We start from the raw sequence: 57,671 nt of genomic DNA, 5'->3' as shown, positions 1-57,671 counted from the left end.
ATGATCCGGGCATTCATTATTTCCCTGCAGACAGGTGCCGGCGCAAATATGCGTTTTGCAGATCCAATCTTCAGCAACTACAAACGTATCCTTGCAGATAAAGTGTTCCAGCAGTCCATTGCGAACACATTCCTGTATCTGATCATTCAGGTCCCGATCATGCTGATTCTGGCTATTCTGCTTGCACAGCTTTTGAATAACAAGGATCTGAAGTTTAAAGGATTTTTCCGTACATGTGTATTCCTTCCATGTGCGACTTCCCTGGTTTCCTACTCCCTGATCTTCCGTTCCATGTTTGCAACAGATGGTCTGATCAACAGTGTTCTGATGAAACTGGGAATCCTCTCCACTGGCTATAACTTTCTTGGAAATGCCACCAGCGCGAAGATCGTTATCATCATCGCCCTGATCTGGAGATGGACCGGATACAACATGGTATTCTACCTGGCTGGACTTCAGAATATTGAATATTCTGTTTATGAAGCTGCGAAGATCGACGGCGCAAATGGATGGAAAACCTTCTGGAAGATCACAGTACCGCTTCTGAAGCCGACTATTATCATGACCTTCATTATGTCCATCAACGGTACCTTACAGCTGTTTGATGAGTCCATGAACCTGACAAAGGGTGGCCCTGCAAACTCAACCATCACAATGTCACATTATGTTTATAATACCTGTTTTGTCAACGTGCCGAACTTCGGATATGCAGCAGCAATGTCCTTTATTATCTTTATTATGGTAGCGGTTCTGGCATTTATCAACTTGAAAGTAGGTGATACTCGTGACTAAGAAAAACAAATCTGCAATCCAGAGAAGATTGATTCCTACATACATTTTTCTGATCATTGTATCATTTTTCTCCGTTTTCCCGCTGTACTGGATGATTTCCGCAGCTACAAATACCTCCACCGATGTATCACGGGGACGTATTATTCCGGGAAGCTATTTCATGGAGAACTTTAAGAACCTGACATCCCAGCAGCCACTTTGGCGGGCACTTGGAAACTCTTTCTTCTATGCGATCCTGACAACAGTGATCTGCCTTCTGATCTGCTCCATCGCCGGATACGGATTCGAAGTATATCATGACAAAGGAAAAGACAGACTGTTTTCTATTCTCCTTCTTGCCATGATGGTTCCGCAGGTTGCTACTATGGTTCCGTTGTTTAAGATGTTCTCAAAAGCGAAGCTTCTGAATACCTCCATCGGATTTATCCTTCCGATCATTTCCACGCCGTTTATGATCATGATGTTCCGACAGAATGCAAGAGCTTTTCCAGTAGATATTATCGAAGCAGCACGTATTGACGGCTTAAGCGAAGTGAGAATCTTTTTCCAGATGTTTATTCCAACAATGAAATCTACCTACGCAGCAGCCGCTGTTATTACCTTTATGAATGCCTGGAATGCATACCTGTGGCCAAAGGTAATCATGACAGACAACAAAGCCATCACAATGCCAATGCTGATCGCCAACCTGATCACAGGTTATGTAACCGACTACGGTATGCTGATGTGCGGCGTATTGTTCTGTTCCATTCCGACCATGGTTGTATTCTTCGTTCTGCAGAAACAGTTTGCAGAAGGTATCACCGGTGCGGTGAAATAAGATTGAAAATTTAAGGGTGCTGCGATTTATTTGCGGCGCCCTTTTTCTGAACATGGAGGATGGCCATTTACAGGAAATGGTCTGTGAATGGTATGAAAAGTAATATATGGATGAATTTTATATAATGCCCTACAGAAATTCTATGGAAATAGAGGGCATATATTACTATAATAAAATTACAGAAGTTATCTAAGAATATTGCCTGCAATATTTATAGAGAAAGGATCATATATGAAGAAATTTGATTATTCCTTGGTTAAGAATCCCGAATATTTTAAAGATGGAAGAATGGACGCCCATTCCGACCATATCAGCTATGCAGATCTGGAAGAAGCATCCGCGGGTGAGACTTCCTATCGCCACAGCTTAAACGGAATCTGGAAGTTCCACTATGCACGCAACTATGGAAATACCATAAAAGGCTTCGAGAAAGATGAGTTCTCCTGTAAAGACTGGGATGATATCCGGGTACCCGCCCATATCCAGATGGAGGGCTACGATGCCCCCCAGTATGCCAACGTACAGTATCCCTGGGAAGGTCACGAGGACATTCAGCCAGGAGAGATCCCGGAGCATTTCAATCCGGTGGCAAGCTATGTGAAGTATTTCACAGTTCCAGAGCAGATGAAGGGAAAACGCCTTTTCATTTCCTTCCAGGGCGCAGAAAGTGGAATTGCCCTCTGGCTGAACGGACAGTTTGTGGGATACAGTGAAGACTCTTTTACCCCGTCAGAATTTGAACTTACCGATTATGTAAAAGAAGGGGAAAATAAGCTGGCAGCCCAGGTGTTCAAGTGGACTGCAAGCAGTTGGTGCGAGGATCAGGATTTCTACCGTTTCTCCGGAATTTACAGAGAGGTTTATCTGTACACAGTGCCGGCAGTACATGTGTATGATCTTCAGATCCGCGCTATTCCGGACGAAAGCTTTAAGGAAGCTCAGCTTGAGATTAAGACCAATACCTGGGGAAAAGGAAAGCTGCATATTGTTCTGTCAAAGAATGGGCAGAATATATTGGAAGAAAATAAGAACTTAGGTGAAAAGGAAGCAGAATTTGCCTGGACAATAGAGAATCCGATCCTCTGGAGTGCAGAAGATCCACAGCTCTACGATCTGGTTCTGGAAGTTTTTGATGAGAATGGTGCCCTCCAGGAGGTAATCCCTCAGAAAGTCGGTTTCCGCCGCTTTGAAATGAAAGACGGAATTATGATCTTAAATGGAAAACGAATTGTGTTTAAAGGTGTAAACCGCCATGAATTTAGTTCTATCACTGGAAGATGCGTATCCGAGGAAGAGCTTCGCAAAGACCTGACCACCATGAAGCAGAACAATATCAATGCCATCCGTACCTGTCACTACCCGGATGCGTCCATGATCTATCGTCTTTGCGACGAGTTCGGTCTCTACATGATCGATGAGACAAACCTGGAGAGCCATGGTTCCTGGGACGTAGCTGAGTTTACAAAGGATTACACTTATGTAGTTCCTCACGACAAACCAGAATGGCTGCAGATGATGCTGGACCGTAGCAATTCCATGTACCAGAGAGATAAGAACCATCCGGCGATTCTGATCTGGTCCTGTGGAAATGAGTCCTTCGGTGGAAAAGACATTTTTGAAATGTCCCAGTTCTTCCACCGAGTAGATCCAACCAGACTGGTGCATTACGAAGGGTTATGCCATGACCGCAGATACAATGACACCAGTGATATGGAAAGCCAGATGTATCCGTCTGTAAAAGCAATCAAGGAATTCCTTGCAAATGATTCTTCCAAGCCATTTATCTGCTGCGAATACACTCATGCTATGGGAAATTCCTGCGGTGCCATGCATAAATATACAGATCTCACAGACACAGAACCGAAATACCAGGGCGGCTTTATCTGGGATTACATTGACCAGTCCATTTACAAAAAGGATCGCTATGGCAAGGAATTCCAGGCTTACGGCGGAGACTTCGGCGAGCGTCCTACAGACTACAATTTCAGCGGAAACGGAATAGCCTACGGCGGAAACCGTGATGCTTCCCCGAAAATGCAGGAAGTGAAATTTAACTACCAGAACATTACCGCACAGGTAACGGCTGATTCTGTGAAAGTGATCAATAAGAACCTGTTTGTTAATACAGATACCTTTGACTGCAAGGTAACTCTTCAGAAAGATGGAAAAGTGATCAGCACGGCGGCTATGGACACAGCAGTAGCTCCTCTTGGACAGAAAGAATATGCTCTTCCATTTAAGAAAGAGGAAAAAGCAGGCGAGTACACTGTAACCGTTTCCTTCCATCTGAAAGAGGATAAGCCGTGGGCAAAAGCTGGTCACGAGGTAGCTTTCGGACAGTATGTATACCAGGTGGAAGTACCTGTGAAACCATGCACCGACCATCTGGACGTGATTCGCAGCACCCACAATATCGGAGTAAGAGGCGCAGAATTTGAGGTGCTTTTCTCTGTATTGAACGGTGGTCTTGTTTCGTATAAATATGCAGGAAAAGAAATGATCGAGGCAATCCCGAAGCCAAACTTCTGGCGTGCACCAACAGACAATGACTGTGGAAACCTGATGGCCATGCGCTATGGACAGTGGAAGCTTGCCAGTATGTATGTAAACCATAAGGATTACCGCGGAGCGGCATATGGGCCTGGAAATGTACCAAAGGTAGAGGAAAAAGAGCATTCTGTAAAGGTATCCTATACCTATTTCCTTCCAACTGTTCCGGCAGCTGAATGTACACTTGCTTATGAGGTTTACGGCGATGGAAGAGTACGCACCACCCTTTCCTATGATCCTGTGAAGGAGCTTGGCGATATGCCGGAGTTTGGTGTGATTTTCAAGTTTAATGCAGATTATGACCATGTATCCTGGTATGGCCTTGGAGAAGCAGAGACCTATGCAGACCGCAAGAAAGGCGCTAAGCTTGGAATCTACAGCAACATGGTAAAGGATAACGTAGCCAGATACATGGTTCCACAGGAATGCGGTGCCAGGGAAGAGGTAAGATGGGCGAAGATCACAGACCGGAAGGGCAGGGGAATGCTCTTTGAAATGGATCGGGAAAACGGTCCGATGATGTTCTCTGCACTTCCATATACCCCACATGAGATGGAGAATGCTATGCATCCATATGAATTGCCAGAAGTTCACTATACCGTAGTCCGCGTAGCAAAAGGCCAGATGGGAATCGCAGGAGACGACAGCTGGGGCGCAAGGACTCACGAAGAGTATCTGCTGGATGTGAGCAAGTCCATGGAGTTCTCCTTTGTATTTAAGGGAATCTGATAGAGATTAAATTGCAATAATTGGAAATAAAGACTGGTTTTCTCCGGGGGGATCAGACACAGGGGCCTCGGAGAAAAGAGAGCATTTTTATTACGGCAGGAAAAAGGAGAAAGAAATGGCGAAAAAAATAGAATACGGCCGTTTTTTACATGGCGGTGATTATAACCCGGAGCAGTGGCTTGACCGCCCGGACATTCTGGAAAAAGACATTGAATACTTCAAAAAAGCACATATCAATACTGTATCTGTAGGAATTTTTTCCTGGGCTGTGCTGGAACCGGAAGAAGGAAAGTACAATCTGGACTGGCTGGAGCAGATCATTGATAATCTGTATAAAGAAGGCATTTACACGATCCTTGCAACTCCGTCCGGGGCAAGACCAAAGTGGATGGCGGACAAATATCCGGAGGTCCTCCGTATGGATCAGGACCGCACCAGAAGATTTTTCGGAGGCAGACACAATCATTGCTATACTTCTCCGGTCTATCGTGAGAAGATCCATGCAATGGATAAGCTGCTTTCCCAGAGGCTTGGCAGTCATCCTGGCGTACTTCTGTGGCACATTTCCAATGAGTTTGGCGGAGAATGCTATTGCCCTCTTTGCCAGCAGAAATTCCGGGAATGGCTGAAGGAGAAATATGGAACCATTGAGAATTTAAATTCCAGCTGGTGTACCACCTTCTGGAGCCATATTTACAACAGCTTTGACCAGATCGAGGCACCCTCACATAAGGGAGAAGACGCCCTTCACGCACTGAATCTGGACTGGAGACGCTTTGTCACAGACCGTACCGTCGATTTTATCAAAGAAGAGGTGTCTGCAATCCGTGAGGGCGGCTCCGGGCTGCCGGTAACCGCCAATCTGATGTACGACTATAACGGACTGGATTACAAGAAATTCCGTGATATTCTGGATGTGGTATCCTGGGATAACTATCCGGGCTGGCACAAAAAAGAGGAATTTCTTACTGCCATTGATGCAGGTATGCAGCATGATCTTATGCGCAGCATTAAAAAACAGCCATTCCTACTTATGGAATCCTGTCCGTCTGCCACCAACTGGAAGCCAATCAATAAACTTAAAAAACCGGGAATGCTCCTTGCGGCATCCCTGCAGGCTGTGGCACACGGAGCTGACAGTGTGCTGTACTTCCAGCTCCACCAGAGCCAGGGCGCTTCTGAGAAATTCCATGGTGCTGTGATCGACCACTACGGCGGAGCTGACACCCGTGTGTTTAAAGAAGTGACCGAAGTTGGAGCGGCTCTGGAGACACTGAAGGAAGTCTGCAGCAGCCAGACGAAGGCTCCGGCAGCAGTCCTTTATGACAGAGAGAACAACTGGGCTATTCAGGATGTACAGGGACCGCGAAATGAGAATATGTTCTATACAGAAGCGGTACAGAAGCAGTACCGTGCACTGCGGGAGCAGGGGCTGAACGTGGATGTGATCTCCATGGAACATGGGCTTTCCGATTATAAGATCGTGGCAGCGCCAATGGCTTATATGTTCAAGGATGGATACGAAGAGAAATTAAGGGTATTTGCAGAAAATGGCGGTACACTGGTGATCACCTACTGGACCGGCCTTGTGGATGAGGCAGACAAGTGCTTCCTTGGCGGTACCCCATACGGGCTTATGGAAGCAGCCGGGCTTCGCACTACGGAGATCGATGCCCTTTATGACTGGGAAGAGAACCATGGAGTTTCAGAGCCTGGTAATCATCTTGGAATCAGCGGCACTTACACCTGTAAAAACTTATGCGAGCTGGTAAAGGTTTCCGATGCAGAGGTTCTTATGCATTACGGTGAAGATTTCTATGCAGGAACTCCCGTGGTGACACATAAGGAATATGGAAAAGGTCATGTATATTACGTTGGCGCAGATATGGAACAGGCATTTTACAGCGATTTCTACGGACGTGCTGTAAAGGAGGCAAAGGTTCAGACACCGCTGGAATTCATACCGGCAGGCGTTTCTGTTACCTTACGTGAAAGCCAGGAAAAGGAATATCTGTTTATCCAGAACTATGCAAGAGAAACAAAGGCAGTCCCGGTTCCGGAAGGATATGAAGTGCTCTATGGAACGAAAGAGGAAATTATGCAGCCGCTGGCTACCAGAGTTTTGAGCAGGAAGAAATAAGACGGTGGCACATTTGGCCGCAGGGAATGAAATAAGGCTGCTGGTCTGATCGTGAACAGCAATGGAATAAGATAAGAGAAGAAGTTAGTGTGAAAAGAATTTTTGACACTAACTTCTTTTTATGTGTATAATGTGCCTATGGAAAAAGCGGTTGGGGAAACCTTGATGGGAGGTGTGCACAGTGCAGTGGGAACTTTTGGAACAGCTTCGGGAAATTACAGAAGAAGAAAAACGAATCTTAAACGGGGAAGCAGAGGTGGACAAGGATCTTTACACTTCCGGCAGTGATTTCACTGTTGACAGCAGGAAGATGCTGGAAGAGGGAAAATTGATTGCAGTACGTACCCACACCCGTTTTGTTCATTTTCCCCTTCACCGTCACAATTATGTGGAAGTGCTTTACATCTGTGAGGGCTCCCTTACCAATATTATAGATGGCAAACAGGTCATTGTGCGGAAAGGAGAGCTGCTATTTCTGAACCAGTTCACCCATCATGAGATCCTGGCGGCAGGGAAAAACGACATTGCCATTAATTTCATGGTCCTGCCAGAGTTCTTTGATGTGGCATATTCCATGGCAGGAAGTAATAACGTGCTGGCTGATTTTCTTGTAAATGTGCTCCGCAGGGACAACCAGCAGGGGGAATACCTTCATTTTAAAGTGTCCGAGGTACTTCAGATCCAGAACCTTCTGGAAAATATGATCTACTCCCTGGTAACGGGAAGGGGCAACCAGAACCGGATCAACCAGACTACCATGGGGCTTATTTTTCTTTACCTTCTGGATTCCGTCCAGTATGTGGAGATGCGTCTTCCAAACCAGTATGAAAATATGATCTCCATGACCACACTGGACTATATCGAACAGAAATACCGCACCGCCACTCTTACTGAGCTTTGTGATATGCTGCATCTCCCCATGCATGTATTAAGTAAGATGATCAAGAAGACCACTGGATTTAATTTCAAGGAACTTCTGCAGCGAAAACGTCTCAGCAAGGCTGTGGAGCTGATGTGTGACACGGATCTTCCTATCAGTGATGTGATTGCGGCAGTGGGGTATGAGAATAACAGTTATTTTCACAGGGTATTTAAGGAACGCTATCATGAAACACCGCGGGCATTCCGTATGAAAAATAAGAAGAACGATCATGTAAGACTATAATAAGATCGTGAATATATTCTCAAAAAGTTTATGGTTTGTTAAAAAAAATTTTTTGAATTGTATGTAAACAGTTGACATTTAATCGGAAAAAAAATACAATGGTCATAACGTTTAAGATTTTTCTTACATATTGTAATGGCTGACGGCCGATATTCCAATATCGACAGCTGGAAATTACAGAAATCGTAGGAAGTCTCAGGCAAATCACAAATATCAAGGAGGAAGTAAAATGAAAAAAATGTGTAAAAAAGTAGTCAGTCTTCTTCTTGCAGCAGTGATGGTGCTCACAATGACCGCCTTCGCTTCTGTTGTTTATGCCGCTGACGAGGACAGCGTAGAAGCTGATCCGAACTTCAAGATGGGAGTCATTCTTGTAGGTGATGAGACAGAAGGATATTCTGCAGCCCATATCGCTGGTGTTAAGGAAGCTGCTAAAGAGCTGGGCCTTGACGACAGCCAGATCATCTGGAAATACAAAGTTCCGGAAGATTCCAGCTGCTATGATGCAGCAATCGATCTTGTTGGACAGGGATGTTCCCTGGTAATCGGTAACAGCTATGGACATCAGACCTATCTGGTACAGGCTGCCCAGGAATACCCGGATGTAACATTCGTTTCCATGACAGGTGATTTTGCAGCAATCAGCGGATGCGAGAATTTCAAGAACGCATTTACCAACATCTATGAATCCCGCTATGTATCCGGTGTTGTAGCTGGTCTGAAGCTGAAAGAGATTCTTGAGGATGGCACTCTTACCACAGAGACACAGCCAGACAGCTTCGATGCAGATGGCAATGTAAAGATCGGTTATGTTGGAGCATTCAGCTACGCAGAGGTTGTTTCCGGTTATACTGCATTCTACCTTGGTGTTAAGAGCGTTGTTCCGAACACAGTAATGGAAGTGAAATACACAAACTCCTGGTTTGATATTGACAAAGAGGGTGCAGCAGCTGAGGCACTTATTGCAAACGGCTGTGTGATCATCGGACAGCATGCTGATTCTACAGGTGCTCCTGCAGCTACACAGAAGCTTCATGATGATGGCAAGATCTGCTACTCTGTAGGATATAACATTGATATGCTTGAGACTGCTCCTACAGCAGCACTTACCTCTGCTACAAATAACTGGGCAGTATATTACAAACATGCCATCGCAACTGTAATGGGCGGCGGTGATCTTGAGCAGGACTGGTCAGCAGGATATAATGACAATGCAGTAGGAATCACAGAGCTTGGTGAGTCCTGTGCAGAAGGAACTGCAGACTACGTTGCTGACGTAGAGAGCAAACTGAAAGATGGTTCTCTTCAGGTATTTGATACCTCTACATTTACTGTAGGCGGTGAGGAAGTTACTTCTGCACCGGTTGACCTTTCCTTCATGGATTACACAACTGATCCTGCAACTGTTGTATATCAGGGCGAGACTGTTGAGGCAATCGAGGATGGACATTTTGCAGAGTCCACATTCAGAAGCGCTCCATACTTTACACTTCGTATTGATGGAATTACAGAGGACGCAGATGCTGTTGAATAAGCAGTAACGCGAACCATGCTGCTGTGATTTACAGACAGTAACGAATTACATGAAATCCAAAAGGGGAGCTATAAAAGGCTTCCCTTTTGTTACGTGAGCGGGAAGTTAAAGTCCACACGGACGTGAGATTTTAGCAAAACGCTCCGAAACAGGGCAAAATCAGAAGAACCTGTTTTGTCTTGTGCATAAAAACGGGAAGGGAGGCACAACACTTTGGAATATGCCATTCAATTAAAAAATGTTACCAAAACATTTGGAAAAGTTGTTGCCAACAAAAATGTCAACCTTGACGTAAAAAAAGGTGAGATCCTCTCCCTTCTGGGAGAAAACGGAAGTGGCAAGACCACTCTTATGAATATGATCTCCGGTATCTATTTTCCGGATTCCGGCGAGATCATGGTAGAGGGCAAAAAGGTGGAGATCCGCTCCCCGAAAGATGCCTACGATCTGGGGATTGGTATGATCCACCAGCATTTTAAACTGATCGATGTATTCAGTGCCACTGAGAACATCGCCCTTGGTCTTGATAAGAAACAGAAATTTGACCTGAAAGAGGTTAAGAAAAAAGCCCAGGCTATCTGTGATAAATATCACTTTGACCTGGATTTAAACCAGAAGGTTTATGAGATGAGTGTATCCCAGAAACAGACTCTGGAAATTGTAAAAGTTCTCTACAGAGGAGCAAACATCCTGATCCTGGATGAGCCTACGGCAGTTCTGACTCCTCAGGAAACGGCGAGACTTTTTGAAGTGATCCGAAACATGAAAGCAGATAACAAATCTGTTATCATCATTACCCACAAGCTTCACGAAGTTCTGGAGATTTCTGACCGCGTGGCAATCCTTCGAAAAGGGGAGTATATAGGTACAGTAGAGACCAGTGAAGCTACAGAAAATTCCCTTACAGAGATGATGGTTGGCAAGAAGGTGGAACTGAATATTGCACGCTCTGCGCCTGTAAATCCTGTGAAACGCCTTTCCATTTCCCATCTGACTGTTTATAACCGTGAGGAAGTCAAGGTGCTGGACGATGTAAGCTTCGATGTTTTCGGCGGCGAAATCCTTGGTATAGCGGGAATTTCCGGAAATGGCCAGAAGGAGCTTCTGGAAGCCATTGCAGGACTTCAGATTACAGCTCAGGGCAGCAGTATTGAATTCTATGAAAAAGGGAAAGAAGACCAGCCCCTTCAGCTGGTTGGCAAAACACCAAAGAAAATCCGGGATGCCGGTGTGCATCTTGCATTTGTTCCAGAGGATCGTCTTGGAATGGGACTTGTTGGTTCCATGGGTATGACTGGAAATATGCTGTTAAAGAGTTATGGAAATGGTCCATCTCCGATTACCGATATGCGTGCCCCGAAGAAAATGGCAGAAAAGGTAAAAAAAGAGCTGGAGGTTGTTACCCCAAGCTTAAATACTCCTGTATCCCGGCTCTCCGGCGGTAATGTACAGAAGGTTCTGGTAGGCCGTGAGATCGCAGAGGCACCAACTGTCCTGATGACTGCCTATGCAGTACGTGGTCTGGATATCAATACCTCCTATACCATCTATAATCTTCTGGACGAGGAGAAAAAAGAAGGGGTTGCAGTTGTCTATGTTGGTGAGGACCTGGATGTGCTCATTGATCTGTGCGACCGTATTCTGGTTCTCTGCGGAGGCAGGGAGAACGGCATTCTGGATGCAAGAACAACCACCAAGGAAGAGGTTGGTCTGCTGATGACAAATCTTCGGAAGGAGGGGAAATAAATGAGTGAAGTGAAAACAAAAGAACCCTTAGTCCGAATTATAAAGCGTGACAGAAGCAGCTTCGGCTACAAAGTATGGGTTCGCGCAGCTGCCATTTTACTGGCGCTGGTTGTAGATGCAGTTTTTATCTACAGCGTAACCGGACTGAATCCTTTATCTGTATATGTAGTTATGTTTAACGGTACTTTTATGACAAGCATCCGTTTTTCCTGGGCTATGCGTGATCTGGTAACCCTGCTCTGTATTGGTATCGCCCTTGCACCTGCATTTAAAATGCATTTCTGGAACATTGGTGCAGAGGGTCAGGTGCTCATGGGCGGTCTTGCCACTGCCATGGTTATGGTAAAATGCGGAGCCAGCCTTCCCACACCAGTGCTTTTCCTGGTAATGTTCCTTACCAGCGTCATCGCAGGCGGTCTGTGGGGATTTATCCCAGCTGTGTTTAAGGCATACTGGAATACAAATGAGACACTTTTTACCCTGATGATGAACTATGTGGCAACCAGTATTGTGGCCTGCATGACAAACATCCTTCGTGGAAAAGCTTCCAGTCTTGGTAAGCTGAACATGTCCACACAGGTTGGATGGTTCCCACAGTTCCTTGGACAGAGATACAACATCAACATTTTGATCGTTGTGATCCTGATGTTCGTCATGTTCTTTTATCTGAAGTATTCCAAACAGGGATACGAGATCACTGTTGTTGGAGAATCTGAGAACACTGCAAGATACGCAGGAATCAATGTAAAATGGGTAACCATCCGTACCATGATCATTTCCGGTGCGATCTGCGGTCTGGTTGGTTTCCTGATCGTAGCCGGAAGGGACCAGACCATTTCCACCACATCTGCTGGCGGAAACGGATTTACAGCCATTATCGTAGCATGGCTTGCCAAGTTTAATACATTTTATATGGCTCTGATCTCCTTCCTGCTGATTTTCCTTTCCAAGGGTGCAGCAGAGATCGCTTCCGCCTACAGCCTGAACGACTATGCGGCAAGTATCATTGAAGGTGTGATCCTGTTCTTTATCCTTGGAAGTGAATTCTTTATCAACTATAAGATGATTTTCCGTGGTTCCAAAAAGGAGGTGCACTAAATGAGTAATCTGATTGCATGGATCATCAGGGCAATTCCATTTGGAACAATTATCATGTTTGGTTCCATGGGCGAGATCACCACTGAGAAATCCGGAAACCTGAACCTGGGTGTTCCTGGAATTATGTATCTTGGCGGTTTTGCAGGTTTTGCAAGCTCCTATTTCTATGAGAAAAATTCCGCAGATCCAAAGGGCTGGATCTGTGTGCTCCTGGCACTTGTGGCTGCCATCGCGGCTTCCATGTTGGGCGGACTGATCTTCAGCTTCCTGACCATCACCCTTCGTGCAAACCAGAACGTAACCGGTCTTGCACTTACCACTTTTGGTATGGGTGTTGCCAACTTCTTTGGCGTATTTATCCTGAACGGTGCAAGCTATACAGCAGCACCGCTGGCATATGCTTCTTTTTCAAAGAAGATTCCGTTTTTATCAAGCAAGCTTGGAATCCTGAGCAAAACTGTTTTCTGCTACGGTTTTCTGGTATATGCGGCAATTATCCTTGCAGTAGTTCTCCACTATGTGCTGAACAAGACAAGAGTGGGCTTAAATCTTCGTGCAGTTGGTGAAAATCCGGGAACAGCAGATGCCGCTGGAATCAACGTAACCAGGTACAAATACCTGGCAACCTGCATCGGTGCCGGTCTTTCCGGAATCGGCGGCTTATATTACGTTCTGGATTATAATCAGGGCATCTGGGCGACAACGGGACAGATAGAAGCTCTTGGCTGGCTGGCTGTTGCATTGGTTATATTTACCACATGGAAACCTCTGAACTGTATCTGGGGTGCGTATCTTTTTGGTATGCTCTACTGGCTGTACCAGTTCCTTCCAAGCATTCTTGGAATTAAGGTTGCAAGTTATGTTACAGATTTGATCCAGATGGTTCCTTATGTGGTTACCATTATCGTGCTGGTTGTGGTAAGCTTCCGGAAGAAGAAAGAGAATCAGCCTCCGGAAAGCCTTGGACTTTCCTATTTCCGCGAGGAACGATAAAAAAGGGTTCGTGTTTTAGGCGGATTGCTTTAAGAATTGAAATTTTAGAACCTCTGTCCAGACTGTCAAAAGGTGCAGCCTGGATGGAGGTTTTTATAATCTGTGAAAAAACAGTGTTTTTGGAAAAGAAAGTTTACAAAATATTGCGAAAATGTTATATTAGTTTTAACTGACACAAGCGAACATAAGAAAGGATACTAAGATATGAAGAAAAGATATGTACTTGCTGCTCTTGCTGCTATGACCGTTCTGGCTGGCTGTGGAGACAATTCTTCCAAGCAGGAGAGCACGGACAATACAGCCACAGAGAGTACAGACGAGGACCTGACTGCTGCTGATCCAGATGAGAACGGTGAGGAGCTGGATCCGGAATTTTCACAGGATGTAGAGAATAATGAAGTGATCGATGCGGATGACGCAGAGGAAGAAGCTGCCCTTGACCCGATCACGCCGTCTGATTATCTGGTTCAGAATGCCTCCGGTTATGTAACTCTGGGAGATTACGACGGAGTTGAGGTGACTAGGTATACTTATGAGATCACAGATGACATGGTCCAGGAGGAAATCCAGGAAGAACTGGCAGATGCAAGCGAGGAAGAGTCCACGGATGCTCCATCTGAGGATGGAAACATTGTATATATGACACTTACGGCTACTGTAGAAGGGGAGGATGCTGACGATCCGGAGGAGACCTTTATTACTCTTGGACAGGAAGAATTCGGTGCAGAATTTGATGAGAAAATGACTGGCGTTTCCACTGGTGATAAACTTGATTTTACCATCACATACGATGACGATACCTGGCAGGAGAACTGGCAGGGAAAAACAGTTGATTTCTCTGTGGAAGTGACAGATGTTACCACTTCCAATACACCGGAGTATACAGATGACTATGTAAAGGATTACACCGGTTATGACACGAAGGAAGAGTATGAAGCCGCTGTAAAGGAATATCTGGAGCAGTCCTATGAGGAACAGAGCACCTATGATGAGGCAGAAGAGCTGATCAATGCATGCATTGAGAGAACAGATTTTACAGGAGAGTATCCAGATGATCTGTTTGATTCCTGCAAGGAGGAAGCACTTTCCGGCTATTCCATGTTTGTGGATGAAGGGGGAGATGTAAGCGATGTGTTGGATATGTTTGGTGTTACAGACAGTGACATCGAGGAAGAGGCAAAGAACCTTGTAAACCGCCGGCTTTTCATCAGCGCTTATGCACAGGCCAATAATGTGGAAGTGACCGAAGATGAATATGTGGATTATGTAAATGAATATGCAGACTACTATGGAGAGACCGCATCTGATTTTGAGACACTGTATACCCGTGAGACACTGGTAAATGCCCTTTATGAAAGCAAGGTGACAGATCTTCTTCTGGAGAAAGCAAAAGTAACAGAGGCACCTTATACAGAGGATGAATATGAGGAAGACGAAGAGATGGACGAGACTCTTGACGATATGGAGATCGTAGAAGAGGGCGAGGAAGGTGTAGCAGAGTAAGGATTTTTATGTTTTTTAATAATTAAAAGCCTTTTCATTTAAAGCCAGTTATGTTATAGTAGATAATACGCGACAATGGACGGACAGCATTCTGAAGGAGAAGCTTCAGGAAGTTTGTCCGCCCATTTGTGTCTATAAAGGAGGAACGAGATGAAATTTTCAGAAATGCCTTACACCCGTGTGGATTTTCCGGCTGTGATCGCACAGGCGAAAGAGATCATCCAGCGTGCATCTTCTGCGAAGAGCGGGGAAGAGCAGTTCCAGATCCATGAGGAATTTAATAAGCTGATGGATCATGTGAGAACTCTTTACACCATCGCCCATATCCGCAGAGATGGGGATGTGACAAATGAGTTTTACGATGGAGAGAAGACTTACTACAATGAGAAGCTTCCAGAACTGGATGCAGTGACCAATGAGTATAAGAAGGTACTTTTTGCCACTCCATACCGTGCGTATATGGAAGAGAAAATCGGACCAGTTGCATTTAAATCTATGGAACTGGAGATGAAATCCTTTGATGACAGTCTGATCCCGCTGATGCAGGAGGAGAATGCCCTTGCTTCCCGTTACAGCAAGCTGATCGCTTCTGCCAAGATCATGTGGGAAGGAGAGGAACTGAACCTTTCCCTTATGCGCAAATATATGCGTTCCCAGGACCGCGATACCCGTAAGAAAGCGTGGGATGCTTTTTCCGCTTTCTTTGAGGAGAAGCAGGCTGAAATCGATGAAATTTACGACCAGATGGTGAAGAACCGTACCAAACAGGCACAGCTGCTGGGATTTGAGAACTACATTGACATGGGCTACTGCCGCATGAACCGTAATTCATATACCAGGGAAGATGTGCAGAAGCTCCGTGAGCAGATCAAGACTGTTTTTGTACCGTTAGCTTCCAGGATGCACAAGAACCGTCAGGCACGTCTTGGGGTAGATGCCCTTCGCTATTATGACATGGGCGTTTATTTTCCACAGGGAGATCCGGCACCTATCGGTACACCTGAGGAAATCCTTGAGAGCGGCCGTAAGATGTACACCGAGATGTCCGAAGAGACAAAGGATTTCTTCAACATGATGATGGAGAACGAGCTTTTTGATGTATTAGGACGTAAAAATAAAGCCACCGGCGGTTACATGACAGAGCTTCCGGACTATGGGGTACCGTTTATTTTTGCAAACTTTAACGGAACCAGTGGGGATGTGGATGTGATCACACATGAGTGCGGACACGCCTTCCAGAACTTTGTATCCAGCAAGGATCCCATCAGCGATCATTCCAGATATCTGACCATGGAGACTGCGGAAATCCATTCCATGTCCATGGAATTCTTTGCTGAGCCTTGGATCGAGCTGTTCTTCGGAGAAAGAGGAGACGACTACCGCAAGATGCACCTTGAGGATGCTATCGACTTTATTCCTTATGGTACGATGGTGGATGAATTCCAGCACATTGTATATGGCAATCCGGAGCTGACACCCAAGGAGCGCCGCGACGCATGGAACAGGCTGGAGCGGGAGTACCGTCCATATATGGATTCCACAGGCTGCAGGTTTATGGAAGAGGGCGGCTACTGGCAGAGACAGCATCACATTTTTGAGATGCCTTTCTACTATATTGATTATGTACTTGCACAGCTTTGTGCATTCCAGTTTAAGATCCGCATGGAGAAAGACCAGGTTGGGGCATGGGCTGATTATATGAAGCTTTGCCGGCTTTCTGCAAGTGATTTCTATCCTTCCATGCTGAAGCAGGTGGGTCTTACTGTTCCATTTACAGAAGGCTGCATCCAGAAGATCGTGGATGAGCTGGATAAGAAACTGGGTTGAAGCATCAGGCAAAGACTGTGGGAAGGAAAAGCACTTTCAGGTAAGAGATTGGGAACTCACAGGAAAGTTGAGGAAGATTTGTGAAAAAATATGGGAATGATTACCGCCAGAGTGGGAAACAATTTGAATATACGGGGAAATGGTACGGCAGCAGTCTGCCGGTTCTGGTGCTGAAAAGATATGCACTTCTCTATACCGGCCTTATGGCAGCCGCCCTTGTGATCTATTTTGCCAGTCTGATGCTGAATAACGAAGGCAGCAGGATTTTCTGGATATTGCTTCCCTATATGGTGGTGGTCTTCCCAGTTTCCTATGGGATCATGGGAGGTGTCTCCTTAATCCTTTTTTGCAGAAAGCAGGAGGAGAAAGAGGATAACTCACAGGTAGTAATCCCAGAAGAACATATAGGCCACATGACCCGCGCCCAATATGAAAAAGGGGTACGACGTCCGGTAAGATGCAGCATTGCCATCATGGTACTGGGACTTTTCACAAGTGTGGCAAACCTGATTTTTTTGTTAAAAGATTTCGAAAATCTTATTTTTACAAGGGAACTATTATTCGAGGCGGCAGCTGTGCTGATTTTAGTACTGGGAAGTGTTAGTGCTGTGCAAAGTTGGCGAATTAAAGCAAAATTTACAAATTTTGAGTGAAAATCTTTCAGTTTTTGACAATTATGGACAAAATTCCAGACATATTTCGCCATATAACTATTGCACATGTAATAAAACATGGTAAAATAGAAAGGCATAGGACAACTTTTTTCAGGTTGTCTGCAGTAGCTGACCTCAGGGGTGTGTTCGGAACATACCCTGTGAATAGTTACAATAAAATATCTCAAAAAGGAGGATATGATATGAGCAAGAAGAAGTTAATGGCCCTGTTATTATCAGGCGTCATGGTAGCATCAACAGTGAGTGTTCCTGTTTTTGCTGAGGATGCAGACGCTGCAGAAGACACAGCTGATGCAGCAGAAGAGACTGAGGGAGGTTCTTCCGATACACCGCTGGTTGTTGGACAGACCAACTTCTCCGAGAAATTCTGTGGAATGTTCGCAGAAGCAGTTCCGGATCAGCAGATCTCCGATATCGTAGGAGCATATCTGTTTGATAACGACCGCGCAGGTGCTGTTATCTACAATGGTATTGAGGGAGAGACTACTGAGTATAACGGAACAGAGTATACTTACACAGGACTTTCTGATATCACAGTTACACAGGGCGAGGATGAGACTGTTTATGACATCAAACTTCGCGATGATGTAAAATTCTCTGATGGTGAGCCGCTTACCGCAGATGACCTTATTTTCACATTATATGTATATTCAGACACTGATTACGATGGAAATGCAACTCTGTACTCCACCAACATCAAAGGTATGAAGAACTACCGTCTGAATTCCACAGCAGCAGACTCTATCACAGATGAGGACGTTGCAAATGTATTAGCTGACATGCCAGATGAAGTAGCAGAGAAGGTAAAATCTGACCTGATCGTTCCGCTTCTTACATCTGAGTATGACTGGGCACAGACTGCATGGGAAGATTACGCAGACGCTTACGGTGTTGCAAGCGGTGACGAATTCTTCGCAATGCTCTACGCTACCGAAGACGGCTACAGCGTAGACGGCAAAGACCAGGATACAATCATTAATGAGATCGCTGACCAGTATGGTACAGACTATGTATCTCTTGCAACTGCATACGGCGATGAGGAATATTTCAATGAAGATGCTACAACAATTGCACAGGAATACCTGGTAGAGCAGAAAACTGCTGCAGGTGAGGGCGAGGAAGTTGCTAACATCGAAGGAATCAAGAAACTTGGCGATTATGAAGTTGAGATCACAACAGACGGATTCTCTGCTACTACAATCTACAACCTTGGCGTAATCGTTGAGCCAATGCATTACTATGGTGATGCTTCTCTTTATGACTATGACAACAATCAGTTCGGTTTCACAAGAGGCGACCTTTCCGCAGTACGTGACAAAGCAAACCAGCCACTTGGTGCAGGTCCTTACAAATTTGTGAAATATGAGAACAAGACCGTATATCTGGAAGCAAACGAGAACTACTACAAAGGTGCTCCTAAGATCAAGTACCTTCAGTGGAGAGAGACTTCCGACGCAGATAAGATTGCCGGTGTTGAGCAGGGTACAATCGACCTTTCCGATCCATCCGGAAGCAAATCTGCATTTGACCAGATCAAGAGCATCAACAGCAACGGCGAGCTTGATGGCGACAAGATCATGGTTAACGCAACAGACAACCTTGGATATGGATACATCGGTATCAACTCTGACACTGTAAAAGTTGGTGATGATGGAAGCTCTGATGCATCCAAGGATTTAAGAAAAGCAATTGCAACTGTATTTGCTGTATATCGTGACGTAGCAATCGATTCCTACTATGGCGATGCTGCTTCCGTAATCAACTACCCGATCTCCAATACATCCTGGGCAGCTCCGCAGAAATCTGATGCAGATTATAAGGCAGCTTACTCTGTAGATGTTGACGGAAATCCGCTTTACACAGACGACATGTCTGATGATGAGAAATTTGCAGCAGCTACACAGGCAGCTCTTGGCTACCTTGAGGCAGCTGGCTACACTGTAGAAGATGGCAAAGTAACAGCAGCTCCGGAAGGTGCTAAGATGTCCTATGAGATCATCATCGGCGCTGACGGAAGTGGAGATCACCCAAGCTTTGCAATCCTTACAGATGCTAAGGCAGCACTTGAGTCCATCGGATTCACACTTGAGATCAATGACGTTACAGACTCTAATATCATGTGGGATGCTTTAAATGCAGGTACAGCAGAAATGTGGGCAGCTGCATGGCAGGCAACAATCGATCCTGATATGTATCAGACATACCACAGCGAGAGCGTAAAGAGTAACTACTACCACATCAATGACGCTACACTGGATCAGGATATTATCGACGCTCGTTCTTCCGCAGATCAGGAATACAGAAAATCTGTTTACAAACAGTGCCTGGATATCATTCTTGACTGGGCAGTTGAGATTCCGGTATATCAGAGACAGAACTGCATTATCTACAGCCCTGAGCGTGTAAATGCAGATACCTTTACAAAAGATGTTTCTACATTCTATTATTGGTATAAAGATATCGAGAACATCGAGATGAACTAAAGGTATAAACTGAAGAAGTCAGACTAGCGCAGTGGGCTCACCCTAACAAGTGAGCCCACTGCCTTACTGGCAGTATGCCTTGGGTACTGATGTGTGCCGGGGCATTGCATACAGCCAGAACCGGCAGGACACACTGCCAGTAAGAACATCACAGTCAGAACTTCTTACCCTGATACTGGAAAGGACAGATAAACTAAATGAAGAAATTTATTGTACGTCGTGTACTTCTGGGAGCGATGATTCTGTTCTTCGTTTCCATGATTATTTACTCAATTGAGAGAAGCCTTCCTACCTCTTATGTAGAAGGAAGAGCCCGCGATATGTCCATGAAACAGGGCGCTAAGCCTTATGATGAGCTGGTTGCGGAATTAAATGCCTCCTATGGATTGGATAAGCCGGTCCTGGAAGGATATTTTGTATGGCTTGGAAAAGCATTTCACGGTGAGTTTGGAGAATCCTGGATCTTCCATCAGCCGGTAACCAAGAAATTCTCCAGTGTAATCTGGTATTCCTTTGTACTGGCACTGGCCTCGTTCCTGTTGGAAATCATAATCGCGATCCCTCTGGGAATCATATCGGCCACCAAGCAGTACAGCAAAGTAGACTATGCGGTGACGGTGTTTGCCCTCATCGGTATTTCCCTGCCGTCCTTCTTCTTTGCCACTATTTTGAAATGGATCTTCTCCATCAATCTGAAATGGGTGGACCTGTATGGTATTGTAAGCCGTATGCATGAGTCTTACGGCAGTGTTGGAAAGGTACTGGATATGGCTCAGCATCTGATCCTTCCGGTAATCACCCTGACCATTGTCAGCGTTGGTTCCCTGATGCGTTACACCAGAACCAACATGCTGGAGGTATTAAATGCAGACTACATCCGTACTGCAAGAGCTAAGGGCGTACCGGAGAAGAAGGTGGTCTATCACCATGCATTCCGAAATACTCTGATTCCGATCATCACCATCCTTGGAAGTACACTTCCAAACCTGTTTGGCGGAGCCATGATCACAGAGACCTTGTTCCAGATCCCGGGAATCGGATACACATCCTATCAGGCACTGACCCAGGGTGATATTCCGTTTACCATGTTCTATATGGTATTCCTGGCATTTCTTACATTGACCGGCAATCTGATCGCAGACATCCTGTACGCTGTGGCAGATCCAAGGGTACGAGTAAATTAGGAGGAAAAACATGAGTACAGATCCAACAAAGAAAAAAGACGATCATGTCAGTACCTCCCAGGCACTGGATGATGAGCAGCGTGTAAAAGTCCTCTCCCCTGGAATGCTTGTTGCCAAGAGATTTTTCCGCAATAAGCTGGCTGTGGCAGGACTTGTAATTCTGGTAACAATGTTTGTGTTCTCATTCATTGGAGGTATGGTCAGTCCTTATGGTGAGAGCCAGGTGTTCCGTAAAACCGACCATGTATGGAAGGATTATGCAGGAGCTACCTATAATAAAGCATATATTTTTGAAACAGCAGACGGAAGCGAGTTCCCGGCAGCCGGACAGCAGAAGTTCATCCTTGCAACAAACAAAGGAGATGCGACTTTTGAGGCAGATGGTGTAACTTACGGACTTGAAAATAAAGGCGAAGATTACTGGGCGATTTACTCCGCAGAGCCGGTTGCCACAGTTCTTACCCTGAAAGGCAAATCCACCTATAAACCGGCTGGAGATGCAGAAGTAACAGATGACATCAAAGATGGCTATGAAGAAGCGGTAAGTAATGATGAAGATACCTTTGAGGTGGACGGCATTACTTATTCCATTGAGAAGTCCGGACGTGAGAATCTGATTACCATTTCCGGAGAAGTTGCTTTTGCAACAAAGAAAGTCTTCAGCGCAGGCACCAGCGATGCGCAGCTTGGATTTGAATTCCAGCAGCTTGCACTGGATGCCCTGGAAAATGGCGAGACTTCTTTTGAGTGCGATGGCGTAAAGTATGAGATGAGCACTGTAGAAGGTGAGACTGCTACAGAGATCACCAAAGACGGCGAGGTTTATGCAACAGTTTCCGGTCTTCTGGTATCCCCGCAGGCAAACGGTGTATTCCTTTCCCTTTCTTTTAAAGAGGCAGTAGAGCAGGCAATCACAGAAAAAGCTTCCACATTTACCGCCCTCAATGAGAATGGCGAGGAAGAGACCTATCAGCTTCAGACCAAGAATACACAGTATGTAGTCCGTAACCAGAAAGAGACTACTGTCAACGATACCTATGCAGCTCCAAGCAAGAAGCACTGGGTAGGAACTGACGGAAACGGTATGGACATGCTGACCAGACTGATGTATGGCGGACGTATCTCCCTGATGATCGGTTTCGTTGTTATCATTATCGAGGGTATCATCGGTATTCTCATCGGTGGTATTTCCGGTTATTTTGGAGGATGGGTAGATACCATTCTCATGCGTGTGGTTGATGTTGTTATCTGTATCCCGGCAATGCCGCTGTACATTATCATCGGTTCTGTTATGGATTATTACAAGATCGATCCGCGAATCCGTATTTATGCACTTTGTGCGATCCTGGGTATCGTGGGATGGCCAAGCATTGCCCGTATGGTACGTGGACAGATCCTCTCCCTTCGTGAGCAGGAGTTCATGGTTGCAACAGAAGCGACAGGTGTTCGTGTGTCCAGACGTATTTTCCGCCACCTGATCCCCAACGTTATCCCTCAGCTGATCGTTATTGCAACAATGGGACTTGGTGATGTTATCCTGATGGAGGCAACTCTTAGCTTCCTTGGAATCGGTGTTAAATTCCCATACGCTTCCTGGGGTAATATTGTAAATGCGGTAAATGATGTATACGTATTGACCAACTTCTGGTTCGTATGGATCCCGGCCGGATTCTTAATCCTGCTGACCGTTCTTGGATTTAACTTTGTGGGTGATGGTCTTCGTGATGCATTTGACCCGAAAATGAAACGGTAGGTGCGAATATGGCATTATTTGGTAAGAAAAACGCAAACTATATCTCAGCGAAGGAAACTAAGAGAATCTCCAAAGAGAATCGAAGAATCACCAATGAGATAGAGAAGAAGAGAAACAGAAAGAATATTCCGGAGTCTGAGTATATTACGAAGATGAAGAATCCGGAGAATGTAGTAGAGTTTGACAATGTCCATACTTATTTCTTTACCGATATCGGAGTGGTAAAGTCTGTTGATGGTGTAAGCTTTGATATCCCACAGGGAAAAACAGTTGGAGTTGTTGGAGAGTCCGGCTGTGGAAAGTCTGTTACAAGCCTTTCCCTTATGCAGCTGGTACAGCGTCCTCAGGGACAGACCGTGGAGGGCGAGATCCGTTTTAATACAGGAGATAAGGTTTACAATATTGTAAATACTCCGTCAAGTATTATGCAGACCCTTCGTGGAAATGAGCTTTCCATGATCTTCCAGGAGCCTATGACTGCACTGAATCCGGTATTCCGTATTGGAGAGCAGGTGGATGAGATCACCATGCTGCACAATCCACATATGAGCAAGGAGCAGGTAAAGGCAAGAACCATTGAGATGCTGGAGCTGGTTGGAATCGCTAATAGCGAAGGTGTTTACAGGATGTATCCTCATGAGCTTTCCGGTGGTATGCGTCAGCGTGTCTGCATCGCCATCGGTCTTGCATGTAACCCGAGACTGATCATTGCAGATGAGCCTACCACAGCTCTTGACGTTACCATTCAGGCACAGATCCTGGATCTGATGCGTAACCTGAAGGATAAGATCAATTCTTCCATTATGCTGATCACCCATGACCTGGGTGTTATTGCAGAGATGGCAGATTATGTAGTTGTTATGTATGCCGGCCGTGTAGTTGAGAAAGGTACTGCAAGAGAGATTTTCAACAATCCTTCTCATCCGTATACCATCGGTCTGATGCGTTCCAAGCCGGTTGTAGGCAAGAAGGTGGATAAGCTTTACAGCATTCCTGGTAAGGTTCCCAACCCTATCGATATGCCGGATTACTGTTATTTCCGTGACCGCTGCGAGCTGAGCTGTGACAAGTGTCAGGGAAGCTATCCGGGTGTGATCAAGTTAAGTCCTACACATGAAGTAAGCTGTTACCGTTACGCTGACCGTCCGGAGGCTGGATGGCTGGCAAATGTTCATCCGGGAGAGGGGGGAAAAGCTCATGAGTGAGAATAAGACAGCAGAGAATAAGAAGAATCAGCAGTCCGACAACATTCTGGAGGTATCCCATCTTAAGAAGTATTTCCCAATCAAGGGTGGAATGTTCGGTAAGCAGGTTGGGGCTGTGAAGGCAGTTGATGACGTTTCTTTCACTTTAAAGAGAGGAACCACAATGGGTCTGGTTGGTGAGTCCGGATGTGGTAAGTCTACTACAGGACGTACCATTTTAAGACTGATCGAGAAGACAGACGGACAGGTGCTTTTCAATGGTCAGGATGTATATGGCCTTTCCCGTAAGGAAATGCGGGATATGCGAACCAAGATGCAGATCATTTTCCAGGATCCATATTCTTCCCTTTCTCCAAGACTGCCAGTTGGGGAGATCATTGGGGAGGCTGTAAGGGAGCATAATCTGGTTCCAAAGTCTGAATATGCAGATTATGTGACCAAGATCATGGATGACTGTGGCCTTCAGTCTTATCATAAAGACCGTTATCCCCATGAGTTTTCAGGTGGACAGAGACAGCGTATCTGTATTGCAAGAGCACTTGCTCTGAATCCAGAATTTGTTGTCTGTGATGAGCCTGTTTCTGCGCTTGATGTATCTGTACAGGCACAGATTATTAACCTGTTAAAGGAACTTCAGGAGAAGAGAAATCTGACCTACTTGTTTATTTCTCATGACCTTTCCGTTGTAGAGCATATTTCCGATACCATCGGTGTTATGTATCTGGGAGGTCTTGTGGAGACTGGTACCACAGCAGATATTTTTGCAAATCCTCTCCATCCGTATACAGAGGCTCTGTTCTCTGCTATTCCTATGCCAGACCCGGATCTGAAGAGAAACCGTATCATCCTGGAAGGAAATATTCCATCCCCGGCGAATCCGCCTAAAGGATGTAAGTTCCATACAAGGTGCCGGAAGTGCATGGAGATTTGCAAGAATCAGGTGCCTGAGGTAAAAGATATGGGGAATGGGCATAAGGTGCGTTGTCATCTGTATGACTAAGAAGAAAGCAGGCCGGGGACTTCCTGGCCTGTAAGTTTTTCAGGAGGGACGCATTTGGACAATGGGTATTACTCACTCGCCGGCGCAACGCTACGGCAAACTAATCGCTAACTGCGACTAATGCGTTCGGGAGAGCCCTCACGCATAAGTCTTCGTAAGCGCTGGATTTTGCCTACGCTAAGAACGCGCCTGAAATGGCTCGCTGGAGTAATACCCATTGCCCAAATGCTGTGTATTGGCTGGGACTATTTGGCTTCCAATTGCCAGTAACCAACGCGCTAAATAGCAAATTAGGAGGTTCTATCATGGGAAAGAAGCAGAAAGAAGAATTACCGGATTATACGGTTGCCAACATGGATGTGGATGGTATGCCTTGGAATTCAAGAAGACCGTGGCAGATACTTCCGGGAGATCCAGCGAAACGCAGGAGAGAATTTGATGTGAAGGTGCCGGAGCCGGGGATGGAAAGTGATGTGCCGGATGAGCTGGCTGCTTTTCAGAATCCGCCGATGACAAAGGAAGAGCGGAGAGGAATGATCTGGCTTTCGCTAAAGGCGTCCCTGACTGTGGGACTGATCTTTGGCGGTGCGGCATTTTTGTTTATTCTATTCTGTGTATTCGTGTGGCTGAAATAAAAGAGAGCTTGTCAGAGAAAAAGTTTATTCTTACTCACGCTATATTGTTTCGCAATAATAGATTACATGATACCAGTGCCAAATTGAAATGCTTCTAAAGTTTCGGCTAAAAAATAGCGGCAGACAATTAATTTTGTCTGCCGTAAAATTATGTAGATTGAGCCTGTTTCAAATATCATGAAACATTCCAATCTTATTCTTGATCCGCTGCATCTCATTATCCGTCTCAATCACCGCCTGGGCAGAGCGGAGAAGTTCCTCGCTGATATCTGCATATCCAGGCAGGTCCTCAATCCCTTTTTTGTAACGGAGCTGGTGCTCCAGTGTGGCCCAGAAGTCCATGCCATTGGTGCGGATCTGGAGCTCCACTCGCATAGGTGTTTTTCCCTTGGAAAAGAAGACGGGAATCTCCACGATCATATGATAACTACGGTAACCATTTGGCTTGGGATTCTTGATATAATCTTTGATCTTAATAACTTTAATATCATCCTGTCCAGCAATCAGATCAGCTACCGTATAAATATCGTCAATAAAAGCACAGACCACCCGGACACCAGCCACGTCATTTAACTGCTCCTGAATATTCTCCGCTGTAAAATCATATCCCAGCTTCTGCAGCTTCCGGTAAATGCTTTCCGGTTTCTTTATCCTTGTCTTAATAAAAGAAATAGGATTTCTCTTATACTCCACGGAAAATTCATCATCCAGAACCTCCAGCTTGGTCTGTACCTCCCGGATGGCACATCTATACATCATCATCAGATCATTAAACTTTGCTGCATTTTTGATAAAACGTTGCGGATCTGGCGTATCCAGCCAGGGCGCTTTTTTTTCTCCTTCGTTCATGGCAGATCCTTTCATTTTTAACATACAGATTATTCTGTATACAGAATTTTATATAGCCCTATTATATAAGAAAAACGCTGTGGAAGCAACGGATAATCCCTTCGAAATATTTGGTGAAAGGAAAGAAAATATTGTTAAAAAACATATAAAATACCACTGCTATATTTTACAACGATTTTACATTCCAAAGCTAGTGTATTTTACATCCGGACAGTAAGATACATACTGTAATCGCGAGAGAGAGAAAAACATAGAGACCGCGAAGAAAAGGAGAATTTAAATCATGAAAAAAGGTTTAGCAGTAGCAATGGCGGCATTATTAGGAGTAGCAACAATGGGAACAACAGTTATGGCAGCAGCTTCCGGAGATATTACAATCTGCTCAAGAGAAGACGGATCCGGTACAAGAGGCGCATTTATCGAACTGTTTGGAATTGAAGAAAAAGACGCAGATGGAAATAAAGTAGACAATACAACTGAGGCAGCAAAGATCACAAACAGCACATCCGTTATGCTTAGCACAGTAGCTCAGGATGAGAACGCAATCGGATATGTATCCCTTGGTTCCCTGGATGACAGCGTAACAGCAGTAAAGATCGACGGTGCAGAGGCAACAGCAGAGAACATTGAGTCTGGTGATTACAAAGTGGTTCGTCCATTCAACATTGCAACAAAAGATGATGTCAGCGAAGCAGCACAGGATTTCATCACATACATCATGAGCGCAGACGGACAGCAGATCATTGAAGACAACGGATACATCTCAGTAGGAGATAAACCTGCATATGAAGCAGCTGACGTTGAAGGAAAAGTTGTAGTAGCTGGTTCTTCTTCTGTAACACCAGTTATGGAGAAACTTGCAGAGGGCTACAAAGCAGTAAACGATAAAGTAGACATCGAGGTTCAGCAGAGCGATTCTACAACTGGTATGACATCTGCAATTGACGGACTTTGCGATATCGGTATGGCATCCCGTGACTTAAAAGACAGCGAGCTTGAAGCTGGTCTTACTGCAACTGTTATTGCAAAAGATGGTATCGCAGTAATCGTAAACAACGACAGCGGTGTTGAGGAGCTTACCAGTGAGCAGGTAAAAGATGTTTACACAGGCAACATCACAACCTGGGAAGACCTTACAAAATAATAAGAAATAAAGTTACTGTTCACAAAAAAACATCTTGCGGAACGTTATCAGTGAATAGTAAAGAAATAAAGTACCTTTACAGCTACGAAACATAAAACAGAAATAAGGAATCCTGCAAAGCCGCTGAGAAGCTTTGCAGGATCCCAATTTTCCGAATAAAAAGGAACTTACTTTATATGAAATCAATCAAAGAAACTGTGATGAAATTCGTATTCCTTGCAGCGGCCTGTACCTCCGTATTAGCCGTTGCATTAATCTGCATTTTCCTGTTTGCAAACGGAATCCCGGCAATGGCGAAGATTGGTCTGCCAGATTTCCTGTTTGGAATGAAATGGAAACCATCCAATGGACTGTATGGAATTTTTCCATTCATTCTTGGAAGTATTTATGTAACAGCCGGGGCAATAGTGGTGGGAGTTCCAACAGCCCTTCTGCTTGCAATCTTCCTTGCATTTTATTGTCCGAAGAAACTGTATGCACCATTAAAGGCAATGGTAAACCTTCTTGCAGGAATCCCATCTGTTGTATATGGATTTTTCGGTCTGACTGTGTTTGTACCTCTGCTTCGGCAGCTTACCGGTCATGACGGAAGTACCATGCTGACTGCTTCCGTACTTCTTGGAATTATGATCCTCCCAACGGTAACCGGCGTTGCAGAACCAGCCTTAAAAAGTGTTCCCACAAGTTATTATGAAGGGGCACTGGCACTTGGAGCAACCCACGAAAAAAGTGTATTTGGCACTGTTTTTCCGGCTGCAAAATCCGGTGTGTTAGCTGGCGTGGTTCTTGGAATCGGACGTGCCATTGGTGAAACGATGGCAGTGATCATGGTAGCAGGCAACCAGACCTGGATGCCACAGGGACTTTTCAAAGGACTTCGGACCATGACCGCAAATATTGTAATTGAAATGGGCTATGCAACCGATCTTCACAGGGAAGCGCTGATTGCTACAGGTGTAGTACTTTTCGTATTTATCCTGATCATCAACCTGTGTGTATCCGCCCTGAAAAGGAGAGCAGAAGATGAGTAAAAGCAAATTATCCTATTGGAAAAATCATCCTGGTTCTGCCATCCTAAGGCTCCTGGTATGGTTATCTGCAATTATTACAGTGGCAGTTATGGCGTTTCTCGTTGGTTTTATTCTGATAAAAGGTGTGGGAAATCTTACCCCAGACTTATTTGCACTGGAATACAATTCCGACAATGCTTCTCTTATGCCGGCACTGATCAACACCTTGATCATCACCATGTTATCTCTGGTGATCGCGGTGCCATTTGGAATTTTTGCAGCAATCTATCTGGTTGAATATGCAAAAAAAGGAAGCAAGCTGGTTAAGGTCATCCGTATTACAACAGAAACCCTTCAGGGAATCCCGTCCATTATCTTCGGTCTGTTCGGTCTTCTGTTTTTCAGCACCGCCCTCCATTGGGGATATTCCCTTCTGGCTGGCGCAATGACATTGGTGATCATGATCCTGCCGCTGATCATCCGTACCACAGAAGAGGCACTTATGGGTGTGCCGGATGCGTACAGGGAGGCTTCCCTTGGCCTTGGGGCAGGAAAGCTCCGTACCGTTTTCAAAGTGGTACTTCCAAGTGCAATCCCTGGAATCCTTTCTGGTGTAGTACTTGCAACAGGACGTATTGTTGGTGAGACCGCAGCTCTGATCTACACTGCCGGTTCTGTGGCAAAGGTTCCATCCAACCTGATGGGATCCGGACGTACCCTGGCTGTACACATGTATGTACTTTCCAGTGAGGGACTTTATATGGATCAGGCTTATGCCACAGCGGTTATTCTGCTGATCTTTGTACTTGTGCTGAACTGGGTATCCGGTTTCTGTGCAAAGCATTTAAGCAAAGCCACAAACGGACAGTAGTAGGAAAAAGAGGAGAATTATGGGTAAAATAGATGTAAAAAATATGGATCTGTACTACAGCAGCTTCCATGCCTTGAAAAATATTAATCTGGAGATTCCGGAAAAGAAGATTACCGCGTTCATTGGTCCTAGCGGCTGCGGAAAATCCACTTTGCTGAAATCCTTAAACCGTATGAATGATCTTGTGGAAGGCTGCAGGATCACAGGTGATATCCGTCTGGACGGAGAGGACATTTACGGCGACATTGACGTAAACCTTCTCAGAAAACGTGTGGGAATGGTTTTCCAGAAGCCAAATCCTTTTCCAATGAGCATTTATGATAACATTGCATACGGACCACGTACTCACGGAATTCATTCCAAGGAAAAACTGGACGATATCGTAGAGCGTGCTCTTCGAAATGCATCCATCTGGGATGAGGTAAAGGACCGGTTGAAAAAGAGTGCCTTGGGCATGTCCGGTGGACAGCAGCAGAGACTTTGCATCGCCAGAGCTCTTGCAGTAGAGCCAGAGGTGCTTCTTATGGATGAGCCTACCTCAGCACTTGACCCGATCTCCACATCCCACATTGAGGATCTGGCCCTGGAATTAAAAGACCGCTACACCATTGTGATCGTAACCCACAACATGCAGCAGGCAGCCCGTATTTCCGATAAGACCGCATTTTTCCTGCTGGGTGAGATCATTGAATACAACGATACTACAGAACTGTTTTCCAGACCACAGAACAAGAAAACAGAAGAGTATATAACAGGGAGGTTTGGTTGATATGAGAGACGTGTATACCGCAAAGCTTTCCAGGCTTACAGATGAAATCCTGGAAATGGGAAATCTGTGCGGTCAGGCCATCATGAAGACCTGTCAGCTTCTGGCAAGTGTGGAAATCCGTGAGGCTGCCACAAAGGAGATTGGAAGAATTGAGAAGGAGATTGACGACAAAGAGCACAATATTGAGGCTCTGTGCATGCAGCTTCTTCTGAAGCAGCAGCCAGTTGGTGCTGACCTTCGCAAAATTTCTGCAGCTCTTAAGATGGTAACGGATATGGAGCGGATCGGTGACCAGGCAACAGATATTGCAGAGATCCTGAACACAGGAAGCGTCCATGTTCCAGTGACACAGGTTCCGCTTCAGGAAATGGCTGACCACGCCATGCGCATGGTAAATGACAGCATTACCGCCTACGTGGAGGGAAAAAGTGATCTGGCGAGAAAGGTGATCGACAGCGACGATGTTCTGGACAACCTTTTCGACAAGGTGAGAAATGCACTGGATCAGAATACCGTAGGCTTTTCCAGTGACGAGGTCCTTGACCTTCTGATGATCTCCAAATATTACGAGAGGATCGGCGACCACGCCACCAACATCGGGGAGTGGGCAGAGTTTTCTGTAGATGGAATCCACAGAAACGGCGACAGCATCAGCGATCTGTTTAATCCGGATTCCTTATAATAAGATTAGAGCGTGTTTGAAAAATCATTCCCGCAATCTGTACGCCCCACTTTGCGGGAGATTTCACCCGAATTCGGTTGCCGTAGCCCGCTACGGCGCCCTCATCCGAGCGAAATCTCCCACAAATTGTGACGCACATCTTGCAGAAAGCCTTTTTCAAACACGCTCTAGAACAAAGACAGGGGCAAACATGTTTTGCCTCTTTTTAGCAGGAAAGTTACATATAAAAGAACCTTGTCTGACTGGCTAAAAGCATCGTATCAGACAAGGCTCTATGTTTTTCAGGAGAGGAATTCTTTCTTATATTTTATCTTATTCGTAATTTTTATGTTTTTTAAAGAAATCCTTTGTTTCCTTTACGACTACACCGCTTAAAGCCAGCAGCGCAATCAGGTTCGGGAAGGCCATCAGGGCATTGAAGATATCTGCAATGTTCCAGACAGCAGCAACCGTCATGTACGGTCCGAAGAAGACGCAGATGATATATAACCAGCGGTAAGTTTTTACTGCAGTCATGTTGCGGTTGAAAAGGTATTCCAGGCAGCGCTCACCGTAATAATCCCATCCAAGGATTGTTGTGAATGCGAAGAATACCAGGCACAGCATAAGAGCAAAGGAGGCAAACTGTGCAGGGAATGGAAGTCCTTTCTGGAAAGCTGCGGTAGTAATCGCAACACCCTCAAGTCCTGTATTCCAGGTTTCTGTAATGACAATGGAAAGACCTGTCATGGTACAGATTACAATGGTATCAATAAAAGTACCGGTCATGGAAACAAGTCCCTGGCGAACCGGTTCCTTTGTCTGAGCGGCAGCAGCTGCAATAGGAGCGCTACCAAGACCAGATTCGTTAGAGAAAATACCGCGGGCAATACCTTTCTGCATTGCCACAACCATGGTTCCCATGGCACCGCCTGCAAGGGCACTTCCGTTGAATGCGGTTTTTACAATTGTAGCGATGGCACCAGGAACTGCAGTAATATTTGTGATCACAATGATCAGTGCAAGTGCAACATAAAGAACCGCCATAAATGGAACGATAATCTGGGAAACCTTTGCAATACGCTGAATACCGCCAAGAACTACAAGTCCTACACATAAGGTAAGGATCAGACAGGCGATTACAGTTGCCCAGGAATATGTATTTCCAAAAAGGGAAACGGTGTGTACGGTATCCGGATCAAAAAAGTTCTTTACAGCAGAAGCAATACCGTTTACCTGTGTAAAGGTACCGATTCCAAAAAGACCAACTCCTGCTCCAAAAAATGCGAAGATTTTCGCAAGCCATCTCCACTGTTTTCCCATACCATTTTCAATGTAATAAAATGGTCCGCCAAGAACGTGTCCGTCCTTGTCAATAGTACGGTATTTGATGGCCAGAAGTCCTTCTGCATATTTGGTTGCCATTCCGAAGAATGCTGCGACGATCATCCAGAACAAGGCTCCAGGTCCGCCTGCTGCGATAGCTGTGGCAACACCTACAATATTACCAGTTCCGATGGTTGCCGATAAAGCTGTGCAGAGTGCACCAAAGCTTGTGACTTCACCTTCACCGCCATCTTCATTTTTTACCATGAATTTCAGTGCTTTTCCAAGATGTCTTACCTGTAAAAAGCCTAACCGAACGGTTAAAAGGAATCCTGTGATCAGGATCAGAATGATTAACGGAAGTCCCCAGACTACTCCGTCAAACCAGGTGATAAAGTTGTTGATTTGTGTAAACATGTTCTCTTTCCTCCATCCTTTTGCCTGAGAGATTAACAGCATTACAAATGCTGCGTACACCTTCGGCGCTCTTCCATAAATTTTTTTGAAGAGACTCTCCTGAGTTACGAAAAAACGGTTGCCTATACATTCTTTATAAAAAAATGTACGAGCATGACGGTCATTCGTACTGTGCAGAAACACACTAACACACAGAATATCATATACGATCATAAATTTCAATGAAAATATTAGAAAAATATTTTGTTTTGACAAGAAAAATATTTGCCTTTACTTCATTGCAGTACAGGAGCGTGTTTGGAAAATCATTTCCGCAATCTGCTGACATCATAAAATGAAACAGTTGACATGCATTTTCATATGTGCTATGCTTATGAAGATTTTGAAAGACAAAGAAAGAGTCTTTTCAAAGCAATTATTTTGGATCACTCCATTTGGGGTTAAGGCCATACGGACAGCCGGGTCCACTGCCGCTGATGGTAACTTTGGTTGCCTTATTGATTGAGTTAGAAGCTCAAATTTTATAAGTTGGTTCCTTTGATAACCACTATGCGCCTGATGCGCAGACTTGTGAAACGGTCAATAAGAGTAGTAAAAGTATGATTGCTATATAGACTCTGACATATATCATCTGGATTTCTATTTTATGTAAATACAAGGATTCCTGTATTTATTATAAGTCAATGGAGATAGAATCGGGAAGAATGATCCAAGCAGGTTTGCGGTTTTGAGGCAGCCTGCTTTTTTTGTGTAATAGAAAATCCCGTTGGAATTTCCTATTATGTAAAAAGCTCTGCCGGGTAGGATTCCCCTGCAGCGGAAGAGCAGATGGCGCTGGAGACGCCCCTTTGCAGGCGGAGAATCCTGCAAACAGGATTTTTTATACAGACAAAGGAACTGGAAATGGAGACGCAATGAACAGAACTCGTTTTAAACTGAACCAGAATCGTGCACCAATTCACGAGGCTCTGGAAAATTTCCGGCGCATGAGAGTGGTACCCTTCGATGTGCCAGGACATAAAAGAGGAAGAGGAAATCCGGAGCTTACTGAGTTTCTGGGGCAGAAATGTGTAGGCGTGGATGTAAACAGCATGAAGCCTCTTGATAATCTCTGTCATCCTGTATCTGTGATCCGGGAGGCAGAAGAACTGGCAGCAGATGCCTTTGGAGCAGCGCACGCCTTTCTCATGGTTGGCGGAACTACAAGCTCCGTACAGACCATGGTGTTAACTGCCTGCAAGAGGGGAGACGAGATCATTCTTCCCCGCAATGTCCACAGAAGTGTGCTGAATGCGCTGGTTCTGTGCGGAGCAATTCCGGTTTATGTGAATCCGGAAGTAGATCAGAGACTTGGAATCTCTCTTGGAATGCGCCGTGAACAGGTGGCAAAGGCAATTAAGGAGCATCCCAATGCAGTGGCTGTGCTGGTAAACAATCCAACCTATTATGGAATTTGCAGTGACCTTCGTGCAATTGTGCGGATGGCTCATGAAGCAGGAATGCTGTGTCTGGCAGATGAAGCCCATGGGACTCATTTTTATTTTGGAGGAGGACTGCCGGTTTCGGCAATGGCAGCTGGCGCAGATATGGCATCTGTATCCATGCATAAAAGCGGCGGAAGCCTGACCCAGTCCAGTCTTCTTCTGACTGGACCTGGCGTCCATGCAGGTTATGTCCGTCAGATTATCAATCTGACCCAGACTACCTCAGGAAGCTATCTTCTGATGTCAAGTCTTGATATTTCCCGTCGGAATCTTGCACAGCGCGGACGTCAGATTTTCCATCAGGTAGCAGATATGGCAGAATACGCAAGGGAAGAGATTAACGCCATTGGTGGCTATTACGCATTTGGAAAAGAATTGGTGAATGGAGATTCGGTTTTTGATTTTGACATTACGAAATTAAGTGTACATACCCTGGATATCGGACTTGCAGGAATTGAGGTTTACGACATTCTGAGAGATGAATATGATATTCAGATCGAATTTGGTGATATTGGAAACATTCTGGCTTATCTGTCAATTGGAGACCGTGCCCAGGAAGTAGAGAGGCTGGTAAGTGCCCTTGCGGAAATCCGCAGGCGTTTCCAGAAGGATAAATCAGGATTGCTGGATCAGGAATATATTGATCCCCAGGTAGTAACAAGCCCTCAGGAAGCCTTTTATGCAGAAAAATGCAGCCTTCCACTCAGGGAAACGGAAGGAAAGGTATGCAGTGAATTTGTAATGTGTTATCCCCCGGGAATCCCAATTCTTGCTCCAGGGGAGCGGATCACTCCGGAAATCCTGGATTACATTGAATATGCCAAGGCAAAAGGATGTAACATGACAGGTCCGGAAGATCCGGATATATTACGGTTAAATGTGCTGGAGCATGTCTAAAAAAGGCTGTCTGCAAATTGTGACACACATCTTGCGGGAATAATTTTAAAACACACTCTGGCAGGGAGGTAAAGAAAATGGAAATGTGGTTTTCAGAATTTCATACACCGGATGTGAAGCATAGCATCCGGGTAAACCGTCAGCTCTACTCAAAGCAGAGCGACTATCAGAGAATTGATATTTTTGAGACACCTGAATTTGGCAGGGTTCTTACACTGGACGGAAATGTAATGCTCACGGAACGTGACGAATTTATTTATGACGAAATGATTACCCATGTACCTATGGCTGTCCATAAAGAAGCCAGGGATATTCTTGTAATCGGGGCAGGAGACGGCGGAGTTGTACGTGAACTGACCAGATATGACCGTGTCCGTCATATTGATCTGGTAGAGATGGATCCCATGGTAGTGGAAGCCTGCCGTGCCTATCTTCCGGGAAATGCCTGCAGGCTGGATGACAGGAGAGTGCATCTTCATTATGAAAATGCGTTGAAATTTATCCGGCGCTGTGAAAATAAATATGACCTTATTATCGTGGACTCTTCCGATCCTTTTGGTCCTTCAGAAGGCTTGTTTACCCGTGAATTTTATGGAAACTGTTATAATGCGCTGAAAGAGGATGGTATCATGGTCAATCAGCAGGGAAGTCCTTTTTATTCTGAGGATGCCCACGCCATGCAGCGCAGTCACAAAAGAATTGCCAGTACGTTTCAGATCAGTCGTGTTTACCAGGCACATATTCCTACCTTTGCTGCCGGCTACTGGCTGTTTGGTTTTGCAAGCAAAAAGTACCATCCGGTGGATGATCTGGATCCGGAGGCATGGAACGCCCTGAATCTTCGCACCCGTTACTATACCACAAGGCTTCACAGAGGTGCGTTTTATCTTCCGGCTTTTCTGGAGGAAATGCTTCAGGAGGTGGAGGACTGATTTATGATTTTACCAAATATTGAGAATTTTATCGGCTGTGACAGCAGCTTTGAGGAAGCAGGGATTGTTCTTTACGGAGCGCCCTTTGATTCTACCACAAGCTTTCGACCTGGAGCCAGGTTCGGCCCTTCTGCCATTCGTCATGAAAGCTTTGGACTGGAAACCTACAGCCCTTATCAGGACCGCGACCTTACAGATATTCAGGTATTTGACAGTGGAGATCTGGAGCTTTGCTTCGGCAGCAGTGAAATGGCACTTGCGGATATCCAGAATCGTGCCTGGGAAATTCTGGAAGCAGGAAAGATACCCTTGCTTTTAGGCGGCGAGCATCTGGTGACGCTGGCGGCTGTAAGAGCCGCAGCCAGAAAGTATCCAGGGCTTCATATTATTCATTTTGATGCCCACGCAGATTTGAGGGATGATTATCTTGGTGCCCACTTAAGCCATGCGTGTGTCATTCGCAGATGCCATGATATTCTGGGAGATGGACGGATTCATCAGTTTTGCATCCGAAGTGGGGAAAGAGAAGAATTCCGGTTTGCAAAGGAACATACAGATTTTCATCCCTTTACCTTTGAAGGCTTGGAAGAGACCATACAGGAGTTGGACAGGGAGCAGGTTCCGGTATATTTTACCATTGATCTGGATTGCCTGGATCCATCTGTATTTCCGGGAACCGGTACACCGGAGGCGGGAGGCGTAAGCTTCCTTGAGCTTCTTGCGGCTATCCGGAAGGTATCAGAATTAAATATTGTGGGAGCAGATGTCAATGAGCTGGCACCAATGCTGGATCCAAGCGGTGTTTCCACAGCCACAGCATGCAAGGTGGTCAGGGAACTGCTGCTGGCAGTGGCGAAACAAAAACAGCTGCGATAGTGAAATATAAAAAAAGGAGATAAAAAACATGAGCAGAGTACTTGTAATCGGCTGCGGCGGAGTAGCCAGTGTAGCAATTCAGAAATGCTGTCAGGCAGATGAGGTATTTACAGAACTGTGTATTGCAAGCAGGACAAAAGAAAAATGTGATGCCCTTGCCCGGAAGCTGGAGGGAAAAACAAAAACAGTTGTTACCACGGCAAAGGTAGATGCAGATGATGTAAACCAGCTGATCCAGCTGATCAATAGTTACAAACCGGATCTGGTAATGAACATTGCACTTCCATACCAGGATCTGACAATTATGGATGCCTGTCTGGCATGTGGCGTAAACTATATGGATACGGCAAATTATGAGCCCGAAGATACCGATGATCCGGAATGGCGGGCTATTTACGAAAAACGCTGTAAGGAAGCTGGATTTTCCGCATATTTTGATTATTCCTGGCAGTGGGCATACCGGAAGAAATTTGAAGAGGCAGGACTTACTGCACTTCTTGGCTGCGGCTTTGACCCGGGCGTTACACAGGCATACTGTGCATATGCATTGAAGCATGAGTTCGACCAGATTGATACCATTGATATTCTGGACTGCAACGGAGGAGACCATGGATATGCATTTGCAACCAACTTTAACCCGGAGATCAACCTTCGTGAGGTAAGCGCTCCTGGAAGCTACTGGGAGAATGGACATTGGGTGGAAATTCCTCCGATGGCCATTAAGCGGGAATATGATTTTGACCAGGTTGGCGATAAGGACATGTATCTTCTCCATCACGAGGAAATTGAGTCCCTTGCCCAGACAATTCCGGGAGTAAAGAGAATTCGTTTCTTTATGACCTTTGGACAGAGCTATCTGGATCACATGCGCTGCCTGGAGGATGTGGGAATGCTTTCCACTACCCCGATCAACTATAACGGACAGGAAATTGTTCCCATCCAGTTTTTGAAGGCTCTTCTTCCGGATCCGGCAAGCCTTGGTCCCCGTACCAAAGGTAAAACCAATATTGGCTGTATTTTCACCGGAGTAAAGGATGGACAGGAGAAAACCTACTATATTTATAATATTTGTGACCATCAGGAATGCTATAAGGAGGTTGGAAGCCAGGCAATCAGCTACACGACAGGCGTTCCGGCTATGTGTGGGGCATTAATGATGCTTACCGGAAAATGGATTCGTCCAGGAGTGTATACAGTAGAAGAATTTGACCCGGATCCGTTCCTGGAAGCACTTGACAAATACGGACTTCCACGCAGTGAAAATCATAATCCGGAGCTGGTTGATTAATGGAAAAAACAGATATAAGACCACCCTTTGCAGCATCCGGCGGAGTTGTTCCGCCGGAATTCCGGAAAATCAAGACGCCTTGTTATGTTCTTGACGAAATCGCGCTTATAAAAAATGCAGAATTAATGGGAAAGATCGCCGAAAAAACAGGATGTAAAATGCTCCTGGCGCAGAAGGCTTTCAGCAATTATGACTGCTATCACCTTCTGGAGCCTTATCTGGCTGGAACAGAAGCAAGTGGACTGTACGAAGCAAGGCTTGGCGCCCAGGAGATGCCAGGAAAAGAGGTACATGTATTTTGTGCCGGATACCGTGAGGATGAATTTGAAGAACTGCTTTGCTTTGCAGATCATATAGTGTTTAACTCACCCTCCCAGCTTCTCCGTTTTGGAAAAAGAGCGAAGCAGGCCGGAAAAAGCGTAGGGCTCAGGATCAATCCGGAATGCTCTACCCAGGAGGGACATGAAATTTATGATCCCTGTGCCCCGGGCAGTCGTATGGGTACTACGAGAGCACAGTGGGAGGCTGCTGTGAAAATGCATCCGGATCTGACCGGATTATTAGATGGTATTCACTTTCACACCCTTTGCGAGCAGGATTCCTCTGATCTGGAAACCACTCTTGCAGCGGTGAAGGTGAAATTCGGAGATCTGATTTCTCAGGTAAAATGGCTGAACCTGGGAGGAGGACATCATATTACAAGACCAGGTTATGATATTGCACGGCTTGAAAAGTGCATTGAGGCGGCAAAGGAAGAATGGAAGGTGGATATTTACCTGGAGCCTGGAGAGGCATGGGCATTAAATGCCGGATTTTTTCTGACAACTGTGCTGGACGTGCTGCAAAATGGTGATACCCGGCTTGCAATTTTGGATGGAAGTGCTGCCTGTCATATGCCGGATGTTCTGGAAATGCCTTACCGTCCGCCTCTTCTTGGAGCAGGGGAGCCAGAAGAGAATGCCGTTACCGTCCGTCTTGGAGGACCAACCTGTCTGTCCGGGGATGTTATAGGAGATTACAGCTTCCAAAAGCCTTTGGCATACGGAGATCTTCTCATGTTTGGCGATATGGCCATATATACAACCTGCAAAAACAATACCTTTAATGGAATGCCCCTGCCTGATATCTGGCTGCGGCATGGTGATAAAACCATGGAACGTCTGACTGATTTCGGTTATGAGGATTTTAAAGGCAGACTTGGACACCGCAGGTAATCAGAGTAGGTCTCCTGTAAAATTTGTAAAAGACGTAAGTCATAGAAATATGGCTTGCGTTTTTTTCTGTCTGGAAGAAAGTGAGATATAATGACACAACACCAGAAAAGATCTGGAACGTATGAAACAGTCTGAGTATATGTAAACGTATGGTAATAATATCTAAAAAAAGAAGATACATTTTTAGTAAAAAACGCTTTTGAAATAAGAACAAAATGGTTTTATAATAAAAATAACGGCAGGCAGCGTAGTGATGCGGGAAAGCAACATCTTATATGCTGCCTGTTGTTTATAAAATGAATTTCAGGAGGAAGCATACATGCATGAATATGAAATTTTTATTGAAGAAATAAATCCGTGTGGAGGAGAACAATACAGTAAAAAAACTTTGATTGAGGCAGAAGCAGACAGTCCGGAAGCTTATGTAAAGGAAAATGGAAGATTTCCGGTTCTGGAATCCACATGCAATGAGAGTGGAGATGTTGTAATAGTAACAGGAGACAAACAGGGTTCTTTTGTACGTTATACTTTTACGGAATAAGAGTTCCGGGCAGCAAGGAGAGGATTTTGTGAAATATGAAATTGGAGATTTTGTCAGCAAACCAGTTATAGGTATCTGTAAAATAGAGAACATTCTATATTTGAATCCGCAGGATGAAAAAAAAGATAAGTTGTATTATCTCATGAAACCAGTAGAAGATGAAAAGGAAAAAATATATGTTCCTGTTTCAAATTCAGCTTCGGGGCTGAGACTGTGTCTGACAAAAGAGGAAGCGTGGAATCTGATCAAACGAATTCCAGAGATTCCGACAGCATGGACAAATAATGAAAAGATGAGAGAGCAAAGCTATAAAGAGGCAGTAAAAGCAAATGATCCTGAAGCCTTAGTTGCTATTATAAAAATGATTTATCAACGAAAACAAAAAAGGCTTGCACAAGGAAAAAAGTGCACTACTACAGATGCAAGATATTTTCAGGTGGCCGAAAATCTGTTATATGTAGAGCTTGGAATTGCTCTTGGAAAACCAAAGCAGCAAATCTGTAAAACAATTATTGATTATATGAATCAAAGAGTTGACAACAGTATTTGAAAAATGGACCGTAATTGTTCATTGGTAACAAAAACAAAAAAATCTGTTTGACTTTTTGAAAAACAGGCAATATAATTAAATCAAACGAGTAGCAGGTAAGCGTAAATCCAGTTTACAAGCTGCTCGTTTTTTATTTTACTAAAATTGAATATCGCCATGAAAAAGTGTGTAGCCTGTCAGCGTAAGTCCAGCTTATATGACAGGGTGCGCGCTTTTTTTGTGCAGAAAAAGAGAGGAGTTAAAACAAAATGGCGGAAAGCAACAAGATGAAGGAGATGCCGGTGAATAAGCTGATGGTCCAGATGGGAATTCCAATGATCTTATCCATGGCATTGCAGGCAGTCTATAACATTGTAGACAGCGCATTTGTAGGAAATATGAGAGTGGGCAGTGAATCAGCACTAAATGCACTGACCCTGGTATTCCCGGTTCAGATGCTTATGGTGGCAGTGGGAATCGGAACGGGTGTAGGAACCAATGCACTTCTTGCAAGGACACTGGGACAGGGAAAACGTAAAAAAGCTGCAAAGGTAGCAGGAAACAGTCTGTTCCTGGGTGTGATCATTTATGTGGTTTGTTTATTATTTGGCATCTTTGGAGTGAGAGCATATATTTCATCTCAGACAGTAGATGCAGAAGTACTTAAGATGGGAGTCAGTTATCTGCGGATATGTTGTGTGATTTCTTTTGGAATCATCTTCTTTTCCTTATTTGAAAAGCTGTTACAGGCTACAGGACGCTCTCTTTATTCTACAATCGGTCAGGTGGTTGGAGCAGTTGTAAATATCATTCTTGATCCGATCATGATCTATGGTATTGGACCTTGCCCGGAAATGGGAGTGAAAGGTGCAGCTTATGCAACGGTAATTGGTCAGGTAGCATCTGCAGTATTACTGCTTCTCTTTCATATCAAATTAAATAAGGAATTCGAGCATGGGGCGAAATACATGAAGCCGGATGGCGGAATTATCAAGGAAATCTATACAATCGGACTTCCGGCAATCATTGCACAGGCATTGATGTCCATTATGGTTTATGTGATGAATCTGATCTTAAAGTTCAATCCGTCAGCACAGACGGCTTATGGTCTGTTCTATAAGGTACAGCAGTTTGTTTTGTTTCTTGCTTTTGGTCTGCGAGATGCGATCACTCCGATCATTGCATTTGCTTATGGAATGAGAAGTAAGAAGAGGATTCAGGCTGGAATCAAATACGGTCTGATCTATACAATTGTGTTAATGATTCTTGGAATTGCAATCACAGAGATTTTCCCCGGAGCATTTGCAACGCTGTTTAATGCGGGACAGTCGAGAGAATATTTTATCGGAGCAATGAGAGTGATTTCTATAAGTTTCCTGTTTGCAGGAATCAATGTTGCTTATCAGGGCATTTATCAGGCATTGGATGGTGGCATGGAATCGCTTGTTATTTCGCTTTTGAGACAGCTTATTATTATCCTGCCGCTGGCCGGAATTTTTTCCATGTTTGCCAGAAATGGACAGATGGGAGTTTCACTGATCTGGTGGGCATTTCCGATCACTGAAATAGTTTCATGTTTTGTAGGATATGTATTTTTAAAGAGAATCAGAAAAAATAAAGTAAATGTTTTGAACTAAGGAGGAATCAGAGATGGCAAAAAGAATCATTACAATCAGTAGAGAATTTGGAAGTGGCGGACGTTTTATCGGAGAAGAAGTAGCGAAGAAACTTGGGATTGCTTATTATGATAAAAATATCATTAATGAAATTGCAGAGAAGTCCGGTTTGTCACCGGAGTATGTTCAGAAAAATGCGGAATTATCTCCGAAAAAAGGTTTGTTTGCATATGCATTTGCCGGACGTGATATCACAGGAAAATCAGTAGAAGACATGGTGTATGAGGCACAGAGAAAGGTTATTTTAGAACTGGTGGATAAGGAATCCTGTGTAATTATCGGGAGAAATGCAGATTATATTCTAAAGGATAGGGATGATGTACTGAATGTATTTATCCATGGGAATATGCCGGAAAAAACACAGCGAATTATGAGTTTATATAATGTAGAAGAGAAGGAAGCTGTCAAAATGATGACAGATACAGATAAAAGGCGTATGACGAATTATAATTTTTACACGGATCAGAAATGGGGAAAAGCGAGCAATTATACGCTGTGTCTGAACAGCTCACAGATTGGATATGACAGATGTGAAACAATAATTGTGGAGTGTGTAAAATAAAAATTTATTTTCACTATTTGCATGTTCGTAGCGTTAACAAAATCTTCACAAAATAATTAGCACTCACCTATTGACAGTGCTAACAATCGGTGCTATATTAAAAACCGTAATAAGAAACTACCTATACAAAACGCAGCCCCTGCGAGTTACTTTTTTAAAGAGCCGCGGCAGCTGCGTTTTATATATAAGAATAAGTGGGTGAAATTATTTCCATTCACCCAAGCTGAAGGAGGAGAGCCTATGAACATCAGCAAATTTACGCAGAAATCCGTACAGGCTGTTCAGGATCTGGAGAAGGTTGCTTACGAATATGGCAACCAGGAAATCGAACAGGAGCATCTGTTATATACCCTCCTGACACAGGAAGACAGCCTGATTCTCAAACTGATCGAGAAGATGGAAATAAATAAAGAATATTTTCTGAACACAGTAAAGAACGCCCTGGATGCAAAAGTCAAAGTATCTGGCGGCGAACTCCGGTTCGGACAATATCTGAATAAGGCACTTGTAAATGCAGAAGACGAAGCTAAAGCAATGGGAGATGAATACGTATCCGTAGAGCATCTTTTCCTGGCCCTGCTGAAATATCCAAGCCCCAGCATGAAGAAAATCTGGAGCGAATTTGGCATTACCAAAGAGCGTTTCCTGCAGGCACTTTCCACAGTACGTGGAAACCAGCGTGTGGTAAGCGACAATCCGGAAGCCACTTATGATACTTTAAATAAATATGGCGAAGATCTTGTGGAGAAAGCAAGAAGCCAGAAGCTGGATCCGGTCATTGGACGTGACAGTGAGATCCGGAATGTGATCCGTATTCTTTCCCGTAAGACCAAGAACAACCCGGTTCTCATCGGTGAACCTGGTGTTGGTAAAACAGCCGCTGTGGAAGGTCTTGCACAGCGAATTGTAGCAGGAGATGTTCCGGAAGCACTGAAGGATAAGAAAATTTTTGCCCTGGATATGGGTGCACTGGTAGCAGGTGCCAAATATCGTGGCGAATTTGAGGAACGTCTGAAAGCAGTTCTGGAAGAAGTGAAGAAAAGCGAAGGGCAGATCATTCTGTTTATTGATGAGCTTCACCTGATCGTTGGTGCAGGTAAGACGGATGGTGCAATGGACGCCAGCAATATGCTGAAACCAATGCTTGCCCGTGGTGAGCTTCATTGTATCGGTGCCACTACATTAGACGAATACCGTCAGTATATTGAGAAGGATGCTGCACTGGAACGTCGTTTCCAGCCGGTTATGGTGGATGAGCCAACTGTGGAGGATACCATTTCTATCCTTCGTGGTCTGAGAGAACGTTACGAAGTATTCCATGGTGTTAAAATCACAGACAGCGCACTTGTTGCAGCTGCAACACTTTCACATCGTTATATTACAGACCGTTTTCTTCCGGATAAGGCAATTGACCTGGTAGATGAGGCCTGTGCCCTGATCAAAACAGAGCTGGATTCCATGCCAACTGAGCTGGATGAGCAGCGCCGTAAGATCGATCAGATGAAAATGGAAGAGCTGTCTCTGAAGAAGGAAACCGATAATTTAAGCAAAGAGCGTCTGGAAGAGCTTCAGAAGGAGCTTGCGGAAATGCAGGATTCCTTCAATACCCAGAAGGCTCAGTGGGAGAATGAGAAACATTCTGTAGAGAAGCTTCAGAAGCTTCGTGAACAGATTGAGGATATGAACAAACAGATCCAGATTGCAAGACAGAACTATGATCTGGAGAAAGCTTCCGAACTGCAGTATGGCGAGCTGCCGAAATTACAGCAGCAGCTGGAAATTGAAGAGCGCAATACAAAAGAGAGTGACAGAAGCCTTGTCCACGAAGTAGTAACAGACGATGAAATCGCAAGGATCATTTCCCGTTGGACCGGCATTCCGGTAGCAAGACTGACAGAGGGAGAGCGTGCCAAACTGCTTCATCTGGAAGATGAGCTCCACAAACGTGTTATCGGTCAGGACGAGGGTGTACGCCGTGTAACCGATGCCATTCTTCGTTCCAAAGCAGGAATCAAAGATCCCACCAAACCAATCGGTTCTTTCCTGTTCCTTGGACCTACTGGTGTTGGTAAAACAGAGCTCGCCAAAACCCTTGCACAGACTCTTTTCGATGATGAGCAGAATATGGTTCGTATCGACATGAGCGAGTACATGGAGAAATACTCTGTATCCAGACTGATCGGAGCTCCTCCGGGATATGTTGGATACGAGGAAGGCGGACAGCTTACAGAGGCTGTTCGTCGGAAACCGTACAGTGTTGTACTTTTCGATGAGATTGAGAAGGCACATCCAGATGTATTCAATGTACTTCTGCAGGTACTGGATGATGGTCGTATTACCGATTCCCAGGGACGTACTGTAGACTTCAAGAATACAATTCTGATCATGACCTCCAATATCGGATCTCCTTATCTGCTGGATGGTATTGATGAAAATGGAGAAATCAAGGAAGAAGCCCAGAAAGAGGTTATGGATGATCTGCGCGGACATTTCCGTCCGGAATTCCTGAACCGTCTGGATGAGATCATTCTGTTTAAGCCATTGACAAAAGATAATATTGGTAGTATCGTTGATCTGATGGTAAAAGAGCTGAATGACCGGCTTGCCGACCAGGAGCTTTCCCTGGAGCTGACAGATGCAGCCAAGAAGGATGTCATTGACAATGGTTACGATCCTGTCTATGGTGCAAGACCTCTGAAGCGTTATCTTCAGAAATATGTAGAGACACTGACTGCCAGGAAAATCCTTTCAGGCGAAGTCCATACCGGCGATACACTGGTATTGGATGTGGAGAATGGAGAGTATGTGGTTAAAGTGAAGTAAAGGAAAAGAAAAGGAGTCCAAGTCTTATGATACCAAAAGATCCTATGATTTTGCTTAGTTATGTAAATACCCAGCTTCGGGATTATTACGATTCTCTGGAAGCCCTGTGCACCTGCCGTGGACTGAACAGGGAATCTCTGTTGGATAAGATGGATTCCATCGACTACCACTACGACGAAGAGACCAACCAGTTTATTTGAGATCACAATATTCAATAATTTAATACCGCTTGTCAAAGCTGTGAAAACCGCTTGGCAGGCGGTATTTTTTTGTAACAGGAATTTCCTGTTACGTATTATATAAAAAGCTTACCAGGCGGGATTGCACTGCGGCGGAAGGGGTGTTGTCGCTCCAGACGACCCGCCGCAAATGGAGAATCCTGCAAGCAGGATTCTTTTTACCATGAAAATTTCGGACAACAGATAATGTGGTCTTACATATAATAATTAGCCGACAAAATAAATACATATTTTAAATTCAATAAAATTAAGATATAAATCTAAAAAAAATATAAACTGCACAAAAAACACTTGCGTTTCTTGTGAAAAAGTGTAAACTATAAAATTAGTCGGCTAACTAATATAAGAAAGCTGAACAGGAACCTGAAACTGTGATACACACTCTAAAGCCTGTATCCCAGTTTCAAACAGCAAGTGAGGTGGGAATTTGGAAAACGACAATGAGAAAAGCATTCAGCGTCTGCTTATGGAAATCAGCCGCATGTATGTGGAAAAATGTTTTGGTAAACTAAAAGGTCTGGGAATCCATCCAAGACAAATGCCGATTCTGGCTGTTCTGTGGAAAGAAGACGGATGCAGCCAGAAAGAACTGGCCAGCCAGTTAGGCGTGAAGCCGCCTACTGTTACCGTAAGTATCCAGCGCCTGGAAAAAATCGGTATTATAGTTCGAAAACAGGATGAAAAAGATCAACGCATAAGCCGGATTTATCTTACAGAAGAAGGAAAGACAATAATTAATGAAGGTATGCGCATGGTAAAGGAAGGAGAAAAACAGGTTCTGACCGGATTTTCCGAAAGTGAGTTATGTCTGATGAAACGATTCTGCATACAGATCAAGGAAAATATTGCGGCAATGCCAGCACCAGAGTTTTCACCGGAAGAAATGTGCATGGGACATTTTTGCCATAATAAAAAGTAGCACAGGAAACTGAAAAACAAAGCAAAAGGCAGAAAAGCCCGGATGCTTTGAAAAAATGTAGAAAGGACAACCCAAGCATGATTAAATTAATGAAGTATCTGAAAAAATCGGCAGGCTACATCGTCCTGATCATTGGACTGCTGTTTTTGCAGGCATACTGTGATCTGTCCTTGCCGGATTATACCTCCAAGGTAATTAACGTAGGTATCCAGCAGGGGGGAATACCGGATGGTGTTCCGGAAAAAATGCGTCAGGGCACAATGGAAAAGCTGCAGATTTTTATGGACGAAGACACACAGAAAGAAGTTCAGGACTCTTATGTCCTGGATGGAGACACATATGAACTGAAGGATGGCATTACAGGGGATAAACGTGAGGAATTAAACGATCTTCTGTGCAAACCTCTGATGATGTACACCTCTTTTACCTCTGGCAGTGAAGAGAGCCAGAAAATGCTTTCCCAGATGCAGGTACCGGAAGGAACGGACCCAATGCAGGTTCTGTCAGCAATGCCGGAGGATGCGAAAAAACAGATGCTGGAGTCTGCAGATGAGAAGCTTTCCGACATGCCGGAATCCATTCTTACACAGGCCGCTGTCAGTGGTGTGAAAGCAGAATACGAAGCTATGGGCGAGAATCTGGATGCAATTCAGATGAATTACATCCGGATATCCGGGATCCAGATGGTTCTGATGGCGTTGGTGATTATGCTGGCCGCAGTAAGTGTTACCTTCCTTTCAGCAAGAGTGGCAGCAGCCCTTGGACATGATCTGCGAGATAATGTATACCGCAAGGTCATTCATTTCTCCAGTAACGAATATCATAAATTTTCCACTGCATCCCTGATCACGCGAAGTACCAACGATGTGCAGCAGGTACAGCAGGTTATGACCATGATGTTCAGAATCGTTCTGTATGCGCCCATCCTTGGCATTGGAGGCGTGATCAAGGTTCTCCAGACTGATTCCTCCATGACCTGGATTCTTGGAGCCGCAGTAGCCATTATTTTGATTGTTATTTTTGTACTGTTCCAGATTGCAATGCCGAAATTCACCAGGCTGCAGACTCTCATTGACCGTCTGAACCTGGTAACCAGGGAAATCCTTACCGGAATCCCGGTTATCCGCGCGTTCAGCCGTGAGAAGCATGAGGAAGAGCGCTTTGAAAAAGCAAATATGGATCTGACAAAGACAAACCTGTTTGTAAACCGCTGTATGACATTTATGATGCCGATCATGATGCTGATCATGAACGGTGTATCTGTAGCGATTATCTATTTCGGTGCACATGGCGTTGACAATGGAACTATGCAGGTAGGAAATATGATGGCATTTATTCAATACGCAATGCAGATTATTATGTCCTTCCTGATGATCACAGCTATTTCCATTATGCTCCCAAGGGCAAACGTGGCAGCCGGCCGAATCTGTGAGGTTCTGGAAATGGAGCCATCTGTAAATGATCCGGAGGAACCGGTAATGCCAGATAAGCAGGAAAAAGGAACGGTCGAATTTGACCATGTAAGCTTCGCTTATCCGGAAGCAGGGGAAAATGTCATCAACGACATTACCTTTAAGGCAGAAAAAGGCCAGACTGTTGCTATCATCGGAAGCACCGGAAGTGGCAAGAGTACGCTGATCAACCTGATCCCCAGATTTTATGATGCAACGAAGGGCTGTGTCAAAGTAGATGGTGTGGATGTACGAAATATGACACAGCATGAGCTTCGTGACCGTTTGGGCTATGTACCTCAGAAGGGAGTCCTGTTCTCTGGAACCATCGACTCCAACATTCGTTACGGTAAGCCGGATATGCCAGAGGAAGATGTAAAACTGGCAGCTCAGATCGCGCAGTCCGATGACTTTATTGAAGCGAAACCAGAAGGCTACAAAGCACCTATTTCCCAGGGAGGAAATAATGTATCCGGTGGCCAGAAGCAGCGTCTTTCCATTGCAAGAGCGATTGCCAAAAAGCCGGAGATCCTGATCTTTGACGACAGCTTTTCCGCACTTGATTTCAAGACTGACAGCAAGCTTCGCAAGGCCCTGAAGGAAAAGACAAAGGATATTACCACGATTATCGTAGCACAGCGAATCAGCACCATCCTGAATGCAGATCAGATCATCGTGCTGGATGACGGAAACATGGCAGGCATCGGCACCCACAAGGAACTGATGAAGAACTGCGAGGTTTACCGCCAGATCGCCATGTCACAGCTTTCAGAGGAGGAATTAGCATGAGTGAAAACAAAGCCAGAGGCCCTATGATGGGTGGTCATCGGAGCCGTGCAATGAACTCCGGGGAAAAGGCAAAAGACTTTAAAGGAGCAATGAAACGACTTTTGAAATACATGGAACGCTACAAATTCCGTTTCGTTCTCATGTTTTTGTTTGCAATTGTAGGAACCGTTTTTAACATTGTAGGACCAAAGATCCTTGGAAAGGCAACAACAGAGCTTTTTAACGGTCTGGTAGCCAAGGTAAACGGCACCGGAAGCATTGATTTTGAAAAAATTGGCTATATTCTGTTATGGACATTAGGACTGTATCTGGCAAGCGCCTGCTTCTCCTTTATCCAGGGTTATGTGATGACCGGAATTTCCAACGACGTTACCTACAATTTACGTAAAGATATTTCAAAGAAATTCAGCCGTCTCCCAATGAACTATTATGAGAGCCGGACAAACGGCGAAATCCTTTCCCGCGTAACGAACGATGTGGATACTCTTCAGATGAGTCTGAACCAGAGTATTACCCAGCTGATCACGTCAGTTACCACCCTGATCGGTGTGTTTGTGATGATGCTGTCCATCAATGTGTGGATGACTCTGGCTGCTCTTCTGATCCTTCCGATGTCCATGCTTATCATCAATTTTGTTATGAAGCACTCCCAGAAATATTTCCAGGCACAGCAGAAGTATCTGGGTGAGGTAAATGGCCAGATTGAAGAGAACTACGGCGGACACAATATAGTGAAGGTATTTAATAAAGAAGAAGACGTAGTTGCAGAATTTGAAAAAGATAACCAGAAGCTTTACGAATCAGCATGGAAATCTCAGTTTTTCTCCGGAATCATGATGCCGGTTATGCAGTTTGTTGGAAACCTTGGATATGTTATGGTAGCTCTTCTGGGAGGATGGTTCACGATCAAAGGCTCTATTGAAGTAGGTGATATTCAGTCCTTCTTCCAGTACATCCGTAACTTTACCCAGCCCATCCAGCAGATTGCACAGGTAACCAACCTGCTTCAGTCCTCAGCAGCCGCTTCCGAGCGTGTGTTTGAGTTTCTGGATGAGGAGGAAGAGGAGACCACCAAAGAGAATGCTGTTTCTATTGACGGACTTAGCGGAAATGTAGAATTTGATCATGTAAGCTTCGGTTACAATCCGGAAAAGATCATTGTCCACGATTTTTCGGCAAAGGTCAAAGATGGTCAGAAAATTGCTATTGTAGGGCCTACTGGTGCAGGAAAAACCACCATGGTTAAGCTGCTCATGCGCTTCTATGATGTAAACAGTGGTTCTATTAAGGTAGATGGCCATGATGTAAAAGATTTCAACAGAAGCGAGCTTCATGAAATGTTTGGAATGGTGCTTCAGGACACCTGGCTGTTTTCCGGAACCATTATGGAAAACATCCGCTATGGACGGCTGGATGCTACCGATGAGGAAGTGATCGCAGCAGCAAAGGCTGCTCATATCCACAACTTTATCATGCAGCAGCCGGGAGGCTATAACATGGTTCTGGATGAGGAGACCAGCAATGTTTCCCAGGGACAGAAGCAGCTCCTGACAATTGCAAGAGCCATTCTTGCAGACAATAAGATCCTGATCCTGGATGAGGCTACCTCCTCTGTTGATACCAGAACCGAGGTACAGATCCAGAAAGCTATGGATAACCTGATGAAAGGCAGAACCAGCTTTGTCATCGCTCACAGACTTTCCACCATCAGGGACGCAGATCTGATCCTGGTTATGAAGGATGGCGATATTATCGAGCAGGGCAGCCATGAAGAGCTGCTTGCAAAGAAAGGCTTCTACGCAGATCTTTACAACAGCCAGTTTGATAAGACGCAGACTGCATAAAAGTAAGTGAAACAGATAAAAAAATACAGCAGCTTTTTCGGAAAATATACGGAAAAACTGCTGTTTTTTTTGTCTTCAGAGAGAAAAAATCCAGGGATTTGCTGTCTGTACTTTTACCCGCAGATAATGTATAATGGAGCAAAGTTTCTGCCGGAAAGGAAGGCAGGGACAAAGTCATGACAACGAAAAAACTCATTTATTGTAGCAGTCCTGGGTGTCTTTTTACAAAGATTGGTAGAAAGGGCTGCAGCGCGAATGTTAAAGGAGTATACCCCCAATGACAATTGATAATAAAGACGGAGCAGCTTTTCTTGCATACGTTACAGATAAATTAGAAACCAGGATCGCCCATATCAGCCAGTCCATTCTGGAAGGACAGAAGGATATCGAAGGAATGCATGAGTATTACTGGGAGAACTATACGGAGATGGACCAGTATGGCTACGAAAATTTCGATAACCAGCAGGCGCTTCTTCACCAGATCAACGCCAACGAGCAGCAGATCCATCTGCGAAAAAGATTTCGTAAAATGCTGGATTCCCCTTTCTTTGGAAGAGTGGATTTCGTATTTGAAGGGGAGGAGGAGCCGGAAATTTTTTATATTGGAATCGGAAATTTCGCAGAAGAGGCAGGACATACGCCGCTGATCTACGACTGGCGTGCCCCTGTCAGCGGTCTTTTCTACGACTATGATAAAGGTCCCGCTTCCTACCAGGCACCTCTGGGAACCATCTGCGGCGAAATTGCCTCCAAGTGGCAGTATAAGATCCGAAATGGCCGCATGGTCTACCAGTTTGAAAGCGATGTGAAGATTGATGATGAGATCCTCATGGCAGAGCTTGGCAGTGGCGGCAGTACCGCGCTGAAAAATATTGTCCGAACCATCCAGAAGGAACAGAATGCCATTATCCGGAACACGAAGGACAAGATCATGGTGATCCAGGGTGCAGCTGGAAGCGGTAAAACCTCCATTGCCCTGCACAGGATTGCCTATTTATTGTACCACGACCGCCAGAATCTGAAGTCCTCTAATATCCTGATCCTGTCGCCAAACAGCATCTTTTCGGACTATATTTCCCATATCCTTCCAGAACTAGGAGAAGAGAATATTAAGGAAATGAGTTTCGACCTTTTTGCCTACAGACAGCTGAAGGACACCGTATCCGACTGTGAGGACCGTTATGACCAGATCGAGCGCAGCCTGAATTTCCCGGATATGCCTTCCTTATATAAAGAAAAACAGTCCAGGGAGTTTTTGAACCAGATGGAAGGCTACCTCACCTCCTTAGAGGATGAGCTGATGAATTTCCACAACGTGGAATATAAGAACTTTACCAAAAAAGAAGAGGAGATCATTAATCTTTTTTATTTCAAATTCCAGGACATCCCTCTGCTTTCCCGTATGGAGGCTGTGGCAGAGAACTTCATTGACGAGGTAGAGACACTTAGGGACAATGACATGGACGAAGAAGAGCGCGCTATTGTAATGGAGAAATTTATGAACATGTATGAGACTCAGGATCTCTACGTGATCTACAGCCGCTTCCTGGAAAGCTGCGGTTATCCGGGACTTCCCCATGTACAGCTTCAGGATCGGAAGCTTCGGTACGAGGACGTATATCCGGTGCTTTACATGAAATACCGTCTCCTTCGCCAGACCAGCCATAACGGCATCAAGCACCTGGTAGTGGACGAAATGCAGGATTACTCCAGGCTTCAGTACCTGATCATCAGGATGATGTTCCCCTGCCGCATGACCATTCTGGGAGACAAAGCCCAGACCATGGAAGACGAGACTCAGGACGTCCTTGGCTTTTTACCGAAAATTTTCGGAAAAGATATCCGCAAGATCCTTATGAACAAAAGCTACCGAAATACCATAGAAATCGCTTCCTATGCCAACCAGCTTGTGGGAATCACCGATATGGATCTGTTTGAGCGCCACGGTGAACCAGTGGAGGAACTGTCCTTTAACGGGGGAAAGAAGCAGGCTATGGAAGCAGCACTGGAGGAAATCGTGAACAAGCTCCAGCTTGGCGAAGAGCAGTTTGAGACAGCTGCGGTGATCCTTCGCACAGAAGTGGAGGCGAAAGAAGCAGCCCGTATTCTGAAAGAAAAACTGGAAAATACAGGTTTTGATACGGAGAACCGGTTCTCCTATCTGCACCGGGACAGCACCAGCTTCTGCAAAGGCCTGACTGTCACCACCTTCTACCTTGCAAAAGGACTGGAATTCGACCAGGTATTTTCCGTGTTTCCGTCAAAGGACCAGAGCCCGATCGCAAAGCAGGGACGGTATATTGCAGCCACCAGGGCACTTCATAAGCTGCATATGTACGAATATGGAAAATAAATATTACAAAAGTGTGACGGACGAAGTGTAGAATACAGGTGAAATTCCAGTCTCTGGAACCTGTTGGGGACGTTTGAGAGGACATACCGCGTTCTGGCCATACATCTATATAGGAATGGCAGTTCCACCGCAGTTATTGAACAATTGGCAATCCAGACTGCTGACCAGGATTTTTATTGTAACTGTATAAAAATCGTCACGAAAGTTTATAATATTTTCACAGTAAATTTAGATTCCCCACTGGGAAATCCATTGACAGGCTTGTAATAAAATTGTAAAATATAGCCCGAGGGTTGTTGTTCACCATATTCGTAGAGAAGGTTATTTGTGAATAGCTCCCCGTAAGGGACTTATAGAGAAAAGGCCGCCGGGCACTTTGTGGACGGCAGTGAAATAAGGAGGATACTATGAAGAATAAAAAGATTTTAGCAATCTTAACTATAGCAGCAACTGTATCTGTAGCCGCAGCAGGCTGCAGCTTTGGCGGAGATGAGCCGGAAGAGCAGGTTGTGGTAGACGCTACCCCGACTCCGGAACCCACTTCCACCCCGACTCCGGAGCCGACGATCGCACCGAATGTACAGGACAGCACTTACACATCCAGCAATGGTGCCGTATCCATCAAGCTTCCAGATGCAACCTGGGCGAACAAGGCAGACGAAGCTGACATGCTCAGCTTTGAATCTCCAGAGCAGGGCAAGATTCTGATCCTTCACGGACAGGGCGAGGACGACATGTCTTCTGCAATGCTTCCGGATACACAGGATCTGGCAGTAGCACTGGAGCAGGCTTCTGATCTTACAGAAGGAACGGATTTCGAAATCCAGGATTATACCACCAATACAGATGTAGAAGGTGTGGGCGTTTATTCCTACACTGTGAAATATACAGATACCACCAAGAGCGGTGGCTACACCTATGCAATCCATAAGATTTACAAGAGCTCTGACGAGTATTACAATATCTGCGGATCTGTTGTAGATGATGCTTCTTATTCTGGCATCAAGGCAGCCGTTGATTCCTTCGGAATCCTTGGAGATTCCACACTGAAGGCAGCAGCACCAGCTACATCTGGTGATAATACATCTGCTGACGGACAGACCGGCACTACAGATGGTACAGCAGACGGTACACAGTCTGGAACTACAGATTCTTCCTCCACAGGTGACGGAAGCAGTGATGGAACTATCAGCAACTCCGCAGGATTTACACAGGAGCAGCTGACCGATACCGACCAGACCAGAACCATCTATCGTAACTCCGATGGACATCCGCTTGTTATTACTCCAGACGGAAACGGAAACTGGGTAGACTTTGATGGAAATACCTATCGTTTCGTAAACAATGAGGATGTTTACGATCAGAACGACGTGGATTATTACTGGCATGGAGAAGGCGCAGACGTATATTACATGCCTGTAGAGTAATCACATACACCAGTTTGGAAATATAAATGGCTGTGGTTGTGAATTCTATTTGCACCGGGCAGTTTATAATCTTAAATCTTTAAAGAAAACAGCAGAAAGGTTGACTTACACGGACACAGCTATCCGGGAAGGATGGCTGTGTCCGTGACGGTTGGAGGGAATATGGATAATTTTCAGGCTTATGGCGATTTTGCCAGAGTATATGATATGTTCCAGGATAATGTAGACTACGAAACCTGGGGCAAATGGCTGAAGGAGCAGCTGACAGCTTATGGGATTACAGACGGACTGGTTCTGGATCTTGGCTGCGGTACCGGAACCATGACAGAGCTTCTGGCAGAGGCCGGTTACGATATGATCGGAGTGGATAACTCAGAGGAAATGCTGGCAGAGGCCATGGAGAAGCGTGTAGAGTCAGGACATGAAATTTTATATCTTCTTCAGGATATGCAGGAGTTTGAATTATATGGAACTGTGCGGGCTGTGGTGAGCGTATGCGACAGCCTGAACTACATAACAGAAGAAGAGGAGCTGGAGCATGTATTTGCCCTGGTGAATAATTATCTGGATCCCCAGGGGATTTTTCTGTTTGATATGAATACCATTTATAAGTATAAGAACATGATCGGGGATACTACCATTGCGGAGAACCGGGATGAGGGCAGCTTTATCTGGGAGAACAGCTATGATGAGGAGACCGGGATCAATACTTATGAGCTGGCGCTGTTTCTTCCAAGAGAAGACGGGCTTTATGAGAAGGATGAGGAAGTGCATTATCAGAGGGCATATTCTCTGGAGAAGATCGAAGAGCTTATTAAAAACGCCGGTATGGAACTGCTTGCAATTTATGATGCCTATACCATGGAGCCTCCGAAAGAGGATAGTGGAAGACTTACCTTTGTGGTAAGGGAGCATGGGAAAATGGCTGTTTAGTGTGTTGGTCGTTACCCCGGACGCGGTTTCACAATGTATATTCACCGCCGTGCGGAGCAACGTTCCGGCAAGCTGGCTGGTAACTACGACTAAGTCGCAGTTAGCGATTAGTCCATCGGAGCGTTGCGCCGGTGAGTGAGTAATACCCATTGTCCGAATGCGTCCCTCCTAACAAACTTTCAACACACTAAATAGCAAATAATAATGACGATATTATAACCAGATAGATTGGAGAAAACACATGAATGATTATATCATCCGCGCGACTGCGGCTAACGACCAGATCCGCGCATTTGCGGCAGTGACTACCCAGATGGTGGAGACTGCAAGAGAGCATCACAATACAAGTCCGGTAGCGACTGCGGCACTTGGAAGACTTCTCACGGCAGGTGCTATGATGGGTTCCATGATGAAAGGGGAGAAGGACGTTCTTACCCTTCAGATCAAGGCTGGCGGCCCTCTGCAGGGACTTACGGTAACTGCGGATTCCCAGGGAAATGTAAAAGGCTATGTAGGAAACCCGGACGTATGTATTCCGGCGAATTCCAAAGGCAAACTGGATGTTGCAGGAGCAGTTGGCCCTGGATTTTTGACAGTGATCAAAGATATGGGTCTGAAAGAGCCATACAGCGGACAGGTTATGCTGCAGACCTGCGAGATCGCAGAAGACCTGACCTACTATTTTGCAACCAGTGAGCAGGTGCCGTCCGCAGTAGGCCTAGGTGTTCTGATGAACAAGAACAACACGGTACGCCAGGCTGGAGGATTTATTGTACAGCTTATGCCATTCGCAGAGGAAGAAGTCATCTCCAGACTGGAGCAGAACGTCCAGAAGATCAGCTCTGTTACCAATCTGTTAGAAGAAGGACATACTCCGGAGAGCCTGCTTGAAAAAGTGCTTGAGGGGTTTGACATGCAGATCAACGAGAAAACAGACACCCGTTTTCACTGCAACTGCTCCAAGGAAAGAGTGGAGAAAGCACTGATCAGCATTGGCAGAAAAGAGTTAAACGAAATGATCCAGGAGGGAAAGCCAATCGAAATGAACTGCCATTTCTGCAATACCAATTATAACTTTACTGTGGAAGAACTGAAAGAGATTCTGCGTAGATGTAAATAAGCTGAATAGAAACAGAATTGCTATTTTTCATAGTAGTACTGCATTTAGATCTGTTAAGGAGATTTGCATGCAAAGATACGAAAATAGCAGGATAAGAGAGGAACAGGATATGAATCAGGGATTTATTAAAGTAGCGGCAGGTACGCCGCAGATCACAGTTGCAGACTGCAAGGCAAACACCAAAGCAATTCTGGAACTGATCCATGAAATGGAGGAACAGCATGCCAAGCTCATGGTACTGCCGGAGCTTTGTATCACAGGTTATACCTGCCAGGATCTTTTTCTTCAGAGAAGACTTCTGGACAGCGCATGGAAGAGCCTCCTGACCATTGCTGAAGAGACAGAAGAGGTAGATGCGCTGATCTTTGTAGGACTGCCGATGCGGATGAATGGCAAGCTTTATAATGTGGCAGCAGCATTGAACCATGGAAATATCCTTGGTTTTGTTCCGAAAACCAACATTCCAAATTACAACGAATTTTATGAGCAGAGACATTTTGCTTCTGGAAAAGATGTGTGGACAGACGTGACTGTTGGAGACGAGAGTGTTCCGTTTGGAAGCAGCTTGATCTTTGCGTGCGAAGAGCTTCCGGAGCTGACGGTTGGTGCGGAGATCTGTGAGGATCTTTGGGTTCCACTTCCTCCAAGTGTGAACCTTGCACAGTCTGGCGCACATATTATTGTCAATCTCTCTGCAAGCGATGAGATGGTTGGAAAAGATTCCTACCGTCGTGATCTGGTAAAGGGACAGTCTGCAAGACTGGTGTGCGGATACATTTATGCCACAGCAGGAGAGGGAGAATCCTCCCAGGACCTGGTGTTTGGCGGACAGAATCTGATCGCGGAGAACGGCACTATGCTGGCTGAAGCCAAGCGTTTTCATAATACAGTGATCT

45 protein-coding genes, 1 pseudogene and 1 riboswitch (2 of these 47 running past the window's edge) are annotated in these 57,671 nt (G+C 45.1%); of the genes and pseudogenes, 43 read left to right on the top strand and 3 right to left on the bottom strand.

Going from position 1 to position 57,671, the window contains the following annotated elements; all coding sequences use genetic code 11:
* From LIQ05_RS00705 to LIQ05_RS00620, 18 genes are all read left to right on the top strand, one after another.
* Positions 1 to 792, top strand: partial view of a carbohydrate ABC transporter permease gene (locus tag LIQ05_RS00705; protein WP_226817931.1) — the 3' portion only. Its footprint begins 108 nt before the window's first position; 792 of the gene's 900 nt are visible here — the last part of the coding sequence; the start codon falls outside the window, past its left edge; the stop codon is at positions 790 to 792.
* Complete coding sequence (locus LIQ05_RS00700) at positions 785 to 1,612, top strand: carbohydrate ABC transporter permease (protein ID WP_173717083.1); 828 nt, start codon at positions 785 to 787, stop codon at positions 1,610 to 1,612. Before LIQ05_RS00705 ends, LIQ05_RS00700 begins: the two co-directional genes overlap by 8 nt.
* A 231-nt stretch (positions 1,613 to 1,843) precedes the next feature.
* Complete coding sequence (locus tag LIQ05_RS00695; protein ID WP_226817930.1) at positions 1,844 to 4,891, top strand: glycoside hydrolase family 2 TIM barrel-domain containing protein; 3,048 nt, start codon at positions 1,844 to 1,846, stop codon at positions 4,889 to 4,891.
* Positions 4,892 to 5,006: 115 nt separating this feature from the next.
* Positions 5,007 to 7,031: a beta-galactosidase gene (locus LIQ05_RS00690; RefSeq protein WP_226817929.1), complete on the top strand. Its 2,025-nt coding sequence runs from the start codon at positions 5,007 to 5,009 to the stop codon at positions 7,029 to 7,031.
* Between the two features lie 181 nt (positions 7,032 to 7,212).
* Entirely contained in the window at positions 7,213 to 8,196 is a 984-nt protein-coding gene (locus LIQ05_RS00685) for an AraC family transcriptional regulator (protein WP_226817928.1), read from the top strand.
* Between the two features lie 229 nt (positions 8,197 to 8,425).
* Positions 8,426 to 9,730 (top strand): BMP family ABC transporter substrate-binding protein, encoded by a 1,305-nt coding sequence (locus tag LIQ05_RS00680; protein WP_226817927.1) that lies wholly within the window; start codon positions 8,426 to 8,428, stop codon positions 9,728 to 9,730.
* A 213-nt stretch (positions 9,731 to 9,943) separates the two neighbouring features.
* The gene (locus LIQ05_RS00675; protein WP_226817926.1) at positions 9,944 to 11,476 is read left to right on the top strand and encodes an ABC transporter ATP-binding protein; all 1,533 of its coding nucleotides are present in this window, start codon (positions 9,944 to 9,946) and stop codon (positions 11,474 to 11,476) included.
* Positions 11,477 to 12,574 carry an ABC transporter permease gene (locus LIQ05_RS00670; RefSeq protein WP_226817925.1) on the top strand — a complete coding sequence of 366 codons (1,098 nt, stop codon included), beginning with the start codon at positions 11,477 to 11,479 and terminating at the stop codon, positions 12,572 to 12,574.
* Entirely contained in the window at positions 12,575 to 13,567 is a 993-nt protein-coding gene (locus tag LIQ05_RS00665) for an ABC transporter permease (RefSeq protein ID WP_226817924.1), read from the top strand. It abuts the gene before it with no gap.
* A gap of 204 nt (positions 13,568 to 13,771) precedes the next feature.
* Entirely contained in the window at positions 13,772 to 15,070 is a 1,299-nt protein-coding gene (locus LIQ05_RS00660) for a trigger factor (protein WP_226817923.1), read from the top strand.
* A gap of 150 nt (positions 15,071 to 15,220) precedes the next feature.
* The gene (locus LIQ05_RS00655) at positions 15,221 to 16,897 is read left to right on the top strand and encodes a M3 family oligoendopeptidase (RefSeq protein ID WP_226817922.1); all 1,677 of its coding nucleotides are present in this window, start codon (positions 15,221 to 15,223) and stop codon (positions 16,895 to 16,897) included.
* Positions 16,898 to 16,977: 80 nt separating this feature from the next.
* A complete protein-coding gene (locus tag LIQ05_RS00650; protein ID WP_226817921.1) occupies positions 16,978 to 17,550 on the top strand; it encodes a hypothetical protein in 573 nt (190 codons plus the stop codon).
* 203 nt (positions 17,551 to 17,753) lie between these two features.
* Entirely contained in the window at positions 17,754 to 20,054 is a 2,301-nt protein-coding gene (locus tag LIQ05_RS00645) for an ABC transporter substrate-binding protein (protein WP_226817920.1), read from the top strand.
* A gap of 197 nt (positions 20,055 to 20,251) precedes the next feature.
* A complete protein-coding gene (locus LIQ05_RS00640) occupies positions 20,252 to 21,238 on the top strand; it encodes an ABC transporter permease (RefSeq protein WP_178728713.1) in 987 nt (328 codons plus the stop codon).
* 10 nt (positions 21,239 to 21,248) lie between these two features.
* Positions 21,249 to 22,991, top strand: coding sequence for an ABC transporter permease (locus LIQ05_RS00635; protein ID WP_226817919.1), 1,743 nt, complete (start codon positions 21,249 to 21,251; stop codon positions 22,989 to 22,991).
* Between the two features lie 8 nt (positions 22,992 to 22,999).
* On the top strand, positions 23,000 to 24,196 hold the full coding sequence (locus LIQ05_RS00630; protein ID WP_226817918.1) for an ABC transporter ATP-binding protein: 1,197 nt from the start codon (positions 23,000 to 23,002) through the stop codon (positions 24,194 to 24,196).
* On the top strand, positions 24,189 to 25,196 hold the full coding sequence (locus LIQ05_RS00625; protein WP_226817917.1) for an ABC transporter ATP-binding protein: 1,008 nt from the start codon (positions 24,189 to 24,191) through the stop codon (positions 25,194 to 25,196). The genes LIQ05_RS00630 and LIQ05_RS00625 overlap by 8 nt, the downstream gene beginning before the upstream one ends.
* A 305-nt stretch (positions 25,197 to 25,501) precedes the next feature.
* A complete protein-coding gene (locus LIQ05_RS00620; RefSeq protein ID WP_226817916.1) occupies positions 25,502 to 25,831 on the top strand; it encodes a hypothetical protein in 330 nt (109 codons plus the stop codon).
* Positions 25,832 to 25,999: 168 nt separating this feature from the next.
* Here the strand turns inward: LIQ05_RS00620 and LIQ05_RS00615 are convergent, their stop codons facing one another.
* Positions 26,000 to 26,680, bottom strand: a complete 681-nt coding sequence (locus tag LIQ05_RS00615) for a GTP pyrophosphokinase (RefSeq protein WP_226834018.1) — start codon at positions 26,678 to 26,680, stop codon at positions 26,000 to 26,002.
* 283 nt (positions 26,681 to 26,963) lie between these two features.
* On the opposite strand from LIQ05_RS00615, the gene LIQ05_RS00610 reads away from it, so the two are divergent.
* The 5 genes from LIQ05_RS00610 to phoU all read left to right on the top strand — a co-directional run bounded on the left by LIQ05_RS00610 (position 26,964) and on the right by phoU (position 31,156).
* The gene (locus LIQ05_RS00610; RefSeq protein ID WP_330633917.1) at positions 26,964 to 27,824 is read left to right on the top strand and encodes a substrate-binding domain-containing protein; all 861 of its coding nucleotides are present in this window, start codon (positions 26,964 to 26,966) and stop codon (positions 27,822 to 27,824) included.
* A gap of 176 nt (positions 27,825 to 28,000) precedes the next feature.
* On the top strand, positions 28,001 to 28,855 hold the full coding sequence (gene pstC / locus LIQ05_RS00605) for a phosphate ABC transporter permease subunit PstC (protein ID WP_226817915.1): 855 nt from the start codon (positions 28,001 to 28,003) through the stop codon (positions 28,853 to 28,855).
* A complete protein-coding gene (pstA, locus tag LIQ05_RS00600; protein WP_226817914.1) occupies positions 28,848 to 29,705 on the top strand; it encodes a phosphate ABC transporter permease PstA in 858 nt (285 codons plus the stop codon). The genes pstC and pstA overlap by 8 nt, the downstream gene beginning before the upstream one ends.
* 19 nt (positions 29,706 to 29,724) lie before the next feature.
* Positions 29,725 to 30,474, top strand: a complete 750-nt coding sequence (gene pstB, locus LIQ05_RS00595; RefSeq protein WP_179962584.1) for a phosphate ABC transporter ATP-binding protein PstB — start codon at positions 29,725 to 29,727, stop codon at positions 30,472 to 30,474.
* Position 30,475: 1 nt separating this feature from the next.
* On the top strand, positions 30,476 to 31,156 hold the full coding sequence (phoU, locus tag LIQ05_RS00590) for a phosphate signaling complex protein PhoU (protein WP_226817913.1): 681 nt from the start codon (positions 30,476 to 30,478) through the stop codon (positions 31,154 to 31,156).
* Here the strand turns inward: phoU and LIQ05_RS20180 are convergent.
* Positions 31,137 to 31,295, bottom strand: a complete 159-nt coding sequence (locus LIQ05_RS20180; RefSeq protein ID WP_313720029.1) for a DUF6783 domain-containing protein — start codon at positions 31,293 to 31,295, stop codon at positions 31,137 to 31,139. The genes phoU and LIQ05_RS20180 overlap by 20 nt on opposite strands.
* Here LIQ05_RS20180 and LIQ05_RS20175 point away from each other — a divergent pair.
* A pseudogene (locus LIQ05_RS20175) lies at positions 31,233 to 31,406 on the top strand (DUF6783 domain-containing protein); the annotation flags it as partial. The gene LIQ05_RS20180 and the pseudogene LIQ05_RS20175 overlap by 63 nt on opposite strands.
* A gap of 62 nt (positions 31,407 to 31,468) precedes the next feature.
* Here LIQ05_RS20175 and LIQ05_RS00585 read toward each other — a convergent pair.
* Positions 31,469 to 32,878, bottom strand: a complete 1,410-nt coding sequence (locus LIQ05_RS00585) for an alanine/glycine:cation symporter family protein (protein ID WP_226815914.1) — start codon at positions 32,876 to 32,878, stop codon at positions 31,469 to 31,471.
* 2 nt (positions 32,879 to 32,880) lie between these two features.
* A riboswitch (glycine riboswitch) is annotated at positions 32,881 to 32,990 on the bottom strand.
* A gap of 802 nt (positions 32,991 to 33,792) precedes the next feature.
* On the opposite strand from LIQ05_RS00585, the gene LIQ05_RS00580 reads away from it, so the two are divergent.
* The 19 genes from LIQ05_RS00580 to LIQ05_RS00490 all read left to right on the top strand — a co-directional run.
* Positions 33,793 to 35,259 carry an aminotransferase class I/II-fold pyridoxal phosphate-dependent enzyme gene (locus LIQ05_RS00580; RefSeq protein WP_226818051.1) on the top strand — a complete coding sequence of 489 codons (1,467 nt, stop codon included), beginning with the start codon at positions 33,793 to 33,795 and terminating at the stop codon, positions 35,257 to 35,259.
* Between the two features lie 77 nt (positions 35,260 to 35,336).
* The gene (gene speE, locus LIQ05_RS00575; protein ID WP_195589111.1) at positions 35,337 to 36,191 is read left to right on the top strand and encodes a polyamine aminopropyltransferase; all 855 of its coding nucleotides are present in this window, start codon (positions 35,337 to 35,339) and stop codon (positions 36,189 to 36,191) included.
* Between the two features lie 3 nt (positions 36,192 to 36,194).
* Positions 36,195 to 37,067, top strand: coding sequence for an agmatinase (gene speB / locus LIQ05_RS00570; RefSeq protein WP_226817912.1), 873 nt, complete (start codon positions 36,195 to 36,197; stop codon positions 37,065 to 37,067).
* 28 nt (positions 37,068 to 37,095) lie between these two features.
* Positions 37,096 to 38,355, top strand: a complete 1,260-nt coding sequence (locus tag LIQ05_RS00565) for a saccharopine dehydrogenase family protein (protein ID WP_173717550.1) — start codon at positions 37,096 to 37,098, stop codon at positions 38,353 to 38,355.
* Positions 38,355 to 39,569 (top strand): carboxynorspermidine decarboxylase, encoded by a 1,215-nt coding sequence (locus tag LIQ05_RS00560; RefSeq protein WP_226817911.1) that lies wholly within the window; start codon positions 38,355 to 38,357, stop codon positions 39,567 to 39,569. The genes LIQ05_RS00565 and LIQ05_RS00560 overlap by 1 nt, the downstream gene beginning before the upstream one ends.
* 319 nt (positions 39,570 to 39,888) lie before the next feature.
* Positions 39,889 to 40,110, top strand: a complete 222-nt coding sequence (locus tag LIQ05_RS00555) for a hypothetical protein (protein WP_226817910.1) — start codon at positions 39,889 to 39,891, stop codon at positions 40,108 to 40,110.
* 28 nt (positions 40,111 to 40,138) lie between these two features.
* A complete protein-coding gene (locus LIQ05_RS00550; RefSeq protein WP_226817909.1) occupies positions 40,139 to 40,660 on the top strand; it encodes a CarD family transcriptional regulator in 522 nt (173 codons plus the stop codon).
* Between the two features lie 248 nt (positions 40,661 to 40,908).
* Positions 40,909 to 42,276 (top strand): MATE family efflux transporter, encoded by a 1,368-nt coding sequence (locus LIQ05_RS00545; protein WP_226817908.1) that lies wholly within the window; start codon positions 40,909 to 40,911, stop codon positions 42,274 to 42,276.
* Positions 42,277 to 42,289: 13 nt separating this feature from the next.
* Positions 42,290 to 42,877, top strand: coding sequence for an AAA family ATPase (locus LIQ05_RS00540; RefSeq protein ID WP_226817907.1), 588 nt, complete (start codon positions 42,290 to 42,292; stop codon positions 42,875 to 42,877).
* Between the two features lie 240 nt (positions 42,878 to 43,117).
* Positions 43,118 to 45,700, top strand: a complete 2,583-nt coding sequence (gene clpB, locus LIQ05_RS00535) for an ATP-dependent chaperone ClpB (RefSeq protein WP_173717552.1) — start codon at positions 43,118 to 43,120, stop codon at positions 45,698 to 45,700.
* 26 nt (positions 45,701 to 45,726) lie between these two features.
* A complete protein-coding gene (locus LIQ05_RS00530) occupies positions 45,727 to 45,900 on the top strand; it encodes a DUF4250 domain-containing protein (protein ID WP_118582984.1) in 174 nt (57 codons plus the stop codon).
* A gap of 466 nt (positions 45,901 to 46,366) precedes the next feature.
* Positions 46,367 to 46,858, top strand: a complete 492-nt coding sequence (locus tag LIQ05_RS00525; protein WP_226817906.1) for a MarR family winged helix-turn-helix transcriptional regulator — start codon at positions 46,367 to 46,369, stop codon at positions 46,856 to 46,858.
* Between the two features lie 77 nt (positions 46,859 to 46,935).
* On the top strand, positions 46,936 to 49,098 hold the full coding sequence (locus LIQ05_RS00520) for an ABC transporter ATP-binding protein (RefSeq protein WP_226817905.1): 2,163 nt from the start codon (positions 46,936 to 46,938) through the stop codon (positions 49,096 to 49,098).
* Complete coding sequence (locus tag LIQ05_RS00515) at positions 49,095 to 50,942, top strand: ABC transporter ATP-binding protein (protein WP_226817904.1); 1,848 nt, start codon at positions 49,095 to 49,097, stop codon at positions 50,940 to 50,942. The genes LIQ05_RS00520 and LIQ05_RS00515 overlap by 4 nt, the downstream gene beginning before the upstream one ends.
* Before the next feature lie 277 nt (positions 50,943 to 51,219).
* Complete coding sequence (locus tag LIQ05_RS00510; RefSeq protein WP_226817903.1) at positions 51,220 to 53,295, top strand: HelD family protein; 2,076 nt, start codon at positions 51,220 to 51,222, stop codon at positions 53,293 to 53,295.
* Between the two features lie 407 nt (positions 53,296 to 53,702).
* On the top strand, positions 53,703 to 54,722 hold the full coding sequence (locus tag LIQ05_RS00505; protein ID WP_226817902.1) for a hypothetical protein: 1,020 nt from the start codon (positions 53,703 to 53,705) through the stop codon (positions 54,720 to 54,722).
* Positions 54,723 to 54,884: 162 nt separating this feature from the next.
* Positions 54,885 to 55,655, top strand: a complete 771-nt coding sequence (locus tag LIQ05_RS00500) for a class I SAM-dependent DNA methyltransferase (protein ID WP_226817901.1) — start codon at positions 54,885 to 54,887, stop codon at positions 55,653 to 55,655.
* Positions 55,656 to 55,896: 241 nt separating this feature from the next.
* A complete protein-coding gene (hslO, locus tag LIQ05_RS00495; RefSeq protein WP_226817900.1) occupies positions 55,897 to 56,775 on the top strand; it encodes an Hsp33 family molecular chaperone HslO in 879 nt (292 codons plus the stop codon).
* 109 nt (positions 56,776 to 56,884) lie between these two features.
* Positions 56,885 to 57,671, top strand: partial view of an NAD(+) synthase gene (locus LIQ05_RS00490; RefSeq protein ID WP_226818050.1) — the 5' end (the start) only. The gene runs 1,130 nt beyond the window's last position; the window shows 787 of its 1,917 coding nt (coding positions 1-787); it begins with the start codon at positions 56,885 to 56,887; the stop codon falls past the right edge of the window.

This window comes from Blautia glucerasea, from assembly GCF_020537505.1.
Classification (GTDB): domain Bacteria; phylum Bacillota; class Clostridia; order Lachnospirales; family Lachnospiraceae; genus Blautia_A.
Note: the sequence above shows the minus strand (reverse complement) of the source record. Positions and strands in the feature narration are given on the sequence as shown.

Bases quoted from the DNA above. Each gene is read 5' to 3' on its own strand.
- LIQ05_RS00660 (WP_226817923.1), top strand. From the start codon at position 13,772: ATGAAGAAAAGATATGTACTTGCTGCTCTTGCTGCTATGACCGTTCTG.
- LIQ05_RS00630 (WP_226817918.1), top strand. From the start codon at position 23,000: ATGGCATTATTTGGTAAGAAAAACGCAAACTATATCTCAGCGAAGGAA.
- LIQ05_RS00625 (WP_226817917.1), top strand. From the start codon at position 24,189: ATGAGTGAGAATAAGACAGCAGAGAATAAGAAGAATCAGCAGTCCGAC.
- LIQ05_RS20180 (WP_313720029.1), bottom strand. From the start codon at position 31,295: ATGTGCGTCACAATTTGTGGGAGATTTCGCTCGGATGAGGGCGCCGTA.
- LIQ05_RS00670 (WP_226817925.1), top strand. From the start codon at position 11,477: ATGAGTGAAGTGAAAACAAAAGAACCCTTAGTCCGAATTATAAAGCGT.
- LIQ05_RS00655 (WP_226817922.1), top strand. From the start codon at position 15,221: ATGAAATTTTCAGAAATGCCTTACACCCGTGTGGATTTTCCGGCTGTG.
- LIQ05_RS00515 (WP_226817904.1), top strand. From the start codon at position 49,095: ATGAGTGAAAACAAAGCCAGAGGCCCTATGATGGGTGGTCATCGGAGC.
- pstB (WP_179962584.1), top strand. From the start codon at position 29,725: ATGGGTAAAATAGATGTAAAAAATATGGATCTGTACTACAGCAGCTTC.
- LIQ05_RS00540 (WP_226817907.1), top strand. From the start codon at position 42,290: ATGGCAAAAAGAATCATTACAATCAGTAGAGAATTTGGAAGTGGCGGA.
- LIQ05_RS00505 (WP_226817902.1), top strand. From the start codon at position 53,703: ATGAAGAATAAAAAGATTTTAGCAATCTTAACTATAGCAGCAACTGTA.
- speE (WP_195589111.1), top strand. From the start codon at position 35,337: ATGGAAATGTGGTTTTCAGAATTTCATACACCGGATGTGAAGCATAGC.
- LIQ05_RS00500 (WP_226817901.1), top strand. From the start codon at position 54,885: ATGGATAATTTTCAGGCTTATGGCGATTTTGCCAGAGTATATGATATG.
- pstC (WP_226817915.1), top strand. From the start codon at position 28,001: ATGAAATCAATCAAAGAAACTGTGATGAAATTCGTATTCCTTGCAGCG.
- speB (WP_226817912.1), top strand. From the start codon at position 36,195: ATGATTTTACCAAATATTGAGAATTTTATCGGCTGTGACAGCAGCTTT.
- LIQ05_RS00680 (WP_226817927.1), top strand. From the start codon at position 8,426: ATGAAAAAAATGTGTAAAAAAGTAGTCAGTCTTCTTCTTGCAGCAGTG.
- LIQ05_RS00620 (WP_226817916.1), top strand. From the start codon at position 25,502: ATGGGAAAGAAGCAGAAAGAAGAATTACCGGATTATACGGTTGCCAAC.
- LIQ05_RS00690 (WP_226817929.1), top strand. From the start codon at position 5,007: ATGGCGAAAAAAATAGAATACGGCCGTTTTTTACATGGCGGTGATTAT.
- LIQ05_RS00555 (WP_226817910.1), top strand. From the start codon at position 39,889: ATGCATGAATATGAAATTTTTATTGAAGAAATAAATCCGTGTGGAGGA.
- LIQ05_RS00510 (WP_226817903.1), top strand. From the start codon at position 51,220: ATGACAATTGATAATAAAGACGGAGCAGCTTTTCTTGCATACGTTACA.
- LIQ05_RS00615 (WP_226834018.1), bottom strand. From the start codon at position 26,680: ATGAACGAAGGAGAAAAAAAAGCGCCCTGGCTGGATACGCCAGATCCG.
- LIQ05_RS00585 (WP_226815914.1), bottom strand. From the start codon at position 32,878: ATGTTTACACAAATCAACAACTTTATCACCTGGTTTGACGGAGTAGTC.
- pstA (WP_226817914.1), top strand. From the start codon at position 28,848: ATGAGTAAAAGCAAATTATCCTATTGGAAAAATCATCCTGGTTCTGCC.
- phoU (WP_226817913.1), top strand. From the start codon at position 30,476: ATGAGAGACGTGTATACCGCAAAGCTTTCCAGGCTTACAGATGAAATC.
- LIQ05_RS00695 (WP_226817930.1), top strand. From the start codon at position 1,844: ATGAAGAAATTTGATTATTCCTTGGTTAAGAATCCCGAATATTTTAAA.
- clpB (WP_173717552.1), top strand. From the start codon at position 43,118: ATGAACATCAGCAAATTTACGCAGAAATCCGTACAGGCTGTTCAGGAT.
- LIQ05_RS00640 (WP_178728713.1), top strand. From the start codon at position 20,252: ATGAAGAAATTTATTGTACGTCGTGTACTTCTGGGAGCGATGATTCTG.
- LIQ05_RS00565 (WP_173717550.1), top strand. From the start codon at position 37,096: ATGAGCAGAGTACTTGTAATCGGCTGCGGCGGAGTAGCCAGTGTAGCA.
- LIQ05_RS00580 (WP_226818051.1), top strand. From the start codon at position 33,793: ATGAACAGAACTCGTTTTAAACTGAACCAGAATCGTGCACCAATTCAC.
- LIQ05_RS00560 (WP_226817911.1), top strand. From the start codon at position 38,355: ATGGAAAAAACAGATATAAGACCACCCTTTGCAGCATCCGGCGGAGTT.
- LIQ05_RS00645 (WP_226817920.1), top strand. From the start codon at position 17,754: ATGAGCAAGAAGAAGTTAATGGCCCTGTTATTATCAGGCGTCATGGTA.
- LIQ05_RS00610 (WP_330633917.1), top strand. From the start codon at position 26,964: ATGAAAAAAGGTTTAGCAGTAGCAATGGCGGCATTATTAGGAGTAGCA.
- LIQ05_RS00530 (WP_118582984.1), top strand. From the start codon at position 45,727: ATGATACCAAAAGATCCTATGATTTTGCTTAGTTATGTAAATACCCAG.
- hslO (WP_226817900.1), top strand. From the start codon at position 55,897: ATGAATGATTATATCATCCGCGCGACTGCGGCTAACGACCAGATCCGC.
- LIQ05_RS00545 (WP_226817908.1), top strand. From the start codon at position 40,909: ATGGCGGAAAGCAACAAGATGAAGGAGATGCCGGTGAATAAGCTGATG.
- LIQ05_RS00520 (WP_226817905.1), top strand. From the start codon at position 46,936: ATGATTAAATTAATGAAGTATCTGAAAAAATCGGCAGGCTACATCGTC.
- LIQ05_RS00635 (WP_226817919.1), top strand. From the start codon at position 21,249: ATGAGTACAGATCCAACAAAGAAAAAAGACGATCATGTCAGTACCTCC.
- LIQ05_RS00665 (WP_226817924.1), top strand. From the start codon at position 12,575: ATGAGTAATCTGATTGCATGGATCATCAGGGCAATTCCATTTGGAACA.